The following is a 42,720-nucleotide window of genomic DNA, read 5'->3' on the forward strand; positions in this document are numbered from 1 at the left end:
GGTATTGCCGTTCCGTTTCGTCATGATGGCTCCTTAATCTCAAGAGGGGGAGCCTCCGGCAATCCCGGCGCGGTTCAATGATTGTACGCAATCGGTTCGGCACAAAGCCCTTTCAGGCTGCTGTGCGGTCAGTGAACCGGCCCGTCCTGGTATCCACTCCGCCTGGGTCCTGGCCATTGCAGATGCGAGCGGAAACCGCAGCAGCATTTTGCGATGAGCCGAGCGTTTCTTCCTTCCTGCGTAAGGTCGCGCTTGGCCATTACAGCCCGCCGGTCAAGATCCCTGGAAGCCATCCGAAGTGGCATCGGAGCCAACTTGAGAACGACATCGCCAGGCTCCACGGGCTTGAAGCACCGTATCCGATTCCGCTGGAGGACATCCGGAGGCTGATCTAATGCCTCGTTCAAAACCTCTAGGTTGGCCCCGTTACATGATTGCGAAGCGCACGAAGAAGGGCGTGGTTTCGTACTACTGGAACTTACCCACGTGGGCCGACCAGAAGGGATGCCCCCTCACCCGCGAAGCTCTTGGATCGGACTATGCAACAGCAAAGAAGCGCTGTGACGATGTCCTGAACCCGCAGTTCGACGCGTGGCGTAAGGGCTCCGATCCAGAGCCGATTCTTCGCAACTTGAAAGGAACATTTGGTTGGCTGGTCATCAGGTTCCAAGATACCCCCCAGTATCGGAGAATTGCTGAGAAAACCCAGGCAGACTACAGCTATGTGCTTGAAAGGCTCGCGAACTACCAGCTGAAGGATGGTCGTCGGTTGGGGAACGTGCATCTGAACTCGGTTACGCCGGGCGTGGCCGACCTCCTATACGAAGCGCTCAAGAAGCCCACACAGCCTGGCGGGAAGGAAAGAACCCGAACCGCGGTAAAGGCGATGGTCATAGCCCGACGTGCATGGAATGCTGTCCATCGGGCTGAGTCGGATATTGTTCCGTTCCAGAATCCCTTCGCAAAGATGGAACTGAAGTACAAGGCGAAGCCCACCCGCCTCGTCCGGCATCATGAACTCATGCGCATGGTCGAGGTCGCGGACAGGTTCGGACTATACAGCATTGGGACCGCGATGATGATTGCGTACTACTGGCTGATGCGAGAGGAGGACATCCTGAAGCGACTGACCTGGAACCATTACCGTCCCGCGGACCGGCCGGATGTCGTAAGGATAATACACCACAAGACCGGAGAGCTGGTCGACATTCCGCTTTACGATGAAGATGGCACCCCCTTGTGGCCTGAACTTATGGAGAGGCTGGACCGGGCTCCACGCTACGGGCCTGTGATAACAACTCGCGAGACGCCGGATCGAAAGAGGAAGACCCATCTCCCTTGGGAGCCGGACTATTTCCGCCACCAGTTTGTCAAGATCCGAGAGGAAGCAGGCCTGCCGCCAGACGTGACGTTCAGTGGACTGCGTCACGGGGGAATCACCGAAGGCGCCGACGCAGGACTGAGCGATGCCCAGATGCGGGCCTTGAGCGGCCATCTCACCTCTGCCGCGCTGCTCAGGTACGCTCAGAAGACCCAGAAGCAACGACTCGATGCCGCGCGGCTCAGGCGTGAGGCACGAACCAAGCAGCAACGAATGTCAGAATGACACTACCTTCGTGTCAGAATGGATTCTGCTAAGTCTTTGAAAAAATTGGTGGGTGATGCAGGGATCGAACCTGCGACCCGCTGATTAAGAGTCAGCTGCTCTACCAACTGAGCTAATCACCCGCCCTGTTTGGCGCCGCCATTCTGCAGCAATCGCCCGAAACGCTCCGCGACACCGTCGGAACGGGGCGCTCTTACCGTGTTTAGCCCGGGCGCGCAAGCCCGTTCCGGCACCTTCATGAATGGAGGGCTGCGCCCGTGCCTCCATTCGGCGGTCCATATAGTATATGGCTGCTCGGCGTCAAAGCGGCTCAAAGAAAAAGTTTGCCCTCGGCCACCTTCACCGCGCTGCCGCCGATGCGGCCCGCCGTGATCGCGCCGCTCGCGACATCGATTTCCAGCCGGATGCGCGACGGCCTACCCATCTCGATCCCCTGCTCGATCCAGTAGCCGTGCTCGCCATCCACCGGTGCATCATGGCTGAGTATGGCACCGGCGAAGGCCGCTGCCGCCGATCCGGTCGCCGGATCCTCGGCGATGCCGTCGCCCGGAGCGAACATACGCGTGTGGAAGGCGCAGTCGTGATTCACCGTCTCGCGGCAATAGATGTAGGGATAGGCGGTCACCGATTCGACCTGCGGCCCAAGATCTGCCCAAAGATGGGTATCGAACCGCACCCTGCCGGCCGCTTTGAGGTTGGCGACCGGCACGCAGACATAGGGCACTCCGGCAGACCAGGCGCTGATCACGTGATTCTCGAACCCGATCTCGTGATGCGAGAGGCCGAGCGAGGCCGCCACCACTTCGGAAGGCGCTTCGAATTCGACGCGCTCGGGCAGACGCGGCAAGTCGAATTCAGCGAAGACGGTGCCCTTGCCGCTCGACACCGCGCAGCGGACCGGGCCGACATTTTCCTCCAGAACGAGGATCGAGGTGCGCCCACCCTGGCCGATTTCGCCCACCTGCTGCGACAGCGCAATCGCGGTGCCGACGGTCGGGTGGCCGGCAAAGGGAAGCTCCCGGCCCGGCGTGAAGATGCGTATGCGGGCCGTGTGCATCGACTTTTCGGGCGGCAGGACGAACACGGTTTCCGACAGGTTGAACTCGCCGGCGATCCTCTGCATCTCGGCGTCATCCAGGCCATCCGCATCCAGAACGATCGCAAGCGGATTGCCCTCGAGCCGCCGCTGCGAGAACACGTCATAGATCATGTACCGACGAGCGCTCACTGACTCTTCCCTCCTTGAATGCATTTCGGGCGAACGCCTCTGTAACAGGCGCACCGCCCGGTGCATATAGCAGTGTCCCTACCCGCCATTCAGACCAGATCGAGCGTCACGGCCACCGGGCAGTGGTCGGAAGCCTTGGGTCTGTCCCATCCCGTGCGCGGGAAGCGCTCCACCTCCTGTCCCGGCGGAAAGATCGTCCGCCAAGGCTGCCCTTGCCGCACTATGTCCGGCACGGCCCTGGCATTGGTGCGCGCAAGCGCGGGCGAAAGAAGCAGATAGTCGAGCTGGCACAAATGCCGCTCCTCCGGTCCGCGCGTGTGATAGAGCGTCCAGCGATCCATCTCGGGCCGACGTTCGACAATATTCTCGCAAAAGCCACCCTCGGTGAGCACGTTGACGCTTGACTGCGCCTCCCGTGCGACCCGGAAGCGCCAGCCGCTATATGCATCCCCCTCGATGACTACCCGCTCGCGATAGTCATTGAGATCCCCGCAGATGAGCCAGCGCTTGTTGGCAGCCCTGCCCGGTCCAAAACGCTCTTCGATGATGCGGCGCACCGCCGCCGCCTCCGCGATACGGAAAGGCATTGAGGCCTGCCGTCCGTCCATACCGTTCCGGGGCGGACTCATGGCCTTGAAATGAACAACATAGAGGGTGAGTGGCACGCCGCCGATGCGCAGGTCGATCTCCAGGCAGTCGCGGCGGAATATCCGCTCCGTGCGTCCGACGCCCAGCGCCTCAAGTTCCGGCGTATAAAGGCCGAAATCGTCAAAGGTGATATGCGCGTGGCTCGCCAGGCGCTCAAACTCGATCGGCTGACCGTCCGCCGTCTCGCGCCGCATCATGACGGCCACGTCGATTCCGCGCACATCGTTGCCGGGCGACGAGTATTTCTCGCGATACCCGCTGCCGATCATCTTGAAGAGATAGCCGTACTCGAATGCTTTGAGGGCGGCGAGATTGTCCACTTCCTGCAGGCACAGAATGTCCGCGCGCGTGGCCGCAATGGCGAGTGCCGTAAGCTGGCGCGTATCGTCCGTGAGGGCGATGGTGCGCGCCCGCTCTAGTTCGCGATACTCGGCCTCCTCTTTGATCTCGAAGAGCGTCAGTGCGCGGTCCTGCTGCAGTTCATTGCGGAAACCGGAAAAATCGAACCGGTTCATTAAGTTCTCGACATTGAAGGTAGCGATCCGCACCGACATGGCCGCACTCTTGCCTCTTTCCCGTAAAAAGACAACCGAGCGATGCGGGCGTCCGGAGGGGCGGCGAGCGCACGATTTTCGCGTTCATGCCGTGTTCATCAGCGGTTTGGTTTTTTTGCAGGAAATTATGTGCGGGTCAGCCCGCAGTGAGTGAATTGGAGTTTCTAAAATGAAGCACACCTTCTCCATGCTCACCATCTCCGGCCTCATGGCTCTGGGGATGGCTGTCTGGGCGCCGCCCAGCCAGGCCTCGGCTATCGCCGGAAGCGGCGTCGCCAAGACGCTCGAGACGGTGGTAACATCAGACGCCAGCAAGGTCGAGCGGGTGAACCATCGTAGGCGGCACTGGCACCGTCGGCATTTCCATCCTCATCACCGGCATCACCTCCGCCCGCGTACCGGGTTCTACTTCGAGTTTGGCACCGGCCGGCCGCCCGTGATCGTGCATCCGCCCTATTATGCGCCACCGCGGGTCCATGTCAGGCCGCGCTATGCGGGGCCCCTGCCGGTCGCCCATGTGAGGTGGTGCTACAGCCGCTACCGCTCCTACCGCGACTGGGACAACACCTTCCAGCCCTATAACGGTCCGCGCAAGCAGTGCCGCTCGCCCTATTGGGGTTAAACGCAACGGCGTGAATGTTAAATGGCCGCGGCACCAGTCCGCGGCCATTTTCATGTTTGCCTGAAGGCGAAACCGACGCCTCAGTTCTTCTGCTTGTCGACCAACTTGTTCTTGGCGATCCACGGCATCATCGCGCGTAGCTTCTCGCCCACTTCCTCAATCTGATGGTTGTCGTTCAGCCTCCGGGTGGCCTTGAAGCGGGCCGCGCCCGAATGCCACTCCTGCATCCATTCCGAGGTGAACTTGCCCGTCTGGATGTCCTTCAGGATGCGCTTCATCTCCGCCTTGGTCTCGGCGGTGATGATGCGCGGGCCCGAGACATATTCGCCCCACTCGGCCGTGTTGGAGATCGAATAGTTCATGTTGGCGATGCCGCCCTCGTAAATGAGATCGACGATGAGCTTCACCTCGTGGAGGCACTCGAAATATGCCATCTCCGGCGCATAACCGGCCTCAACGAGCGTCTCGAAGCCGGCGCGGATGAGTTCAACCAGACCGCCGCACAGCACCACCTGCTCGCCGAAGAGATCGGTCTCGCACTCCTCGCGGAAGGTGGTCTCGATGATACCGGAGCGTCCGCCGCCCACGCCGCAGGCATAGGACAGGGCAAGATCGAGCGCATTGCCCGATGCGTCATGATGCACGGCAACCAGGCATGGCACGCCGCCGCCCTTCAGGTACTCCCCGCGCACCGTGTGGCCTGGCCCCTTGGGCGCGATCATCAGCACATCGACCGTCTTCTTGGGCTCGATTAGCCCGAAATGCACGTTGAGACCATGCGCGAAAGCGATTGCCGCGCTATCGCGAATGTTCGGCGCGATCTCGGAATTGTAGATGCCGGCCTGCAACTCGTCGGGTGTGGCCATCATCATGAGGTCTGCCCAGGCTGCGGCCTCCGCCACGCTCATCACCTTGAAGCCATCGGCCTCGGCCTTCTTCACCGTTGCCGAGCCCGGGCGCAAGGCCACGGCCACCTCGGTGACGCCGGAGTCCTTCAGGTTCAGTGCATGGGCGCGGCCCTGGCTGCCATAACCGATAATGGCGACCTTCTTCGATTTGATGAGATTCAGATCGGCGTCGCGATCGTAATAGACACGCATTCCTTCTTCCTTCCTTTTCAGCCTGCGGCGCACGGCCTCACGCCGGGTCCGCCCTCTCCTTCTCCCGCACCCGATAGAGTGCGAAGAACTGGTCTACCGCCCGTTCCGCCAGTGCGGCGAAACCCTCCGGTCTCCGGACCTCCTCCTCGCCGAGCAGCATGCGCACATGGAGGTCCCGCACGATGAGGCCATAGAAGGTGCGGTAAGCCTCTTCCTGGTCCTCATAGTTGATATGCCCGTGCCGCTTCCCGGCCTCCAGCAACGCGATCGCACCTTCGTCGATGCGCCGCCGCCCTTGGGCGACAAGAAGCCTGCCCAGACGGTTTTCATCACGACTCGCCTGGCCGATGGCCAACCGGTTGAGCGCGAGGGAGACATCGCCTGCGAGCACATCCAGCAGGTCCCGCGCAAAGGCCACCAGACGCGCCCTAAAGCGCGAGCGATCCACCGCCTCGCCCTCATTCGCAAAGGTGCGCACCTTGCTTGCCTGATAAGCGATCATGGCCGCAAGCAGGCCGTCGCGGTCACCAAACCACTTATAGAGGCTTTCCTTCGAACAGCTCGCCGCACGGGCCACGCCCGCGGTCGTGACCGCCCTTTCGCCGCCTGCCACGAGCAGTTCCAACGCACATTCCAGAACCGCGCGCTGGCGCGGCGTGAATCCCTTTTCCCGCTGCTCGGTCAACTCCGCGCCTCTATGCGTACCGTACGGTACGGTTCTGACACAGCTTGCGGCGGCTTTCAAGCCGTCGCGTGGCCATGCGCGGTTTCACAGTTGGTGTGCGCCTATGCCCGGAGGACCGGAGCCTCAACCTGCTTGCCCAAGGTCATGGCCCGCAGCCCTGAGGAAACGCTGCACAGTCTCCGCCATGCCATGCTCCAGGGCATCGGCCGTAAGTGCATGACCAATGGAGACCTCGGCCAATCCGGGAATGCGGGCGGCAAGGGCAGGCAAATTGGCGACCGTCAAATCATGCCCGGCATTGACGGCCAAGCCCAGCGCGGCCGCTCTTTCTGCCGTTTTGCAAAGTGTTTCGAGAGCCTTGGCGGCTTTTTCCGGACTGTCGTGGCAGGCGCCGTAGGGGCCTGTGTAAAGCTCCACCCTGTCGGCGCCGGTCGCTTTGGCCGCCCTGAGTGCGGCCTCGTCCACATCCGGGTCGCAGAACAGCGAGACGCGGAAGCCCCGCTGCTTCAGCCGTCGGACGATCGGCCGGAGGAAATCCGCGTCCCGCACGAAATCCCATCCATGATCGGACGTGGCCTGAGCCGGATCGTCAGGCACGAGGGTGACCTGCTCGGGTTCCGCCCCCTCCACCAGTCGCAGAAATTCTTCCGAAGGGTATCCCTCGATGTTGAATTCGCGGTCGGGAAACTCATCATCGATGAGCGCGCGGATCTCAGGCAGGTCCGAGAAGCGGATGTGCCGCTGATCGGGCCGGGGATGGACCGTAAGTCCATGCGCCCCGGCGCGAAGGGCAATGCGCCCGATCCCGGTGACGCTTGGCCACGGCAAATCGCGGCGGTTGCGCAGCATGGCCACGGCATTCAGATTGACGGAGAGCTTTGCCGGCATGGAAAAATCCTGTAACATTCTGGCTTGCTCATCCCTATAGCGGCTCTGCGATGAACCGACAGGGCCAATTCGCGTTGTCTTGGGTGACAGCCGCGCATCGGCAGCATCGGGAGAAACGCTGCATGTCCATCAACGATACCCCGCCCAGCGTTCGCCGCATCGAAACGGACCGCGACGACGCCTACGCCTTCGAGGTCACCGGGCATATCACGGCCTCCGACATAGAGAACATGTACGGTCTGCTCGAAGGCGCTTATGAGCTGCATAACAAGATCGACGTCATCGTGATCATGCATGACTATGAAGGCATCGACTGGGCAGCCGCATGGAAGGAGCAGACGATGCTGGGCAAGACCAAGGCGCTCAAGCACATCCGCAAATATGCGGTTGTCGGCGGGCCGAGCTGGGTCAAGGCCATGATTTCGATATTCCGGCCGTTCTTTTCCATGGAGATGAATTACTTCGAGCTTGAAGAAGTCGCTTCCGCCTGGGAATGGATCGGCGCAAGGCCATTGCCGGGTCCGGCATAGCCGGAAAACCGCTGCCGCTTTTCCCGGGATTGCTGCTAACGCACGATCGTGAGCCTCTCCGCAGCTCGGGTGATCCCGGTATAAAGCCATCGCTGGCGTGTGTCGCGGAAGGCGAAGCTTTCGTCGAACAGCACCACCTCGTCCCACTGCGAGCCTTGCGCCTTGTGGACTGTGAGCGCGTAGCCGAAATCGAAATCGTTGTAGCGTTTCTTCGTCTGCCAGGGGATATCAGCTTCCGGGTCCTCGAAAGCAGCCTTGAGAAGCTTGATCTTGGCCACGCCGCGGTCGGGATCGTCTTCCTCCGGTGAAACCAGCAGGTTGATGCCCGGCTTCACAGTCTCGCGCGAGACGGTCATCACCTTCCAGAGTGAACCGTTAAGCAGCCCCTTGGACGGTTCGTTGCGCAGGCAGACCAGCTTGTCGCCCGCCTGCGGCAGATGCGAGGTGAAGCCCTTGAGTTCGCGCAGACGCTGATTGTAGCGCCGCCGCGTGCGGTTGGTCCCAATGAGGACCTGATCGGCCTTCAGCACCGTCTCGCTGGTCACCTCGCGCCGCGAGATCACCTGCGCGGTGCCATAGTCGCCATACATGAACTCCCGCCCCTCGCGCACGTCGAGCGCCAGCCGGATGATCGGATTGTCGCGTGCCTGGCGGTGAATTTCGGTCAGCAGATAGTCCGGCTCATGCTCGGTGAAGAAGCCGCCGCCCGAGATCGGCGGCAGTTGCCCCGGGTCCCCTAGCACCAGGATGGGCGTGCCGAAAGACATGAGATCGCGGCCCAGCTCCTCGTCCACCATCGAGCACTCGTCGATGATGACGAGCTTTGCCTTGGCCACGGGGCTTTGGCGGTTGAGGGAAAAGGTGGGGGACATGGTTGTCCTGCCCGTCGTCTCGTCCTCCACCTCCTCCTCTCCGCGCGGGCGGTAGATGAGAGAATGGATCGTACGGGCATTCGTCGCCCCTTTGGAGCGCAGCACCTGCGCGGCCTTGCCCGTAAAGGCGGCGAACTGCACATCGCCGTCCACATGCTCCGCGAAGTAGCGCGCAAGCGTCGTCTTGCCGGTTCCGGCATAGCCGAAAAGCCGGAAGATCTGGGACCGCCCTTCCCTCAGCCAACGGGAGACGGCTTTCAGCGCCTCGTCCTGTTGCGGTGAAAACTTCATGCCCCCACAAACCAGATTCTGCGCGCGGTGAATAGGTCACTGCGGGCACTGCCTCGTCCCCGACTTCCCTTTACGCAATGTAAGGCAGGCCGTGAAAAGTTTCATCGAAACGGAGAGCGGCGGAATGGGGCGAGGAATCCTACTTGCGGTGACGGCGGGTGCGGCTGCGCTGCTTGTCGTTATCGCCCTCCTGCAGGCCTCCGGCGGCGGAACCCGGGCCGGAATGGCCGCGCAGCCGCGCATCACCGTCAATCAGGTGGGGTATGTGCCGGACGGACCGAAGCGGGCGACGCTCATTGCGCAGGCGCAGGCCGCTCTTGCGTGGCGCCTCTTGGACACTGAGGGTAAAGAGGTCGCTTCGGGCATGACGCGCCCGGCCGGGGTCGATCCCACGGCGCGGCTCAACGTCCATGTCATCGATTTCAGCGGCTTCACCCAGGCCGGAGAAGGCTACCGCATCGAAGCGGACGGCGAGGTAAGCTTCCCCTTCGCCATCGGACGCGGCTTCTATGAGGCGCTTGCGCGCGACGCGCTCAACTACTTCTATCCCGTGCGTTCCGGTATCGCTATCGACGGCGCGATTGCCGGCGAAGCCTATGCCAGGCCGGCCGGGCACATCTCGGCGCCTGGCAAGGGCGAGATCAATCAGGGCGACCGGGGCGTCCCTTGCCTTTCCCCGGAACGCTCGGAACGGGTTTATGGGGTTCCCTGGACCTGCGACTACACGCTGGATGTTACCGGCGGCTGGTACGACGCGGGCGATCATGGGAAATATCTGGTCAATGGCGGCATTTCGGTCGCCCAGCTCATGAGCGCCTATGAGCGCGCGCTTTACGTGGACGGCGCCTCCTTCGCGCATTTTGCCGACGGTGCGCTCGCCATTCCCGAGGCGGGCAACGGTGTGCCGGACGTGCTGGACGAGGCCCGCTGGGAGCTCGAATTTCTCCTGAAAATGCAGGTACCCGAAGGCAAGCCGCTGGCGGGCATGGCGCATCACAAGGTGCACGACACCGAATGGACCGGCCTGCCTTCGCTGCCCCACGAGGACGACAAGCAGCGTAGGCTGCACCGGCCTTCCACGGCCGCCACACTCAACCTGGCCGCAGTCGCGGCCCAGGGCGCGCGTCTGTTCGTCAAATACGATCCGGCCTTCGCAAACCGCCTGCTCAAGGCCGCCGAGCGTGCCTGGCATGCGGCCCAGGCCCATCCTGATCTCCATGCACCAGAAACAGACAATATGGGCGGCGGTCCCTATGCCGACGACGATGTTGCAGACGAGTTCTACTGGGCGGCCGCCGAACTTTTCATCACCACGGGCGCGGTGCATTACCGCGACGCGCTTGTCGCTTCGCCCTATTTTCGGGGAGACGTCTTCCGCGACAATGGCTTCGACTGGGCTTTCGTCGCACCGCTCGGCAGAATGTCGCTCAGCCTCGTGCCCAATGCGCTGTCGGCAGAAGAGATCGCATTCTTCCGCGCCTCGATCGTGGAAGCGGGGCGGCGCTTTGCAGCACTGCAGGAGGAACGTGCCTTCGGCCAGATCTACGTGCCCTCAAATGGAGAATATGGCTGGGGCTCCAACCATTCCTTCGCACAGATCGGCACCATCGTGGCCCGCGCCTACGACTATACGCGCGACCCGCGTCTGCGCGAGGCCGCGCTGGAGGGTGCAGACTATCTCCTAGGCCGCAACGCGCTCGGCATTTCCTATATCACCGGATATGGCAGCCACTACGCGCAGAACCAGCATTCCGGCTGGTTCGCCCACCAGGTCGATCCCTCGCTTCCCCATCCGCCGAAGGGCGCGCTTGCAGGTGGCCCCAACGCCGCCCTCCAGGATCCGTTCGCGGCCGAAAGGCTTGCCGGCTGCGCTCCGCAGCGCTGCTACATCGACGACATCGAGAGCTGGTCCACCAACGAAATCACCATCAACTGGAACGCGGCCCTCGCCCAGTTCGCCGCTTTCCTGGCGGAGCAGTAGGCTTGGCCTGAACCGATAGGCCTACCGGCCCTATTGCAGCATCGGCCAGAGCGTGGCCGCGAGCGAGATTCCCATTGCGATGTTGAACCATTTCAGCCGAACGGGATCGGACAGAAAGCCGCGCAGGGCCAGACCGAAGCCTGCCCACACCGAAACACTCGGGAAATTGACCAGCGTAAAGGTCAGTGTCACGAGCAGGATCGAAAGGAAGGGTTCCTGCGGGTTGGTGTAGACAGCCATGGCCGTTATCGCCATCACCCACGCCTTCGGGTTAACCCACTGGAAGGCGGCGGCTTCAAGAAACGTCATTGGCCGGGCGCGGCCTTGTCCATTGGCGCCGACCGCGCGCGACATGGCGATCCGCCAGGCAAGATAAAGCAGATAGGCGGCGCCCGAAATCTTCAACGCCAGATGGACCTGCGGATAGGCAACGAGCAGCGCCCCAAGCCCCAGGCCAACTGCAACAAGGAGCGAAGCAAAGCCGACGGCTATTCCCAGCACATGCGGAACGGTGCGAACGAAGCCGAAATTCACACCTGAAGCGAGAAGCATCAGATTGTTCGGCCCCGGCGTCACCGACGTCACGAAGGAAAAAACCAGCAGAGCTATGAAGACCTCGGCCGACATGATGCCGTTCCATGCGGAGGTTACCGATTTGATCTACGACTTCGTTCGTCGCGGGGGTTTCAACCCGTAAACGTAGGCAACTTCAGCTCGCCGCAACGGCCGTTCCGTAGCGTACGCTGCCTGGCGCGTTTCGGCGCTTGGCCCCACCTTTAAGCGAAGTTCCACCGGTTCGGCTTGATCACATCCCCTCGGGGCCGCGATTCATCGCCGCCACGCCGGTGCGGCAGACCTCGACCAAGCCGAGCGGCTTCATGATGGCGATGAACTGCTCGACCTTCGACACGCGGCCGGTGATCTCGAAGATGAAGTGCTCCGTATTGGCGTCGATCACCTGCGCGCGGAAGGCGTCCGCGAGCCGGAGCGCTTCAACGCGATGATCTCCCGTGCCCGCGACCTTCACCAGCGCAAGCTCGCGTTCAAGCGGACGCTCCTGCCCGCGCTCGCGCGCCATCGCAGTGAGATCCACGACCCGGTGTACCGGTACGATGCGTTCGAGCTGGTTCTTGATCTGCTCTAATACGTGCGGCGTGCCGCGGGTCACGATGGTAATCCGCGAAAGGTGCTTTTCGTGCTCCGTTTCGGAGACGGTGAGGCTGTCGATGTTGTATCCGCGTCCGGAAAACAGGCCGATGACGCGTGCCAGTACGCCTGGCTCGTTGTCGACGAGAACGGCGAGCGTCCGCGTCTCGTCCTTCTCGGTCTGTTCGGCGATGAAATAGGCGGAGCCTGTCGGTTGAAGCTGAGCGTTCATGCGCTGGTTCTCATTATGAATGCATGGTCATTCCGTCCAAAGGGCTCTCTTCGCGGACTAGACAAGCGCCCTGCCCTCTTCGCCGATGGCGTTTGCCACCGCCTCGTCCGTCGCCTCGTCGGGCAGCAGCATCTCGTTATGCGCCTTTCCGGAAGGTATCATCGGGAAGCAGTTGGCGAGGTTCGCCACCCGGCAATCGAAGATGACAGGCTTCTTCACCTCGATCATCTCGCGTATGGCGTCGTCCAGCTCGCCCGGCTTCTCGCAGCGTATCCCGTGGCATCCATAGGCTTCCGCCAGTTTCACAAAATCGGGCAATGCTTCGGTGTAAGAATGGGAGAGGCGGTTGCCATGCAGCAGCTGCTGCCACTGGCGCACCATGCCCATGTACTGGTTGTTGAGGATGAAGATCTTGATCGGCGCGTTGTGCTGCACTGCCGAGCTCATCTCCTGCATGGTCATCAGAACCGAGGCGTCGCCCGCAATGTCGATGACCAATGCATCGGGATGCGCGATCTGCACACCCAGGGCCGCCGGCAATCCGTAACCCATCGTGCCGAGCCCACCTGACGTCATCCAGCGGTTCGGTTTCTCAAAGCCGTAATGCTGTGCGGCCCACATCTGGTGCTGGCCGACCTCGGTCGTGATGTAGACGTCGCGGTCCTTGGTCAGCGCGTAGAGGCGCTGGATGGCATATTGCGGCATGATGACGTCGTCGTTCGGCTTATAGGCAAGCGAGTTCCGCGCGCGCCATTTGCCGATCTGCTCCCACCAGGGCGCAAGCACCGCCTTGTCGGCCTTGGCGCCGGCCCGCCACAGCCTCACCATGTCCTCGAGCACCCGGCCCGCATCTCCGATGATGGCGAGATCGACATGCACGTTCTTGTTGATCGAGGACGGATCGACGTCGATGTGGATCTTCTTCGAATGCGGCGAGAAGGCATCGACGCGGCCCGTGATGCGGTCATCGAAGCGCGCGCCCACGCACAGCATAACATCGCAATCGTGCATGGCCATATTCGCCTCATAGGTGCCGTGCATGCCGAGCATACCGAGCCAGTTCTTGCCCGAGGCCGGATAGGCGCCCAGGCCCATAAGCGTGGAGGTGATGGGAAAGCCGGTCAGTTCCACCAGCTCGCGCAGGGCCTGGCATGCCGCAGGCCCTGCATTGATGACCCCGCCGCCGGAATAGATGATCGGCTTTTTGGCCGTGGCCATGAGCTGGACGGCTGCCCTGATCTTGTCCTGGTCCCCTTCGACGCGCGGACGATAGCTGGTGCGCGGCGCCGTCTGCGGCGGCGTGTAGATGCCTTTCGCAAACTGCACATCCTTCGGAATATCGACCACGACAGGCCCCGGCCGGCCGGTGGTCGCGACGTGGAAAGCCTCGTGCAGGATTGCGGCAAGCTGATTGACGTTGCGCACAAGCCAGTTGTGCTTCGTGCACGGCCTTGTGATGCCAACCGTGTCGCATTCCTGGAAGGCGTCGGAACCGATCAGCGTCGTGGGCACCTGGCCGGTGATGCAGACGAGCGGAATGGAATCCATTAGCGCATCCTGCAGCGGCGTGACGGCGTTGGTCGCTCCGGGGCCGGAGGTCACCAGCATTACACCGGCTTTGCCAGTAGACCGGGCATAGCCTTCGGCCGCATGGCCCGCGCCCTGCTCATGGCGAACCAGAATGTGCTGAATGTCGTCCTGCTGGAAAAGCTCGTCATAGATCGGCAGCACCGCCCCGCCGGGATAGCCAAAGATGTGCTTGACGCCATTATCCTTAAGCGCCTGCACCACCATCTCCGCGCCCGTCATTTCCTTTCTGGCAACCTCTTGCCCCTCTCGTGCCGGCGCCTGTGCGTTCATCGCTCGTCAATCCTGTTCTGGTCTGTCGCGTCGTTCGGCCATTAAAAAAGGCCCCCGAAGGAGCCCTGTTTTCGCACATGAGCGGCTGTCGCCCGGCGGCTACGCCGCCTTGCCCATGTGCGTTCGTACTACGAGAATGATCTTCATCATGGCGGGGGACAATAAGCGCCAACCGCACGCCGTGTCAACGCAAATCAGACCGGGCTGCCCGCGGGTTCCCTACACGGGTTTCCCTGTTAACGGTCCCGCAACCATCCCCCCTCATCGCCCCTTAACTTCGCTGCGCTAGGGATTGTCCCAACAATTGGGGGGCATGCACATGTATATCGAAGGGAGCCTGGTTCCCGGAGAGGTCACATCGCAGGAGCGCCGCGCTGCGGATCAGCCGCAATCGCGCGTGCTGGGTCATGTCGTGCAATGCGACGGTGCCCGCGCCGTCATCGCCGCCACGATCGGAACGGACGAGCTTTCGCTTGCGGCGATCTGGACGGTCGGCAAGATCATCTCGATCAATCTCGGAAAGACCCGCACGGTGGGCCTGATCTACGCGATCGAGCGCCCGGGACGGCGCTGGGACGACACTGATGTCAATCCCATCATGGTTCATGTCGAACTAATCGGCGAGGTGCGCGACCAGACCGGCACGCCTGTCTTCGATCGCGGCATTACCGAATACCCTTACATCGGCGCGCTCGCCCACCGCATCCGCGCGCAGGACCTGCGCGCCATCTATGATCTCGGGGGACGGCGTTCCGTGACGATCGGGCACCTTTCGCAGGACAGCTCGATCGATGCCTGCCTGGCGGTGGACGAAACGCTCACCCACCATTTCGCCGTGGTAGGCACCACCGGAGTGGGAAAATCCACCGCCGTCTCGCTGCTCCTGCGCAAGACCATCGCCGCCCGGCCTGACCTGCGCGTGCTCATCCTCGACCCGCATAACGAATTCGCCGCCGCGCTGCCGGAGCACAGCGTTCGTATCGATACCTCCACACTCGATCTTCCCTTCTGGCTATTCCGGCTGGAGGAACTGGTGGAGGTGCTCTATCGCGGGCGCGAGGCAGTGGCGGAGGAAGTGGAAATCCTGCGCGACCTGGTCGCCCAGGCCAAGCACGCCTACCGCAGCCCGGGCACGGCCGGCCTTCTCCGGCGCGGCGGTGACGGCAGCATTACCGCCGACACACCGGTGCCCTACCGGATGGCCGAAGTGCTGCGCCTCATCGACGAGCGCATGGGGCAACTTGAGTCCAAGGGCGACAGGCCGCATTATCGGCAGCTCCGCGCCCGCATAGAGGCCGCTCTCGCTGATCCGCGTTACCGCTTCATGTTCTCCTCGCATCTGATCGAGGATACGATTCACGAGACCGTCGGCCGCATTTTCCGCATTCCTGGCGACGGCCGCCCGGTAACCTGCTTCGAAATGGCCGGCCTGCCATCGGAAGTGGTGAATTCCGTCTGCTCGGTTCTCGCGCGGCTCGCCTTCGAACTCGCGCTGTGGGGGGGCGGCAAGCTGAAGCTGCTCATCCTGTGCGAGGAGGCGCATCGCTACATGCCGGCCGACCCGAGGCTCGGCTTCGCGCCGACGCGCCATGCCTTTTCCCGCATCGCAAAGGAAGGGCGCAAATATGGCTGCTATCTGGGCGTGGTCACCCAGCGCCCGGGCGATCTGGACCCCACCGTGCTTTCGCAGTGCTCGACCATTTTCGCCATGCGTCTTGCCAATGAGCAGGACCAAGCGATCATCCGCTCCGCGATTGCCGACTCCTCAGCCTCCACTCTCGCCTTCCTTTCGGCCATGGGCCAGCGCGAAGCGATCGCATTCGGCGACGGCGTGGCCACAACCATGCGCATGAAGTTCGAGAAACTGCCGGATGCGCTCCTGCCGGGCACGAAAGATAATTTTGGCGACAGGAACCGGGAGCCTGAAGATACCGCCGGACTTGATGACGTCGATCTTGCGCGCATTGTGGAGCGGATGCGCAATGCGGGCCGGCGCGGCAGGGCAGCCACCTTTACCGGGGAAACGGAGACATCCGGCCCACTGCATGAGCCATCGGCATTCGGAAGCATCGGCGCTCCCGCCAGCCGCTTTACACGCTAAAGAGCTGCCACCACCCCGCCGCTCACAGCAGGGTGGCGAGACGCCCGTTCAGAGTTATATATCTGGCCGCAAACACGCCGCATTCCGGCCGAATCATCGGCGGGAGACTCAACGGGAGATTGCCGTCATGCGCTTGCCGAGGCTTTATCGTGCCACCTGCGGAATCATGACGGCCGCGGCCTTGATAGCGGGGACTGCGATAGCACCGCAGCCTGCACTGGCTCAATCAGCGGCGACCCCGGATACGGCGGCACCTCAGCAAGATCGCCCCGCACAGCAGGGTCCGGCATCCGTGTCCGCGCTTGCAGAGAGACTGCTGGACGCCGTGGTCAATATCTCGACGACCCAGAACGCCGGCCCTCGCGGTCCGGGGCGCGTGCCGATGCCGCGCCTGCCCGAAGGTTCGCCCTTCGAGGAGTATTTTGACGAATTCTTCAACGACGAAGGCGGCGGGCCTCGCCTGCCCGGCCCCGGCTCGTCACTGGGATCCGGCTTCGTGATCGACGGGGCGGAAGGCATCATCGTCACCAACAATCACGTTATTGCCGGGGCGGACGAAATCATCGTCAATTTTGCCGATGGCACGACACGGACAGCCGAGCTTGTGGGCGTGGATACCAAGACGGACCTTGCCGTGCTCAAGGTCGATCCGCAGGGCAAGAAGCTGGCGGAGGTGAGTTTCGGCGATTCCGACGCCATGCGCATCGGCGATTGGGTGATGGCGATCGGCAACCCTTTCGGCTTCGGGGGCTCCGTGACCATCGGCATCATCTCGGCACGCAACCGGCAGATCGGTTCCGGCCCCTATGACGATTACATCCAGACGGACGCCGCCATAAACCGCGGCAATTCGGGCGGGCCCCTCTTTAACATGTATGGCGAGGTCATCGGCATCAACACGGCGATCATCTCGCCCACCGGGGGCTCGATCGGCATCGGCTTTGCCATTCCCTCGGAACTGGCCGTGAACGTGGTCAATCAGCTGCGTGAGTTCGGCGAAACACGCCGGGGCTGGCTCGGCGTGCGCATTCAGACGGTGACAGAGGAAATCGCCGAGAGCCTTGGTCTACCCGAAGCAAAGGGGGTATTGATCAGCGGTATCGAAAAGGGCGGCCCGGCCGATAACGGCGCCCTTAAGGCGGGCGACATCGTCATTGGCTTCGAGGGCATCGAAATCAACGACGTGCGCAAGCTGAGCCGCATCGTCGCCGAAAGTCCTGTGGGCAAAGAGGTCGCCATCGATATCCTGCGCGATGGCGAGAAGCAGACGGTACGGGTGACGCTCGGCCGGCTGGAAGAGGCCGAGAGCGCGTCTGCGCGGGAAGATCAACGCGGCGATGAGAGCGAAGAGGCGCCGGTTGCGAGCGCCAAGATCTTGGGAATGACCGTGGTCGAACTGGACGAGGAAGGCCGCGCCAAATTCGAGCTCGCTGAAGACATAAACGGCGTGCTCGTGTCCGAAGTGGAAGAGAATTCGGTGGCCGCCGAACAGGGCGTGCAGGCCGGCGATGTAATCGTCGAGATCGCGTTGCAGTCCGTCTCCACGCCCAAGGACGTGCTCGATCAGATCGACAGCCTCAAGGCACAGGGACGCAAGAATGCGCTCCTGATGCTCGCCTCCAAGACCGGCGAACTCCGCTTCGTAACGCTGCGGATGAATTAGGCCAAAGATAGCTGGCCAAGCAACCAAAGAAAGATAGCCGGCCAAGCAACTAAAGGTGGTAGCGCGTGCAACCACGGAGCCGTGCGCCGCTAAATGCGGAATGAATTCCTGTGAACATCATGACAAACTTTTCAGAAATTTGGCCCCGCTCGCTTATAGAGAAGGCGCGAAGGCAACGGCTGCCCGCCCCTTCCGCGTCGCGTCAGCGGAAAACGCGATGAAGGCAGTTGCCATTGGTTCCCCACCGAATATTCTATCTCGAAAGTTGTGGGGACTTGGGTATGGATTTCAATCAAGTAAAAAATCAGCTGGATTATGCGTCCGCTGTTCCGCTGCCACGCGCCGAGGATGAAATTGCGCTTTCAGATCTCCTCCGAATCATCTGGTCGGGTCGGGCGCTGATCGTCCTCATTCCTCTGCTTGCAATGGCTGCAACGGCCCTCGCTATAGGAGCCCTTTCCTTGCGGATCGATGAGCCCACCGTGTACTTTGTCGAGTTGCGGGGAATTGAAAACAGCCGATATCCGAATGGGACCGCATTCTCTCCCAGAGATCTGGTTGCGCCCGCAATCCTGGAGGAACTGCGCAGGCGCTACAACATTCCGGACGATACAAATTTAAGGGACGGGATAACGGTAACATTCGGGCACCCTGCCACGATCGGGCTGCACCGCCTCTATGAGGAAAAGCTGGCGGTCTCGAATCTGTCGCCAGCCGAGATCACCAGCATCAACGAGGAATATCGCACCCAGCTGAAGTCCGTTACCGAATCGGCACTGCGCATTGAGGTCAATCACCAACTGCTCGGATTGAGCCCGGACGATGGCGCGGTCATAGCACAGGCACTGCCTGAACTATGGTCACAGCACTTCTCCGAAAACGTTCGTATTTTTGAGGATACACGCCTGTCGCGGGTCGAGATCACTTCCAGCAGCGAGGATTTGCGGACCACAGCGAGCATACTCAATGCCAGGCAGCGTCTGCAGATCATGGATCAGGGTTTGGCATTGATGTCCGGTGACAACAGGTTGGCGTTGCTGCAAACGAGTGACGGCGAGACGATCGGGGATCTAAGGCAGGCCCTTCAGCGTTTTCGTACCGTGCAGTTCGATCCCGTTATGGCCGCCCAGTTCCAGGCGGACGACTTCGTAGGATCTGCCTACATAAAAAGCCTGCAGCTGAAGCTCGGCGAGCTTCGCATGAAGATGGCGAGCTATGACGATGCTCTGCAGGAGCTCTATAAATTCCAAAATTCAGCTGTCACGGTTGCGGCCCAGTCCGACAGCTCCTTCTTTCAGAATTCCCTTCAAATCACGGACACTGGTCTTTCCGAAATCGTGGAATTGGCAAAAAGGGCAAATTTGTCGGATTTCACGAGGCAAATGCTGGAAGAAAAACAGAAAATTGGTGCAGAAATCGCAGAGATAGAGAGTGAGCTTCAGAAAGTGATTCAGGATGCCAAGGCGGCCTCGACGCCTGATTTCCGCGACAATGCCGCAGAAACTTTGGCATCTCTGACACGCAGCTATTCGGAGCTCGTGAAAGGGGCAAAGGAGAGACTTCGTACTCAGGCAGGCAAGCTTTATTCATCCATGGGGCTGCCCTATACGGTTGGGGCAACGTTCCCCAAGCGCGCGATACTGGCAATCATCCTGGCCGGCGGCTTTGCGGCGCTTCTTACGGTGATATTCGTATTGGCTCGCGCGAGTCTGCGGGCACACAGGCCGGCCTGAACCCTCGTACAGGAACTTGTGACGCTGTGTTTCGGCTCGACGGAGGTTTATCCGCATACAGCTCGCGGATTGGCTATGCCCCCGACACGAATTCCTCCTGACGGTATCCCTGCAGAAAGAGCAGCGCCGTCAGATCGCCGTGGTCGATCCGGAGGCGGGCCTCCGCGGCTACAGAGGGTTTGGCGTGCAAGGCCACGCCGGCGCCGGCCAGACGCAGCATATCGAGGTCATTCGCGCCGTCGCCGACAGCAATGACTTCGCTGGGTTCGATGTTCCGCTCGGCGGAGATTGCCATCAGCGCATCGGCCTTCGCCTTGCGGCCGAGAATGGGCTCGGCCACCGTGCCGGCAAGCCGCCCCTCCTCCACGATCAGCCGATTTGCCCTATGGTCGCGGAAACCGAGCTTGGCAGCCACAGGGCCGGTAAAGACGTCGAAGCCGCCGGAGACCAGCACCGTATGCGCCCCGGCAGCATTCATGGTGGCAACCAGTTCGCGGCCGCCCGAGGCCAGCCGGATTCGATGGGCGATCACCCGGTCCACCACCGCGAGCTCCAGCCCCTTGAGCAAGGCCACGCGCTCGCGAAGCGCGGGCTCGAAAGCAATCTCGCCGTTCATAGCCCGCCGGGTGATGGAGGCCACGTGGTCCTTGATGCCGATTTCGTCGGCGAGTTCGTCGATGCACTCCTGCTCGATCATGGTCGAATCCATGTCGGCAATCAGCATCTTCTTCTTCCGCCCCTCGGCCTGCTGCAGGGCGATATCCAACGGAAAACCGGCAAGGGCCGCGCGCAGGGCTTCTTCAGCCTGCTGAGCATCGATGCCTTCCGGCAGACAAATGTCGCAGGCAATTCCTGGGGCGAGCCACTCAATGCGGCTTGCGTCCACACAGCCGGCAGCCATATTCGCGACGGAGGGATCGAGCGCGCGGGCTTTCGGGTCGGAGATGAGCGTCGCAACAATGGTCATGAGAAAAACCGCTGATACCGGAGGAAGAAGGCTGCTCAAGGACGTGACCCTGATAGCGGGGCCGACGGCGAGCGGCAAGTCGGCGCGCGCGCTCGAACTGGCCCGCAAGACGGGTGCCGTCATCGTCAATACCGATTCCATGCAGGTCTACGGGATTCTGTCGATACTGACGGCACACCCGGGCTCGGATGAGCTTGCGGCCGCTCCGCACCGCCTTTATGGCCATGTCCATCCGGGCCGGAGTTATTCCACCGGAGATTGGCTGCGCGATGTGGCAGCACTCACCGAAGCGGAAAACCTCAATCAGAAGCCGGTCATCTTCGTCGGCGGAACCGGACTTTATTTCCGGGCGCTCACCGAAGGGCTTTCACCGATGCCGGACGTCCCCAAGGCGATCCGCGCGCACTGGCGAAACCAGCTGGCGGCGGAAGGCGCGGAGTCGCTCCATAGCTTGCTGAAGGACATAGATCCCGTATCAGCGGCGCGCATCAGGCCGTCCGACGGACAGCGCATCGTGCGCGCGCTGGAGGTCATGGAAGCCTCGGGCAAGCCGATCAGCCAATGGCAAGCCGAGCCGTCGCAGCCCTTGGTGGATACGGCCGCGGCAAAAAAGATCGTACTTGAACCTGACCGTAAGGAGCTTGCACGGCGCATAGATGAACGCTTCGACCGGATGCTGGAGATCGGCGCGCTTGAGGAGGTGGCGGCGCTGTTGCGGCTTAATCTTTCACCCTCCATGCCCGCAATGAAAGCGATTGGGGTGCGTGAGCTTTCAGCAGCGCTCTCAGGGCAGATCAGCCTCAAGGAGGCAGCAGCGCGGGCAAAGGCCGCCACGCGCCAATATGCCAAACGGCAAATGACGTGGTTCCGCCATCAAATCGGGCCGGATTGGCAACGCCTGCGCGACTGAGGCCTTATGCCCCCTCCAAGGCGTCACCCGTCACAGGCAAGAGTCTTGCAACGCTTTACATCCTACAGCGCGCGGGCTGGCTTCTCGGAACTCGCCCTGAAACCTGTTGCTCGGGCGGTTTGCACCTCATCATTTCGGCGTTTCAGGGAACGCTCTAAGTTTTTGACTTTTCACAGCTTGACGAACGACGGGCGGCCGCTTCTACCGTGGTTCCACTGCGAGCATTGCGGCGAGGCAGGGAAGTTATCCCTAGCAGCCTGTGAATTTACTGTGGTGGCAGCCAATCTGCTCAATGCAATTAACCTGGTGTAAGGCGCCATGTGTGAGAAAGCAGGGAGTTGGTTTTGGTTTGGGCGGGCATGCGTTTCCACAAGGCGGAATCTGCTTTCTTTGTCTTTATTGCGCTGGTCCTTGGGGCTGGCATCATGCTGTTCTTCGCCTATGGCATCATGCGCACCCACGACCAGATCATGCACGGCAGCGCGTCCAACCATTTCGCGCAACTGCTGTTCACGACCGGCGTGCTCCTGGCGACGGCTGTCATTTTCGGCATCTTCTTCATCTATCCACTGATCCGCACCCAGGTGCGCGAGGAAGGAAAGCTGCGCGCCATGACCGAATTGCTCAGCGCGCGCTCCGAATCGCTCGAACATGCGGCTCTCACCGACAGCCTGACGGGAACCCAGAATCGCCGCTTCTTTGACGACGCGCTCAGGGAATATCTCCTGGAATTCGGCCGAATCGAGAGGCCGGTGGGGTTGATGGTCCTCGACCTCGACCATTTCAAGCAGGTCAACGACACCTACGGCCATAATGTGGGCGACGAGGTGCTGCGGCAGGTGGCGCGGTGCCTGAAGGAGCTCACGCGCTATCACGACGTGGTGGCCCGCCTGGGTGGCGAGGAATTCGCCATCGTCGCGCCCAACATGAATCATGAACGGCTGATCAAGCTTGCCGAGCGCATTCGCAAGACGATCGCGGCGCTCGCCGTGGACGCAGGCAACGTTCGCCTCCGGGTGAGCGCGAGCGTGGGCCTTGCCGTCTGGGACGGTAAGGAAACGGCAGACGAATTCTACCGACGTGCGGACAAGATGCTCTATCAGGCGAAGCGTCTGGGGCGGAATCGCGTCTGCGCCTGACCGGATAGGAACCCGTCAAAGGCTGCCTCCGGCTATCGGCCATCCTGCTCTAGCGGTATCGGCTGCGGCTCTTGCTCGGGAAATAGGGCTGGTTGAAGGTGACGGCGCCGATCAGCCGCGCACGAGCCAGACGATGAGGACACCGATGGCCATCACGGCAAGCCCGGTTCCTCGCAACACGCCTTCAGGTACGCTGGCGACCTCCGCAGCCATGCGCTTTGCAAGCTGCGGCAAGCCGCCATAAAGAAGCCCTTCGATGACCAAGACGAGGCCGAGGGCGGCAAGAAAGTCGCTCACAGGCGCAAGCCCCCACTTCTTCTATCGGGTCCCGGTGCTACTGCGCGGCCCCGGCTTCCGGCTGGTCAGTCCGCAATGCTTCCCGCTGTGGCGGGACCGGTTCGATCGAACCGGTCAAGGGCGCTTCACCGGGAGCCTGCTGGCGCTGGCCATTGCGCCCTTCGGGGTCACCGAAGAAGCGGAAGAACTCCGAGTCCGGCGTGAGCAGCATGGTGGTGCCTGAAGAGTCCAGCGCACGCTGGTAGGCGATCATCGAGCGATAGAACTCGAAAAAGCCGGGATCGCGCTGGAAGGCTTCGGCGAATATGGCGTTGCGCTCGGCCTCGCCTTCACCACGCAGGATTTCAGCCTCGCGCTGGGCTGCAGCCAGAATTTCAACCACCTCACGGTCGGCCTGGGCGCGAATGCGCGCGGCAGCCTCGCGGCCACGGGCGCGCAGGCGCTCCGCTTCTGCCAGACGCTCCGCCTTCATGCGCTCATAAGTCTGCTGCGAGACTTCGGCCGTGAGATCGGTACGCCGGATACGCACGTCATCAATGCGGATGCCAAGGGACGCCGCGTCCGGGCGCAGCTGCTCAGCCACCTCGCGCATCATGGAGCCGCGCTCTTCCGAAAGCGCTGCCTCGAACCCGCGCAAGCCGTAGACACGCCTCAAAGCGGCGTCGAGGCGGGTCCTTAGCCGCTGCTCGGCCAGCGGAATGCTGCCGGACGCCCGCTGGCGGAAGAGCTGCGGGTTCTCGATCGAATAGGCGATGAAGGCATCGACTTCGTAGAACTTGCCGCCGGAGACCTGCACGCGGATATCGTCCAGGTCGAAGCGCAGGATCCGGTCCTCGATGAGCTGCACATTGTCCGCGTTGAAGAAGGCGAAAGGCAGCTTGAAATAAAGGCCCGGCTCCCGTTCCACGCGGACGATCTCGCCGAAGCGCAGCACGATGGCCTGCTGCCGCTCGTTGACGACGAAGATCGACGAATAAAGCAGGTATAGAACGATGGCCGAAGCAATTAGAACGGACGGGAGGCGGTTTGACATCAGTTGTTCCCCCCTTGTGCCTGCGAGCCGTTTTGAGCGTTGCCGCCCCGAGCGGGCTGCGACCGGCGCAACTCCGTCAAGGGCAAATAGGGAACGACGCCCTGCCCCGCGTCCTGGCCGACGATCACTTTGTTTGCGCCGCGAAGTACCTCTTCCATGGTCTCAAGGAAGAGACGCTGGCGGGTAACGTCCGGCGCCTTGGCGTACTCCTCGTAAACGGAGACGAAGCGCTGCGCCTCGCCTTGGGCCTCAAGCACGACGCGGCTCTTGTAGGCGGCGGCTGCTTCACGGATCTGTGCCGCCTCGCCGCGTGCCTGGCCAAGCTTCTGGTTGGCGTACTGATTGGCTTCCTCCACGAAGCGGTCCTCATCCTGCTCGGCGCGCTGCACCTCGTCAAAGGCGTCGGCCACCTCGCGGGGCGGCGCCGCATCCTCGATGGACAGCGCGTTGACGGTCAGGCCCGCACCATATTCGTCAAGCGTCGACTGGATGATGCTGCGCACCTCCTCCGCGATGCCCTGGCGGTCGTCGCGGAAAATGTCCTGGGCGGGACGGCGCCCCACCACCTCGCGCATCGCGCTCTCGGCTACCTGGCGCACCATGCCGTCTGGATCGTCCACGTTGAACAGATATTCGACCGGCTCGGCCACCTGATAGGCAACCGTGAAACGGACATCGACGATGTTCTGGTCGCCGGAGAGCATTAGGCCGGACGATGTGTTGCCCCGCGTCTCGCCAATGTCGATGAGCCGTTCGGCCACAGAGACCGTCTCGACAGTTTCAACAGGCCACCAATGGAAATGCAAGCCCGGCTCCGAGAGCTCAGTCTTTGGCTTTCCCAGCCGGAGCTCTACCGCGAGCTCGTCAGGCTGGACGATGTAGATGGCTTTGAAAAGCCAGAGTCCCGCCAGCACCAGCAGGATCAGGCCGATCATGGCTGGGCTCGGCCCTGCTCCGCCTGGCAATACGCGCCTTAGGCGGTCCTGTCCGCGACGGATAATCTCCTCCAGGTCGGGTGGCGTCCCCTGCGGTCCGGATGGGCCCCGCGGCCCCTGATCCCAAGGACCGCCGCTGCCCCCACCGCCCCACGGGCCGCCGCCACTCTGATTGTTCCAGGGCATTATCGTTCCTTCATTCACCCGCCGGCCTTCCGAGGCGACGGCGCTCGCTTTCGCACGTTATAGGGATGCAAAACCGTGCTTTCAACGCGAAGCCGTCCGCAGGAAGCTGGCCTACACCTTCCGCCGTTCGTAGACCACATAACGCGTTGGGTAAATGTCCTTCTCGCCGGCAGGCACGATATCCTGCGAAACCGCCTCCCAGATCTCCTCGCTGATTGGCGGGAAGAACACATCGCCTTCAACCTCGGCGTCCACATGGGTCACGTAAAGCCGGTCAGCCTCAGGCAACGCCTGACGATAAATTTCGCCGCCTCCAATGACGCAGATTTCATCGCCAGCACCACTCTCCTTCGCGATCGCGACCGCTTCATCAAGCGAGCGCGCCGCAGCAACGCCTTCCGCGGCGAAAGCCGGATCGCGCGAGATCACCACATTGAAGCGCCCCTGCAAGGGTTTGCCGATGCTTTCCCAGGTCTTGCGGCCCATGATGACCGGCTTTCCCATCGTGATGGCCTTGAAGCGCTTCAGATCGGTGGGAAGGCGCCAGGGCAATCCTCCTGCGCGGCCGATGATGCCGTTCCGCGCAATCGCGACGACAAGTGCGATCCTTGTTGCAGAAGCCATACTCACACCGCCACCGGCGCCTTGATATGCGGGTCGGCGACATAGTCTTCCAGCCGGAAGTCCTCGTAACGGAAGGAAAAAAGATCATCCACCGCAGGGTTGATCCACATCCGGGGAAGCGGTTTCGGCGTGCGGGTCAGCTGCTCCCGGGCCTGATCGAAGTGGTTGAAGTAGAGATGCGCGTCCCCAAGCGTGTGCACGAATTCTCCCGGCTTCAACCCGGTCACCTGGGCAATCATCATCGTAAGCAGCGCATAGGACGCAATATTGAAGGGCACCCCCAGGAAAATGTCAGCCGAGCGCTGGTAAAGCTGGCAGGAAAGCCGCCCCTCCGCAACGTGGAACTGGAATAGGCAGTGGCAGGGCGGCAGCGCCATGGAGTCAATCTCCGCCGGGTTCCACGCCGTAACGACATGCCGCCGCGAGTAAGGATTCTCCTTCAACGCCTTAAGAAGATTGGCAATCTGGTCGATGCGCCTACCGTCGGGTGCCGGCCAGGAGCGCCACTGCGCACCATAGACGGGGCCCAAATCGCCATTTTCGTCCGCCCACTCGTCCCAGATGGTCACACCATTTTCCTGAAGATAGCGGACATTGGTGTCGCCCTTCAGGAACCATAGAAGCTCATAGATGATGGATTTCAGATGCAGCTTCTTGGTCGTCAGAGCGGGAAAGCCCGCCTGAAGGTCGAAGCGCATCTGATGGCCGAAAACGCCCCGCGTGCCGGTGCCGGTGCGGTCGGCACGGTCCACACCGTTTTCAAGGACGTGGGCGAGCAGGTCGAGATATTGTCGCATCGGGTCGCGGCCGAATCAGGTTGCTCCTTCCAGGATAGGATGAAGCCGGCGGTCGAGAAATGCCTCCGGCTTCCAAGCCGCGAGCACGTCTAGATAGCCTGAAGTTTCCCCAGATGCTTGGCGACCAGATAATAGAACGTCACACGGCTCTTCGTACTGTCGCCGCTCATCGTCTCGCAGACCTTCTCAATGATCGAATCGCACTTGGCGTCGTCGGTCTCGCCGAACTTTTTCTTGCACCATCTCTCGCGCACGCGCGCGAGCTCCTCCGGGTCGCTGCAGGAAACCAGAGATGAGTCCCGGTTCCGCAGTGCAATGCCCAGATGCTTGACGATCTTGTCCACAACCGCTGCGTCGGCAGTTGCGTCATACTTGCGAATATCAGCGAGATAATCAGCCATATCGTTCCCTCGCAGCCTCTCCTGGTTCAGCCCATCCCTCGCTGCAACGAAACGTCGCATCGCCCCACGGCCGGAAGCTTCGGCAATCACCCCTGTGGAGTCAACGAAAAATGCGCTTTGGGGCGCCCTGGGGTTTTCATTTCAACCGGTTCTCACTATATCTGATGGCGTCAGCTTCGGGCTGACTATGGCGATAAACGGCCGATGCAATAAGCCAATCGGACCCGGGGGCAGTGCCCGGCGCCTCCACCAGAAACTGCCGGCCAGCCAGGAGGGGCGGCTTCTGATGGGGGCGAAACAGGATCGACGATGGTGTAAAGATCGGACCTTCGCCCGGCATGGTACCACCGTTATCGGACCGAACCTAATAGTTGCCAACGACAACTATGCGGAAGCCCGTCTCGCTGCGTAAGCGGCGCGACAGCTTCACTTCAAGTCTCAGGCCGTCGCAGGCCTGAGCGGGGTCCGGAGGCACCTGGCAACAGAAGCCTCCACTTCCTTCCTTTCCCGCTATCCATTTGATTTTCCACGATTTCCATTTTCCATTTTTTCAACGTTTTACAGCTTTGTCCTGTTTCCGTTCTTTCAGGCTGAGCAAGATGGCCTGCCCGCCTTTCTTCCGGTCAGCATAGCGGCTGTAGCGTTCGACCATGGGAACGCTCATTCCCACCGCATCGCTTATCTGCAGGGCGGTGTAGCCTTCCTGCCGCAGCCGGATGACGGCATTCGCCCTGAGACCGTGCCAAACAACGCCCTGTAGCTCGGGATGCTTTTCCCGCTCCTTATCGAGCATCTTCCACAGGAGATTCGTTGTGAAGGGTCGGCCACTGTCCTGCAGGAGAAACGGGCCAGGCCGCTTCTCCCAGGTCGCCATTTCCGCTTCCAGCTCAGGAAAGATCGGGCACCACGGCTCGACGCCCGTCTTTTTCTGGCGAAGGCGGAAGCCGCCATCGTCTATGTCGGTCCAGCCAAGCCGCACAAGATCGCTGATACGCTGCCCTGTGTAGCGCCCCAGCACGTAGGCGCGGCGCAACATGCCGGTGAAATGCTTGTCCGCGAAATCCAACTGCTCAGGCGTCCAGGGCTTGTGCCCCTCGCCTCTATCGAAATGCGCAACACCATGCGTCGGATCTCGGCTCAGAAGCTCGCGCGGTCCACATGCCCAGCGGCACATAGCGCGGAGAGCATCGAGCACATTATTCGCGGTGCCCGGTTTCTTGGCTCCTATCTTCTCGATCAATGCTTGCACATGGGAAGGCCGAAGGCTATCGGCCGGGAGATTGCCCCAGGCGTCCCGCACGACGCGCAGAGATTGGCGATACTTTTCCTGCGTGCTCTCGCTCAGCTTGCGCGGAAGGCTGGGCCATGCTGTTTCGTAGGCGTCTATCAGGGCGCCGATTGTGCCCGTAGGAACCGGGCCAACAATGCCCTGCGCCTGCCGCACAGCTTGCCAGAACTCGGGTGAATGCGGATCGTTCGGAAGCTTTATGCGCTCGCCCTGGTGGTCGGTGCCCCGGCCTGCCTGATAGTAGAAGTATTCCCGCCCGCGCGAGACGACGCGGTGCACGCCCTTCGGCAATGAGACTGCTGCTCTACGCCGCCGTTTCATTCAGAGCCGCCAAGAATGGATCATTGTCGGGTTGCGGACCGTTACCGGCCATTGAAGCAAGCGCCGCCTCAACCTGAGCCCAGCACCACCGGACTGAACCGCCGATCTTTATCGGCTTGGGAAGCAGGCCGCGCTGCACATAGTCGTCAACTGTCGATTCGGAAATGTCCAGTTCGGCCGCCAAGGTCGCCTTGGAGACAAAGGAAGGCGGTCGCTGGCCTATGAGAACGGCGCGGGCCATGACTAACGGCCCCTATTACATGCGGTCATGGGTCCACACTCCAGAGATGCTGCCTGCCGACATGACAGACAGATCACCGCAGTGCCCTCCAAGCGACGGACCGCGCGACATGCGTCCCCGTGGCTCCCGTCCTCGACGCACATCGCAACTTCCTGATACGCGCCCAAGTGCCAATTGGCAAGCCCCTTCAAGTCTGTCCTGTGAATAGTTGCGGCTCGCCGTTCTTGACCGTCAATCAGCTTCATGCCGACATGGTGCGGCAGGTGATCAGGGGTGTGGAAAGAGGCGGGCGAAAAAATCATTCGTCGCCCTCTTCGCTGGACGAAGCGGCGTCCTTGATCGTGATAATAAGCTTTTCAAGAGCGGCAGTGAGGCTTGCTTCCTCTTCGGCAGACCAATCGTCTAATTCGGAGCCCAACAAAGCGCGCTGAACTGCCCTCGCCACAACAGGGCTCAGAGCAATCGAAATATAGGCGTCGGGATATTCTCCAGGCTTCATTTCGTCAGCATCGACGATGCGCATTAGCCATTCGCCTTGGGAGCGCCAAAGCAAAAGCCGCTCGCCAACAAATCGGACCGCGTGGGCAAAGTGCGTGGCGTTCGGGTCATAAGTGACGCGGTGCCCCATGATGATCACATTGGCGAAATCGCTTGCTTCTTCGACGGTTAAGCCAAAATCAACCATCTGGCGCACGAGCGCCAATATGGCGACATCAGCAAGGTTGAACTCACGCCAGCCCGAACCCTCAGAAGTCGTGAGGCTAACCTGCTTACGCTGAAGCCAGTTCCTGAGCGACTTCGGCGTAGCGTCGATCGCATAGGCCACGTCCGAAAACCGCAATTTCCTGTCCATTAAGGCGTTCATTGGAATGGCCTCTTATGAGCACTTTACGCAAATATGCTCCGCTGATGATATTTTGTCAAGTGCAGGTCCGCCTCCGCTTCTGCCGACACCGCTCGCTGCAATATTTCTGATGGCTCCGCTTGGCGCCCGTGATCGGCTCGCCGCAGACCACACACTTGAGCCTGGCGCGCTCTTCCGCTCGGGCTTTCGCCGTCAGGCCGTTGAAGTAGTCGTTCAGGCACTTCCGATCACAGAATATCCGCCGCCAGTGCCTCAAGTCCGGCAGGCGCTTGCCGCACTGCTCGCACCATCCGGGTTCATGCAGCGTCAGCATGGCCGCCTCGTCATCGCTGAATTGTGCCGATTTGCGCAGACTTTGCTGCAAAAGCGCCTTCCAGGCCGGGAAGGGCGGAACTTTTGGCCGCACTGCTCGCATGGCTGTTCGGGCTGCTTCGCGGACCAAGCGGCGTACCAGGCGCGAACGCGAGCGTTCATTGCCTCGCGCTCATGGAGCCGGGAAATCGCGGCTTGGTGGTTCTTCGCACAGATGGATGAACAGTATTTGTGATGTCCATCGGGCAGCTTCCAGCCGCAGCGTATGCAGCGTGTGCGCTCGAACACCACAACGCCGTCTTGGGTGTATTCAGGCTGGCCTTCCTTCCATGAAGGCCGATACGCCCCGATGCGATTCAAGGCCGCGTCGACGATCTCTTTCGCTGCGGTTTCGGCCTCGTGCCAGCCCCAGCCTTCCAGGCAGAGATGTTGGCGAAGGCCATGGCGGCAATCGGCCTCCAAGGCGAATTTCGTCGGTGTGCCCTCTGCGAGAATAAGCGCTGCCGCTTCCACCAGAAGGCGGCGCTTGTCCTTGGTGATGCGTAGCTTTTTCCGCTTCCGCTCCGTTTCGGGCTTCGGTGTCCAGGGCAACCGGGAGAGCATCAGCCTCACTCCTTCGGCGCGCCGGTTTGCTCCCTGTTCATGTTGAGCGGGCTCAGGTACGCGTCAGCCTCTGCATCGGTGCGCGGGTTCAGGTTCTCGAATCGCCGGAGATCGTTGGCCGAATAGACGCCCACTTCCCGCCCTATCCTGTACGCCTGGAAGCGGGTCAAGATGTCGGCCCTCACCAGAAGATCGGTATCGAACTCCACTTCGTGGCTGCGCCGTCCGGCCTCGCTGAAGAGGTCGCGCATGATGGCTTGCTCCCATCGCACCAACCAGGGCTGCACGGTTCCAGCGGCAAACTGGCGCCTCATCTCCACAACGTTCGAATAGTTCGCGTTGGAAAGCTCATTCAGAAGCGGCGCGGGGATGTTGAAGATTCTGGCAACCTCAAGCACGGCCAGGCGGCGGGCTTCTGACAGTTCGGCGTCATGCGGCGTGGCGGAAACCTCTTTCCACTGCATGCCCTCTTCAAGAACGCCAATCTTTCCCGCGTTCTCGCTACCGCCATACAGGGCTTGCAAGCTCTCCCGGAGCGTCTTTGCTGCTTCCGGCCCGATCTGTTCAGGATGAGTCACGATGCCGCTCAGCCGCGCTCCATTGCGCCACGTAGCGGCTGCGAATCGCTCTGTCGCAACGGCACCGCCCAGGGCCTCACGCGCCCTGTCGAGCCGGGAGCGAGGCGTGAAAGGATCGTCCCAACGGTCACGAAGAATGAACACCTCGCCCGGTAGCAGGCGCCGGGTTCCCACCTCGTCGGAAACTTCAAAGCGAATGCGGCGGGTGCCGGGAATGCGTTCAAGGCTCACCTGCCCCGGATGGATAGGCCATATGGCCGCAGGATGCCCATTGCCGTTCCGCTCGATCTCGGCAACCGCATAGCCATGAAGAAGGCAGTTTGCCTGCATGGTGGCGATGAACTCGGCAGGTGTCTGAAGCTCATTGGGCGCCTCGGTGAAGAGCCTGGCGACGGGATGGCTCGCCTCGGCTTCGCGCACGCCCCCGGCTTCCTTCCGATAGACCAGGAGCGGCAGCATCGCCACGGCTTCACTGATGATGGTGATGGCGCTGAAGGCAGCGGCATTGCCCTCCACCACGGCAGGCGAGACGAGGCCGCCCGTGAGGGTCGGGAAGCCAAGTTGCCCAAGAAGGTCCCAGGAGGTCGGAGCCGCACGGGTTTCCCTGCGGCCCAGGAAGCGGTCAATGATGCCCATTTTCAGCAGCTCTCCATCCAGCGGCGGGCGGCAATGAGGCGAGGCGCGACTGTGGGCCGCCGCCTTGCCTGCACGGTCGTGCCCTCATACGCCGGCCATGCGGACACAATGCTGATCTCGTGAAGGTTGACGGCCCGGAGCTCTCGCCGGTTATCGGTCCAGCGCTCGCCCTTGTCCCGAACAGTGAACCCGAATGACATGCCACCAATGTCGCCCCTCTCGGCGAGTTCGAGGAGGTCCCGGCCAATTGACGTGTTCGGCACGTCGAGGTCGAAGTGAAGGCCTCGGCTGTCCTCTGATAGCCTGAGCGTCCCTGAGCGCGTCCGCGCCAGAACCGCCTTGGGATCGTGGTCAGCAAGGGCAAGCACGTCCCTGCCTTCGCGCAGCGTGTCGGTAAAGGCGCCGGGCAGGATGACTTCGGTGAAGTCGGAAATGCGCGTGTCGACGCCATAGAGGGCCGCATAGCCCTCCAGGCGCCGCCCCTTGGCCCGCAATTCGAGTGATGCCCGGCGCTCCACGCTCTTACTCCGAACCCTCCGAACCCACGGGAAGGTCATCCGCGTAGGCAAAGCTTTCCGGATGCCGGACTGCAATGTCCACGTCCTGCATCGCCCTCACCATGACGCGGCCCTTGGCGTAGGCCGTTGAGTCGTAGGGGTTGACGAGGAGGTCAATGCCCGTCCAGCGTCCGATAAGAAGCTGCGACCATGCCCCGAAAATGACGGTGGAATTGTCCGCCTCATCGCCGTCCACATCGGGCAGCGCGGTGGTCGTGACGGCGGCATAACCGGCGAGATTGCCCGGTTCGTTCATCAGGAACCCGGCGCCCGCGTCCTCGTCCACCTTCAGCGTGGCGCGAAGCTTGGCAACCGCCTTCGGCGTCATGGCCCAACCCATCGATCCGATGTCGGCGTCGGCGCTTTCGATGCTGGCGATGAAGTCCAGCACCTCGGCCCAGGAAGGCGTACCGAGCGATAAGGCGTGAACGTTCGAGGTGTTGATGATGCCGGTAGGAATATTGTTTGAGCCGGAACCCATGAGCGCCGCAGCGTCAACAGCACGGGCGACCACGGCGGCAAGATCGCGGCGAACAATCTGCTCAACCGACGGGACGGCATTGAGCATCGTGCGACGGCTGAACGAAGTCATGGCCGCAACGGTGTGAGGCGAAAGCGTAACGTCCGAGAACGTCGCATCGGATGAGGTAATGTCTCCCTCTTCGGCCACCCAGTAGGCGGCGCTGGATCCAGTCTGTTTCGGGATTTCAATGGTGCCCACAAGCCCGTCCAGCACGGTCGCGCCCAGGCGGCCCGTAACCATGGCGCTGCGGCGCATGTCAATGAACAGGTCACCGCGATGGACAGTCGGCGCCAGGGAGAAGGCCGCGCCAGGCGATCCGGAATCGCCAACCGTCAGCGTCCGCTTTTCCGCCAGGAAAACTTCATCAGGTACCGCGATGCCGGAGAAGCTGCGGCCCGTGCGGCGCTGAAGCTCGGCAGACAGTTCGCGTTCCCGGCCATCGTCGACACGCTCGCCCATGGCTGCGCGGATGGCGGTGGTGATCGAAAACTCTCGTGCGCGGTCCTCGAAGGCGCCGTCCTTGCCATTGCCCGAGATGATGGCGGGTGCGGAACGCTCGGCCTCCTGAACGTCCTTTGCGCGCTGAATCTTAGCGTCCAGCGCGGTGATCTCGGCCTTGAGCTCGCCGTGCCGCTTCTCTTCCTCTGCCGTGTAGTCGCGCGACTCGGCTTCCACCTGGTCGGCAATCCGGCGCATCTCGGCAACCGCCGCCGCTCGTTTCTCCTGAAGCTCGTGAACTTTCATGCGTCTCTTTCCTCTTTCGTGCACGAAATAACCGGTAGTGCGCATTGTCGCGCAATAATCTTACGTTATCAAGTCATATAGCGCAAGAATGTTGCGTCGTGCAGGGGAAGCAGCCCGCCTCGCGCTGCATCGCCAAAGCGGTAACCTCGGTAACCTTTCAGAAGAAAGCTAAGGAAAACAATAGGTTGGGGAGGCGGCAAAAGTTACCGCCTAAGCCATTAAGCGGTAACCTTGGTAACCTCGGTAACCTTTGTGGCTCTGCTTCAGGCCGCTACGTCCACGGAAAAGACGCCCCGAGAGCGGTACACCGATTGTTTCTTCGGAGGCGTTCGGGAAGCAAGGCCGACGGCCATAGCGGTTGCCTGAAGGCCATCAATTCGGCCCGTGCTCTTGGCTTTGTCCAGCTTCCGCCCGCCTGCCGGATTCATGACGGCCACGGCATTGGACACACACCAGTCGAGCACCGGGTTCTTCGGGTGGCGAAGTTCCTTTTGCAGAACAAGCTTTTCCAGCGCGTCGAGCGCGGGACTCATATCCTGAAAGCCCTGCCCCCATGGGATCAGATCGAGGTTGATGCCTTCGTCGGCAAGGATGCGCTGAAGCTCGCCCATGCCCCAGCGGTCGTAGGCGCAACCCTGCACGTCATAGGCGGTGACGATCCCGCCTATGCGGTGCGCCACGAAAGCCTTGTCTATGGCGCGGCCCGGCGTGGCCTGAATAAAGCCCTGCCGCACCCATGTTCGATACGGGACATGATCCAGCCTCTCGGCCTCGTCGAGTCCTTCGGCGGGTTTCCAGAACCACGTGAGCAGGTCGCCGGTATCGGGAAAGAACGCTGCCAGCGCCGTCAAGTCCGTGGTTGAGGATAGATCAAGGCCCAGGAAGCAGCGCTTGCCCTTGAGGCCCTCGACGTCGATCTCAGCGGCACACGCTCGCCAGTCAGTCGCCGCAAGAAACCGTTCCTCGGCCTCTATGCGCATATTGAGGCGAAGGTTCATGAACCTCGGCAGGAATGACGGGACGCGCTTTGCCCGCTCTGCCTGAGCGCGAAATTCCGTCTCGTCGAGGAAGATTCCCCATGCCGGGTTTACGGCCTGCCATAGCGCCTCGTCGAATGGATCGCACCCCTCTGGCGCGGCGGTGAGTTGGATGTACGTGCTTGAATCCGCGCCCTTCAGTGCGTCATCTATGAGCACCGACAAGGGATGCTGATCCGTGGCGGCCTGGGTCGAGATGACGATGCCAAGGCTTTCCTTCCTTTTGCCTTGAGCCGTCTGGAGGTTATCGAAAAGCTCATCTGTCTTAACTTGGGCGTACTCGTCATAAACCCACAGCGAGGGCGCAAGACCGTGCCCGCGCCGAACGTCCGCTGACAACGCCTCGTAGATCGAGCCTTTGCCGGGACCTTCTAGAACCTCGATTTGCTTATGGAAGCGTATGACGTTTGTGCGAGCGTCGAACTCAGGGACGGCCTCAATGATGGCCGCCATTTCCGCGAACAGAAGCGCGGCTTGCTTCTTGTCAATTGCCGCCGAATAAATCTCTCCTCTCGGCTCGCTTTCCGGCCCGAGGAGGTGACATAGGCAAAGCCCGGCGATCAGGCCGGTTTTCCCGTTTCCACGAGGTTCGCTCTTGATCGCAAGCCTTATCTTCCGCCGCCCGTTCTCGTCGAGCCGCCCGTAGACGTTCTCCACGAACTCACGCTGATTCGGGAGAAGCTTCATCTTCTGCCCGGCAAGGATTCCTTTTGTTATTGGCAGAAATTCGAGGAAAGCAATCACGCGTTCAGCACGGGAAAGCCCGCGCTTTTCCCACGGCAGCTTGCGAGCGCGGGTTTTCGCCGCCGCGTTCTTCTTCGCCCTCGCCCCTGGTCCTCGAAGTCCCATAACCGACAGTCACTTTTGGTAACTAATTGAATTTTGAGGGTCGCGCGCCGGTGTGAGAGCAGGCGATGCCGTGATCGAACGCCCCCCGCCGGTGTACCATGGGTGCGCTGGATCACGTGGCGATCCATCCGGAAAGCAGCCTCGGTGTTTTGGTGGCGTCCACGTCCGCCCGGTGCGCTCGGCTGCCGTCTTGGCGTTATGACAATCCTGGCAGAGCGATTGCCAGTTTGACGACTTCCATATGTCACCGCCGCGCGAGACAGGCACGATGTGATCAACATGCTTCGCTGGCTTGGTGAGACATGCTTCGCACATAGGCGAACGGCTAAGCTGCATGCGCCTGCATTTCTGCCAGCGCGCCGTATCGTAGAAGCGCGTCATGCGCCACCTGTGCAATCTATAGTCAGGAACCGCTTTCGCTCATCGAGATTGCGCAGGGATGTGATGTCCAGGGTCTCGCCACGGTAGACCAGACGCCACCCGGTGCGAACATCATCGCGATAGCGGATATGCACTGCCACGTCATAAGGGCTCGCCAGGCGCCCGGCTATGACGCGCTCCTCGCCCTTCAGTGGCTCGACACGGGCGGCGATTGGGCCAATCTCATGCCATGTCACGGTCGTGCCGCCCTGCCCGTCGCTTTCCTCGACTCGCTCCAGAAGGGTCACATGCTCCCGAAGATTGCCGATCCGCTGCGCGCGATATGGCTCCCGACTGGTCATTCCGTGGTTTCCTCGCAAGGCTCCAGAACGCCACCGCGAAGCTGGGCAATCAGGCTGCGAACATGCAGGGGAACGTTGGCAACGGATGCGTCGATCACGACAGGCTCACGCTGTTCGTACCAATGTGTTGCCAGCGACATGACGGCGATTTTCGCTTTTTCCGGCACATCGGCATCGGAATAGCTCTTGCCCGTCGCCTGCTCGATGAATTCCACCGCCGCCGCAAGCATCGTGGTCAGCGTGGCGTCATCATCATCAAAGTCGACGCGGGCAAATGCTTTCAGCTCCTCGAGGGTGACGGGCTCAGCCATGCGTGGCGCTCCGGTTTCATGCAAACTTCTTGCGTAAAGATAGCCGTTTGCGCAAACTTCTGCAATCAATGCCGCCATATCCTTTTTTTTTCTTCCTTCCCGCCTTCGTTCGCTCGCTTCGGGGCTCGCTCACTTCGGCTCACGCCGCTGGGGACATGCTCGATGGTGAGGGCGGTGGTGAAGGCATACGTCCCCCTCCGCTTGGGAAGGGGGACTGTCATGCTCGACGGAGCCGGGCGTATGGAGCCTAAAGCATGAGCGGTTTGCCGGATTGCCTCTGGGGGACATATGTCCATCGAGGCGCGCGCGAGGGTCAGCCTGTTCGCGCTACCGGTGCATCACAACTGGCGGGCTAAGACGACATGCCAAACCGTCCGACATGTCGCCACGGGGGAACTTCCCCATCCTTGGACGGCGGTATCCCGCGACGTATCTAAGTGCGTTTTGCCTTCGTGTTCCCCAACGGCCTGGCTAGCCGCTGAGCACGAGTCCCGACAGACGGGCTGGGCTATGTCGTGGCACCGCCTATCTTGCAGGCGGTATCCACTCAAATCTGTTGAACCGATCTACGCGGGCGAACCCGCGCTTGACGAAGTGCATTCCGATTTTCAGGCCAAGCCATTCCCGATCTCGGAGCCGAGCTCCTCGCGTCTCACCAGCCACAGCGGCAGTGCCAAGGTCGAGGGCGCTCGCGCATCCCTTCTGTGTCAGGTATCTGAGCGCACGAGATTCGCGCCTGTCGCGGCGGCGGGTCATGCGACTCCTCCCGCTACGTAGCCGCACAGCCCCTCGTCTGACAGGCTTTGCCGAATACGGTTCGCCTCGCCCGGTGACTCGCAGAGGATCGTTTCAACCGCGCAGCCGACGCGGTGAATAGTGATAGCGGTTCCCCTGCCCCAGCGTTCCACCACAAAGTGGCCTTGGGGCTTTGCGGCAAGCCAGTCGCCAACATTGTCGAAGCGAGGTCGCACGGTCATTACCCTGCCCTCCGGAACTCATTGGCGAGTCGGATGGCGTCGCAGGCCTCTTTTGCCGTTAGCGAGAAGCGCTCGCGCAGGTTGGGCACGATCGGGCGCGGCGGGTTGGTCTCGCCTGCCAACCAGCGGGCAGCAATTTCCGTTTTACAGTCGGCCGGTTTGTTCTGCGCCCGTTCCTGCTTTTCCGGGTTTCCGCTGAAAAACGCATCTTCTTGATTTTCAAGCGGAATTGCCGTTTTAAGCGGAAGCCTCCACTTTTTTTGTTATGCTTTCCGCAATTTAACTGCCCGACAGGCCTTCCGGCCTCCAGCCGTTCGCGATCCACGGCGTCAGCCGCAATCGCAAAGAACGCCTGCCCGCAGGAAAATCCATTTTCTTTTTGCCCTTTATCGGTTTACGCCTGCGCTAACCTTCAGTAGAGCTATGCGGCAAAATTACCGTCGATTCAGAACCGTCCAAGACGCCCATGCCCGAGGACCGCATTCGATACGACATACTTGCCCAGGAGGCCTTGCGCGGTGTCATGCGCAAGGTGCTTCAGGAAGTTGCGCAGACCGGTCTGCCGGGCAACCATCATTTCTTCATCACCTTCCGGACGGGAGCACCTGGCGTGCGCATTTCCAGCCGGCTTAAGGAGCGCTATCCTGAACAGATGACGATTGTCCTCCAGTATCAATACTGGGACCTGAAAGTGGACGAGAAAGGCTTCGAGGTGGTGCTGTCCTTCTCGGACGTTCCGGAAAAGCTGGAAATACCCTTCTCGGCCGTGCGCGGCTTCTACGATCCGGCGGTGAATTTCGAACTTGAATTTCTGGATACGGAGGCGCCGCAGCAGGCGGAGGCGGAACGGACCCACGAGGCCAGCGCCAGCGCGGCAACCGAGGCGGCGCCTCCGGCCAGGAAAGAGGCCCCCTCGGAGAAAAGCTCCGCAGACGGGAACCGAGGGTCAAAGGGCGCAGACGTCGTCTCGCTTGACGCCTTCCGCAAGAAGTAGCCGTGGGCGAGGTCGTCAATCTGCGCTTGAGGCGCAAGCAGAAAGCCAGGGCCGAAAAGGAACGCCGCGCGGAGGAAAACCGCCGCCGCTATGGCCGCACGCGCGCCGAGCGCGAGACGGAGCATCTTGAGCGGGCGCTTGAGAAGGCACGGCTCGACCGCCATCTCCGCTCCGCTCCGGCCGGAGACAAGACGCGGCCATGACCGGCCCAAAAAAGCGTTCGGTCGCCATACGCGGCCATCGCACCAGCTTCTCGATCGAGGAGCCCTTCCTGACGGAGCTTGAGCGCCTCGCGCGCGCCCGCGGCATCACGCTTGCGGCTCTCGTCGCCGAGGTGGATGGGGCGCGGCCTCAGGGGACAAATCTGTCGTCAGCGCTCAGGCTCCATGTTCTGGAGGCCATCAAGCGGGAAAGCGGCAGAGCCGAATAGCCGGCGGCGTTACTTGAAATAAACGTAGTTGCCGTCCGCGTTCTTCTCGCGCTTCAGAACGCCCTTCTTGGCATATCGTGACAGCGGCCCGGAAAACGCGTTGGACTTGTAGCGCACGTTGAAGTCTTCCTGGCACTTCTTCACGATGTCCCCGATCGTGCGCTTCTGGTTGAAGAAGCCGCTGTCCACCAGCCCGGAAAGAGCCGCGACCGCGCCGCTCGCGCTCGGAACCTCATCGCGTTTACGTTGCTTGGCTGTCGCGGCGGAGCGCGGCCGGCTGGTGCGCGCGGGGCGCGTGGCGCGGCCGGGGCCGGCTTCATAGGCGGCTTCATCGGGCTCACCGAATTGCAGACCGCCTGCCTGTTTGAACAACAGCTCGATTATGCGAAGCTGCACTGCCTCGGACTCGAACTTGTTGATTGTCTCGGAAAGTTCGCTGAGCTGCTGCTTCAGTTCCTGAAATTGTTTTTGCATGGATTTCGCCCCAACTTACAGCCGCGCCGGCGGTCACGATACGGTAAGCTGCTTGCATAGGGATATATAAGTGAGGCTAAAGTCAATAACATCAGTTTAATTGCTATTTAAAGTGTAGAGAATATCGCAGCTCACGCCTTACGTGCATCTGGCCGATTCCGGGGCTTTCAGCTGGTAAGCGGCCGTCAGCTTCCGGCCCATTTGCGCAGGAAATCCTCGGCCGAAAGCGTCTGAATATCCGGCAATGCCTCGAAAAGCTTTCCGAGCGGCCAGTCCCACCAGCCGAGTGCCTGCAGGCCTTCGGCAACCGGCTGCGGAAAGCGGGGCCGGATGACATGCGCCGGTATACCGGCAACGATCATGTAAGGCGCGACGTCCCGCGTCACCACGGCATTGGCGCCGACAACCGCACCGTCGCCTACCGTTACACCCGGCATGATCACGGCGCCGTGGCCGATCCACACGTCATTGCCGATCGTCACCCGCTTCGCCCGGCGTCTTTCCCGGAAAGCCTCGTCCACGCCGCGATAGCGGAAATATTCGTTCGGCCGGTAGCTCACCTTATGGGTCGTCGCGCGCTCCATCGGATGCTCCAGCGCATTGATGCGCGTGTTCGCCGCGATCGAGCAGAACTTACCGATCTCCGCGTAAATGCCTTCGGCATTGCGCTCGAAATAGGTGAAGTCCCCTACCTTCACCTCGCGCAGGATCACGCGCTCCGCAATCGCGGTATAGCGGCCCAGCCGGCACGACTTCAGCTCCGCCGTAGGGTGGATGCGTGGCTCGGGATTGGTGAAACGCAAGTCCTCCATGGCCTTCTCTATGCGGCCGCCGCGTGGAAGAGCAAGCCGGCTGACATTCTTGCGACAGTTTGTATCTTTAATCGGCAGCGGCGGCGGAGTATCCTTCGCGGCATGAAACCGGCGCCCGCCAATCAGCCGCTCATGCTCGCCTTTGCCGCCGCGGCGCTTTCGCTTGCGGTGATTGGCGGGCTAGGTCTGGCCATGTGGATGGACAAGGGAGCAGCCCTTTTCCTTTCGCTTGTCGAGGCAGGGCTTGCCTGGTGCCTCTGATCCTCCCGCTTTCCGATTGCCTCCCATGATGCGCTACATTCTTGTCGGCATAATCCTTCTCATGGCCGCCGGGTTCGGCTGGATTGCCTTTGACTGGTACAATGCCGGTAAAGCGGGAGGAGCCTATGGCGCCCCGTTCGAGCTTACGGACCACACCGGCGAGCCCATAACAGAAGCGGCCTTCCGGGGGCATCCGACCGCCCTCTTCTTCGGCTTCACACATTGTCCCGACGTTTGCCCCACCACGCTTTTCGAGATGGAAGGTTGGTTCGAGACGCTAGGCGAGGAAGGCGAGGACCTGCGCGCCTTCTTCGTTACCGTCGATCCGGAGCGGGACACGCCCGAGGTGATGAAGACCTATCTGGGAAATTTCTCCGAGCGGATCACGGGGATAACGGGCGATCCGCAGAAGGTAGCGAAAATGATCAAGGACTTCAATATCTTCGCGCGCAAGGTCGAACTGGAGGACGGCGACTACACGATGGATCACACCGCCTCGGTCATCCTGCTTGACCGCGACGGCGGTTTCTTCGGCACCATCTCGCATCAGGAAAACCCCGATACGGCTATCGCAAAACTGCGCCGGCTGATAAGAGAGGGCTGAATCTTTCCATCGGCCGCTTTCTGCGCGATGCCCCAGACGCGATTTTATCTCCAATGCTCGGGCGCGCTTGCCCGCCAGGCCTATCAGCTTCTGGAATCCGCCTTTGAAGACGACGGATTCCCTCTGGCCGTTTTCGCGATCGACGAAGAGCGCGATCTGCATGAAGTCTCCCTTTACGCGAGCGAGACGCCCGATGCCGTCGAAGCGCGCATGAAACATGTTCTGGCCGGCCTTGAAGGCCTGCCAGCCATCGGGCGCGAGACGCTGCCGGACATCGACTGGGTTGCCCATTCCCTGCAGGGCCTTCATGCCGTGCGAGCCGGACGATTTCTTATCCATGGCGCCCACGAACACGGCTGCAAACGCGCAGGCGAGATCGGCATCGAGATCGAGGCTGGCCTAGCCTTCGGCACGGGCCACCATGGCACCACGGCGGGCTGTCTGGAAATGATCGCGCGCCTGCTCAAGGCCGAGCGCCCGAGAAACGCCCTAGATCTCGGCACAGGCAGTGCGGTTCTGGCCATCGCGATCGCTCGCCTCGCCCGCATCCCGGTTTTGGCCACGGATATCGATCCCGTGGCGGTGCGTGTCGCCAGCTGGAACGTGCTCCTGAACATGGCCGGGGCATGGGTGAAAACGGTTACGGCACCCGGCTTCCATCACCCGGTCTTCGGACACCGGAAGCCGTTCGACCTGATCGTGGCCAATATTCTGGCCCGGCCGCTCATGAAGATGGCACCGGCAATGGCCCACCATCTGGCGCCCGGCGGCTCTCTCATCCTCTCAGGCATCCTGGAGCGTCAGCGGCGCGCCGTCCTCGCCGCCTATGGCGCGCAGCGCTTCCGCCACATCACCACCTACTCCCGCGAGGGCTGGGTGACAATCCACCTGAAGCGCTGAGAACGCGCTCATGCCATGAAGGTACCTGCGCCAGTTGCCAAGCGTAGGTACAACTTTTGTGATACGCATATCACCGCGCCGGCTTGATGCTGCCCACCGCCAGCGGAGCCTCAGTGTGAATACCGAGCGCCTCGAAAGCCCAGTCCTGCATTTCCGGTGACGCGTTGTCCGACTTCAGGATCGAGACGGCCAGCTTGGAAACATCAGGAGCCGGTTTGGCATTGATCACGCCATGGGCAAAATACCCGACGGCCATGGCGCATGTGACACAGATCGCCGGCGAGGCGATCAGAGCCGCAAGCCGAAGATATCTTTGCAAGCGATGAAACCGCCCCTCCCTCGGTAGTTCGTCAGAAATGTCAGTCATTCCACCTACCCCCATGTAGAACGGCGTCGGTGATACTGCTCAATATTAGTTAAAATGCAGATAAAGCCGATTTCTGCCGGGCAGAATCTTAAACGGACGGCTTGACCACCCGTATTTGTTCCGTTGCGAGGATATCGAAGAGGTTTAGGTATCCGGCGCTGCATCATAGATCGGAACAAAATTTACGCGTGAGGCCGATGCAACATCGGATGATGTCCCGAGAGGTGGTGTAGCTTATGCGATCGCCGTGCCTTCCGGACTGTGCCGGATCAGCTTGCCGCAGCG

General features: G+C 61.4%; 46 protein-coding genes, 1 tRNA gene and 1 other RNA gene. 16 read left to right on the forward strand and 32 right to left on the reverse strand.

What is annotated here, in order from left to right:
- Positions 1 to 430 precede the first annotated feature (430 nt).
- Entirely contained in the window at positions 431 to 1,606 is a 1,176-nt protein-coding gene (locus NYR54_RS17275) for a site-specific integrase (RefSeq protein ID WP_261516968.1), read from the forward strand.
- Between the two features lie 46 nt (positions 1,607 to 1,652).
- On the opposite strand, the gene NYR54_RS17280 is transcribed toward NYR54_RS17275, so the two are convergent.
- The 3 genes from NYR54_RS17280 to NYR54_RS17290 all read right to left on the reverse strand — a co-directional run bounded on the left by NYR54_RS17280 (position 1,653) and on the right by NYR54_RS17290 (position 4,036).
- Positions 1,653 to 1,728 (reverse strand) — tRNA-Lys (locus NYR54_RS17280).
- A gap of 188 nt (positions 1,729 to 1,916) precedes the next feature.
- On the reverse strand, positions 1,917 to 2,834 hold the full coding sequence (locus NYR54_RS17285; protein WP_261516969.1) for a PhzF family phenazine biosynthesis protein: 918 nt from the start codon (positions 2,832 to 2,834) through the stop codon (positions 1,917 to 1,919).
- An 89-nt stretch (positions 2,835 to 2,923) separates the two neighbouring features.
- Positions 2,924 to 4,036 (reverse strand): endonuclease/exonuclease/phosphatase family protein, encoded by a 1,113-nt coding sequence (locus NYR54_RS17290; protein WP_261516970.1) that lies wholly within the window; start codon positions 4,034 to 4,036, stop codon positions 2,924 to 2,926.
- Between the two features lie 169 nt (positions 4,037 to 4,205).
- On the opposite strand from NYR54_RS17290, the gene NYR54_RS17295 reads away from it, so the two are divergent.
- Positions 4,206 to 4,658, forward strand: coding sequence for a BA14K family protein (locus NYR54_RS17295; RefSeq protein ID WP_261516971.1), 453 nt, complete (start codon positions 4,206 to 4,208; stop codon positions 4,656 to 4,658).
- Positions 4,659 to 4,738: 80 nt separating this feature from the next.
- On the opposite strand, the gene ilvC is transcribed toward NYR54_RS17295, so the two are convergent.
- The 3 genes from ilvC to NYR54_RS17310 form a co-directional block, all read right to left on the reverse strand.
- On the reverse strand, positions 4,739 to 5,758 hold the full coding sequence (gene ilvC / locus NYR54_RS17300; RefSeq protein WP_261516972.1) for a ketol-acid reductoisomerase: 1,020 nt from the start codon (positions 5,756 to 5,758) through the stop codon (positions 4,739 to 4,741).
- A 37-nt stretch (positions 5,759 to 5,795) separates the two neighbouring features.
- Positions 5,796 to 6,443, reverse strand: a complete 648-nt coding sequence (locus tag NYR54_RS17305) for a TetR/AcrR family transcriptional regulator (protein WP_261516973.1) — start codon at positions 6,441 to 6,443, stop codon at positions 5,796 to 5,798.
- A gap of 123 nt (positions 6,444 to 6,566) precedes the next feature.
- Positions 6,567 to 7,331, reverse strand: coding sequence for a pyridoxine 5'-phosphate synthase (locus NYR54_RS17310; RefSeq protein WP_261516974.1), 765 nt, complete (start codon positions 7,329 to 7,331; stop codon positions 6,567 to 6,569).
- A gap of 122 nt (positions 7,332 to 7,453) precedes the next feature.
- On the opposite strand from NYR54_RS17310, the gene NYR54_RS17315 reads away from it, so the two are divergent.
- Positions 7,454 to 7,861: a SpoIIAA family protein gene (locus tag NYR54_RS17315; protein ID WP_261516975.1), complete on the forward strand. Its 408-nt coding sequence runs from the start codon at positions 7,454 to 7,456 to the stop codon at positions 7,859 to 7,861.
- Positions 7,862 to 7,896: 35 nt separating this feature from the next.
- Here NYR54_RS17315 and NYR54_RS17320 read toward each other — a convergent pair whose 3' ends face one another.
- Complete coding sequence (locus NYR54_RS17320) at positions 7,897 to 9,024, reverse strand: ATP-dependent DNA helicase (RefSeq protein WP_261516976.1); 1,128 nt, start codon at positions 9,022 to 9,024, stop codon at positions 7,897 to 7,899.
- Between the two features lie 124 nt (positions 9,025 to 9,148).
- Between NYR54_RS17320 and NYR54_RS17325 the strand changes: the two genes are divergently transcribed.
- On the forward strand, positions 9,149 to 11,005 hold the full coding sequence (locus NYR54_RS17325; protein ID WP_261516977.1) for a glycoside hydrolase family 9 protein: 1,857 nt from the start codon (positions 9,149 to 9,151) through the stop codon (positions 11,003 to 11,005).
- Between the two features lie 30 nt (positions 11,006 to 11,035).
- Here the strand turns inward: NYR54_RS17325 and NYR54_RS17330 are convergent, their stop codons facing one another.
- The 3 genes from NYR54_RS17330 to NYR54_RS17340 all read right to left on the reverse strand — a co-directional run bounded on the left by NYR54_RS17330 (position 11,036) and on the right by NYR54_RS17340 (position 14,243).
- Positions 11,036 to 11,632 carry a LysE family translocator gene (locus NYR54_RS17330; RefSeq protein WP_261516978.1) on the reverse strand — a complete coding sequence of 199 codons (597 nt, stop codon included), beginning with the start codon at positions 11,630 to 11,632 and terminating at the stop codon, positions 11,036 to 11,038.
- A 178-nt stretch (positions 11,633 to 11,810) separates the two neighbouring features.
- Entirely contained in the window at positions 11,811 to 12,383 is a 573-nt protein-coding gene (gene ilvN, locus NYR54_RS17335; RefSeq protein WP_261516979.1) for an acetolactate synthase small subunit, read from the reverse strand.
- Positions 12,384 to 12,440: 57 nt separating this feature from the next.
- Complete coding sequence (locus tag NYR54_RS17340) at positions 12,441 to 14,243, reverse strand: acetolactate synthase 3 large subunit (RefSeq protein WP_261516980.1); 1,803 nt, start codon at positions 14,241 to 14,243, stop codon at positions 12,441 to 12,443.
- A gap of 319 nt (positions 14,244 to 14,562) precedes the next feature.
- Between NYR54_RS17340 and NYR54_RS17345 the strand changes: the two genes are divergently transcribed.
- The 3 genes from NYR54_RS17345 (at position 14,563) to NYR54_RS17355 (ending at position 19,740) form a co-directional block, all read left to right on the forward strand.
- On the forward strand, positions 14,563 to 16,344 hold the full coding sequence (locus NYR54_RS17345) for an ATP-binding protein (protein WP_261516981.1): 1,782 nt from the start codon (positions 14,563 to 14,565) through the stop codon (positions 16,342 to 16,344).
- Between the two features lie 166 nt (positions 16,345 to 16,510).
- Positions 16,511 to 18,007, forward strand: a complete 1,497-nt coding sequence (locus NYR54_RS17350; RefSeq protein ID WP_261517011.1) for a Do family serine endopeptidase — start codon at positions 16,511 to 16,513, stop codon at positions 18,005 to 18,007.
- A 281-nt stretch (positions 18,008 to 18,288) separates the two neighbouring features.
- Entirely contained in the window at positions 18,289 to 19,740 is a 1,452-nt protein-coding gene (locus NYR54_RS17355) for a hypothetical protein (protein ID WP_261516982.1), read from the forward strand.
- A 73-nt stretch (positions 19,741 to 19,813) separates the two neighbouring features.
- Here NYR54_RS17355 and serB read toward each other — a convergent pair whose 3' ends face one another.
- Positions 19,814 to 20,707 carry a phosphoserine phosphatase SerB gene (gene serB / locus NYR54_RS17360; RefSeq protein ID WP_261516983.1) on the reverse strand — a complete coding sequence of 298 codons (894 nt, stop codon included), beginning with the start codon at positions 20,705 to 20,707 and terminating at the stop codon, positions 19,814 to 19,816.
- On the opposite strand from serB, the gene miaA reads away from it, so the two are divergent.
- On the forward strand, positions 20,706 to 21,617 hold the full coding sequence (miaA, locus tag NYR54_RS17365; protein WP_261516984.1) for a tRNA (adenosine(37)-N6)-dimethylallyltransferase MiaA: 912 nt from the start codon (positions 20,706 to 20,708) through the stop codon (positions 21,615 to 21,617). The genes serB and miaA overlap by 2 nt on opposite strands.
- 359 nt (positions 21,618 to 21,976) lie before the next feature.
- Positions 21,977 to 22,756 (forward strand): GGDEF domain-containing protein, encoded by a 780-nt coding sequence (locus tag NYR54_RS17370; protein WP_261516985.1) that lies wholly within the window; start codon positions 21,977 to 21,979, stop codon positions 22,754 to 22,756.
- 111 nt (positions 22,757 to 22,867) lie between these two features.
- Here the strand turns inward: NYR54_RS17370 and NYR54_RS17375 are convergent, their stop codons facing one another.
- The 6 genes from NYR54_RS17375 to NYR54_RS17400 all read right to left on the reverse strand — a co-directional run bounded on the left by NYR54_RS17375 (position 22,868) and on the right by NYR54_RS17400 (position 27,029).
- Positions 22,868 to 23,053 carry a DUF2065 domain-containing protein gene (locus NYR54_RS17375; protein WP_261516986.1) on the reverse strand — a complete coding sequence of 62 codons (186 nt, stop codon included), beginning with the start codon at positions 23,051 to 23,053 and terminating at the stop codon, positions 22,868 to 22,870.
- A gap of 37 nt (positions 23,054 to 23,090) precedes the next feature.
- Positions 23,091 to 24,086 carry a protease modulator HflC gene (gene hflC, locus NYR54_RS17380; protein WP_261516987.1) on the reverse strand — a complete coding sequence of 332 codons (996 nt, stop codon included), beginning with the start codon at positions 24,084 to 24,086 and terminating at the stop codon, positions 23,091 to 23,093.
- A complete protein-coding gene (gene hflK / locus NYR54_RS17385; protein ID WP_261516988.1) occupies positions 24,086 to 25,207 on the reverse strand; it encodes an FtsH protease activity modulator HflK in 1,122 nt (373 codons plus the stop codon). Before hflK ends, hflC begins: the two co-directional genes overlap by 1 nt.
- A gap of 111 nt (positions 25,208 to 25,318) precedes the next feature.
- Positions 25,319 to 25,831 carry a dihydrofolate reductase gene (locus NYR54_RS17390; RefSeq protein WP_261516989.1) on the reverse strand — a complete coding sequence of 171 codons (513 nt, stop codon included), beginning with the start codon at positions 25,829 to 25,831 and terminating at the stop codon, positions 25,319 to 25,321.
- A gap of 2 nt (positions 25,832 to 25,833) precedes the next feature.
- Entirely contained in the window at positions 25,834 to 26,628 is a 795-nt protein-coding gene (locus tag NYR54_RS17395) for a thymidylate synthase (protein WP_261516990.1), read from the reverse strand.
- An 89-nt stretch (positions 26,629 to 26,717) separates the two neighbouring features.
- A complete protein-coding gene (locus NYR54_RS17400; RefSeq protein ID WP_261516991.1) occupies positions 26,718 to 27,029 on the reverse strand; it encodes a DUF2853 family protein in 312 nt (103 codons plus the stop codon).
- 129 nt (positions 27,030 to 27,158) lie between these two features.
- Here NYR54_RS17400 and ssrA point away from each other — a divergent pair.
- Positions 27,159 to 27,525, forward strand: a transfer-messenger RNA (tmRNA) gene (gene ssrA / locus NYR54_RS17405).
- A gap of 54 nt (positions 27,526 to 27,579) precedes the next feature.
- Here ssrA and NYR54_RS17410 read toward each other — a convergent pair.
- The 12 genes from NYR54_RS17410 to NYR54_RS17460 form a co-directional block, all read right to left on the reverse strand.
- A complete protein-coding gene (locus NYR54_RS17410; RefSeq protein ID WP_261516992.1) occupies positions 27,580 to 28,638 on the reverse strand; it encodes a tyrosine-type recombinase/integrase in 1,059 nt (352 codons plus the stop codon).
- Positions 28,622 to 28,879 (reverse strand): helix-turn-helix transcriptional regulator, encoded by a 258-nt coding sequence (locus tag NYR54_RS17415; RefSeq protein WP_261516993.1) that lies wholly within the window; start codon positions 28,877 to 28,879, stop codon positions 28,622 to 28,624. The genes NYR54_RS17410 and NYR54_RS17415 overlap by 17 nt, the downstream gene beginning before the upstream one ends.
- 298 nt (positions 28,880 to 29,177) lie before the next feature.
- A complete protein-coding gene (locus tag NYR54_RS17420) occupies positions 29,178 to 29,744 on the reverse strand; it encodes a MerR family transcriptional regulator (protein WP_261516994.1) in 567 nt (188 codons plus the stop codon).
- A 55-nt stretch (positions 29,745 to 29,799) separates the two neighbouring features.
- Complete coding sequence (locus NYR54_RS17425; RefSeq protein WP_261516995.1) at positions 29,800 to 30,186, reverse strand: hypothetical protein; 387 nt, start codon at positions 30,184 to 30,186, stop codon at positions 29,800 to 29,802.
- A 478-nt stretch (positions 30,187 to 30,664) separates the two neighbouring features.
- Positions 30,665 to 31,873: a phage portal protein gene (locus NYR54_RS17430; RefSeq protein WP_261516996.1), complete on the reverse strand. Its 1,209-nt coding sequence runs from the start codon at positions 31,871 to 31,873 to the stop codon at positions 30,665 to 30,667.
- 2 nt (positions 31,874 to 31,875) lie between these two features.
- The gene (locus tag NYR54_RS17435) at positions 31,876 to 32,391 is read right to left on the reverse strand and encodes an HK97 family phage prohead protease (protein WP_261516997.1); all 516 of its coding nucleotides are present in this window, start codon (positions 32,389 to 32,391) and stop codon (positions 31,876 to 31,878) included.
- Positions 32,392 to 32,395: 4 nt separating this feature from the next.
- Complete coding sequence (locus tag NYR54_RS17440) at positions 32,396 to 33,697, reverse strand: phage major capsid protein (RefSeq protein WP_261516998.1); 1,302 nt, start codon at positions 33,695 to 33,697, stop codon at positions 32,396 to 32,398.
- Between the two features lie 263 nt (positions 33,698 to 33,960).
- Positions 33,961 to 35,421 (reverse strand): terminase large subunit, encoded by a 1,461-nt coding sequence (locus NYR54_RS17445; RefSeq protein WP_261516999.1) that lies wholly within the window; start codon positions 35,419 to 35,421, stop codon positions 33,961 to 33,963.
- 171 nt (positions 35,422 to 35,592) lie between these two features.
- On the reverse strand, positions 35,593 to 35,964 hold the full coding sequence (locus NYR54_RS19380; protein ID WP_423738638.1) for an HNH endonuclease: 372 nt from the start codon (positions 35,962 to 35,964) through the stop codon (positions 35,593 to 35,595).
- Positions 35,961 to 36,305: a phage head closure protein gene (locus tag NYR54_RS17450; protein ID WP_261517000.1), complete on the reverse strand. Its 345-nt coding sequence runs from the start codon at positions 36,303 to 36,305 to the stop codon at positions 35,961 to 35,963. Before NYR54_RS17450 ends, NYR54_RS19380 begins: the two co-directional genes overlap by 4 nt.
- Positions 36,302 to 36,616: a head-tail connector protein gene (locus tag NYR54_RS17455; RefSeq protein WP_261517001.1), complete on the reverse strand. Its 315-nt coding sequence runs from the start codon at positions 36,614 to 36,616 to the stop codon at positions 36,302 to 36,304. The genes NYR54_RS17450 and NYR54_RS17455 overlap by 4 nt, the downstream gene beginning before the upstream one ends.
- A gap of 752 nt (positions 36,617 to 37,368) precedes the next feature.
- Complete coding sequence (locus NYR54_RS17460; protein ID WP_261517002.1) at positions 37,369 to 37,593, reverse strand: hypothetical protein; 225 nt, start codon at positions 37,591 to 37,593, stop codon at positions 37,369 to 37,371.
- Between the two features lie 466 nt (positions 37,594 to 38,059).
- Between NYR54_RS17460 and NYR54_RS17465 the strand changes: the two genes are divergently transcribed.
- Genes NYR54_RS17465 through NYR54_RS17475 form a run of 3 tightly spaced genes read left to right on the forward strand, consistent with a single transcriptional unit; the run spans position 38,060 to position 39,017 of the window.
- Positions 38,060 to 38,587: an SspB family protein gene (locus NYR54_RS17465; protein WP_261517003.1), complete on the forward strand. Its 528-nt coding sequence runs from the start codon at positions 38,060 to 38,062 to the stop codon at positions 38,585 to 38,587.
- Positions 38,588 to 38,589: 2 nt separating this feature from the next.
- The gene (locus NYR54_RS17470; protein WP_261517004.1) at positions 38,590 to 38,790 is read left to right on the forward strand and encodes a DUF4169 family protein; all 201 of its coding nucleotides are present in this window, start codon (positions 38,590 to 38,592) and stop codon (positions 38,788 to 38,790) included.
- Complete coding sequence (locus tag NYR54_RS17475) at positions 38,787 to 39,017, forward strand: ribbon-helix-helix domain-containing protein (protein WP_261517005.1); 231 nt, start codon at positions 38,787 to 38,789, stop codon at positions 39,015 to 39,017. Before NYR54_RS17470 ends, NYR54_RS17475 begins: the two co-directional genes overlap by 4 nt.
- 9 nt (positions 39,018 to 39,026) lie before the next feature.
- On the opposite strand, the gene NYR54_RS17480 is transcribed toward NYR54_RS17475, so the two are convergent.
- A complete protein-coding gene (locus NYR54_RS17480; RefSeq protein WP_261517006.1) occupies positions 39,027 to 39,491 on the reverse strand; it encodes a hypothetical protein in 465 nt (154 codons plus the stop codon).
- Between the two features lie 185 nt (positions 39,492 to 39,676).
- On the reverse strand, positions 39,677 to 40,303 hold the full coding sequence (locus tag NYR54_RS17485) for a DapH/DapD/GlmU-related protein (RefSeq protein WP_261517007.1): 627 nt from the start codon (positions 40,301 to 40,303) through the stop codon (positions 39,677 to 39,679).
- Between the two features lie 102 nt (positions 40,304 to 40,405).
- Here NYR54_RS17485 and NYR54_RS17490 point away from each other — a divergent pair, with 102 nt between their 5' ends.
- Genes NYR54_RS17490 through NYR54_RS17500 form a run of 3 tightly spaced genes read left to right on the forward strand, consistent with a single transcriptional unit; the run spans position 40,406 to position 42,068 of the window.
- On the forward strand, positions 40,406 to 40,564 hold the full coding sequence (locus NYR54_RS17490; protein WP_261517008.1) for a hypothetical protein: 159 nt from the start codon (positions 40,406 to 40,408) through the stop codon (positions 40,562 to 40,564).
- A 25-nt stretch (positions 40,565 to 40,589) separates the two neighbouring features.
- Positions 40,590 to 41,168 carry an SCO family protein gene (locus NYR54_RS17495; protein ID WP_279327585.1) on the forward strand — a complete coding sequence of 193 codons (579 nt, stop codon included), beginning with the start codon at positions 40,590 to 40,592 and terminating at the stop codon, positions 41,166 to 41,168.
- A 27-nt stretch (positions 41,169 to 41,195) separates the two neighbouring features.
- Positions 41,196 to 42,068, forward strand: a complete 873-nt coding sequence (locus tag NYR54_RS17500; RefSeq protein ID WP_261517009.1) for a 50S ribosomal protein L11 methyltransferase — start codon at positions 41,196 to 41,198, stop codon at positions 42,066 to 42,068.
- Positions 42,069 to 42,138: 70 nt separating this feature from the next.
- On the opposite strand, the gene NYR54_RS17505 is transcribed toward NYR54_RS17500, so the two are convergent.
- Positions 42,139 to 42,387: a hypothetical protein gene (locus tag NYR54_RS17505; RefSeq protein ID WP_261517010.1), complete on the reverse strand. Its 249-nt coding sequence runs from the start codon at positions 42,385 to 42,387 to the stop codon at positions 42,139 to 42,141.
- Positions 42,388 to 42,720 lie beyond the last annotated feature (333 nt).

The organism is Chelativorans petroleitrophicus, assembly GCF_025398195.1.
In the GTDB taxonomy this organism is placed as follows: domain Bacteria; phylum Pseudomonadota; class Alphaproteobacteria; order Rhizobiales; family Rhizobiaceae; genus Chelativorans; species Chelativorans petroleitrophicus.

What these genes read in the sequence shown, in the direction of transcription:
- NYR54_RS17290 (WP_261516970.1), bottom strand. Translation starts at nt 4,036, where the DNA reads ATGTCGGTGCGGATCGCTACCTTCAATGTCGAGAACTTAATGAACCGG.
- NYR54_RS17495 (WP_279327585.1), top strand. Translation starts at nt 40,590, where the DNA reads ATGATGCGCTACATTCTTGTCGGCATAATCCTTCTCATGGCCGCCGGG.
- NYR54_RS19380 (WP_423738638.1), bottom strand. Translation starts at nt 35,964, where the DNA reads ATGACGCGCTTCTACGATACGGCGCGCTGGCAGAAATGCAGGCGCATG.
- NYR54_RS17420 (WP_261516994.1), bottom strand. Translation starts at nt 29,744, where the DNA reads ATGAACGCCTTAATGGACAGGAAATTGCGGTTTTCGGACGTGGCCTAT.
- NYR54_RS17275 (WP_261516968.1), top strand. Translation starts at nt 431, where the DNA reads ATGATTGCGAAGCGCACGAAGAAGGGCGTGGTTTCGTACTACTGGAAC.
- NYR54_RS17490 (WP_261517008.1), top strand. Translation starts at nt 40,406, where the DNA reads ATGAAACCGGCGCCCGCCAATCAGCCGCTCATGCTCGCCTTTGCCGCC.
- miaA (WP_261516984.1), top strand. Translation starts at nt 20,706, where the DNA reads ATGAGAAAAACCGCTGATACCGGAGGAAGAAGGCTGCTCAAGGACGTG.
- NYR54_RS17475 (WP_261517005.1), top strand. Translation starts at nt 38,787, where the DNA reads ATGACCGGCCCAAAAAAGCGTTCGGTCGCCATACGCGGCCATCGCACC.
- NYR54_RS17350 (WP_261517011.1), top strand. Translation starts at nt 16,511, where the DNA reads ATGACGGCCGCGGCCTTGATAGCGGGGACTGCGATAGCACCGCAGCCT.
- NYR54_RS17445 (WP_261516999.1), bottom strand. Translation starts at nt 35,421, where the DNA reads ATGAAGCTTCTCCCGAATCAGCGTGAGTTCGTGGAGAACGTCTACGGG.
- NYR54_RS17325 (WP_261516977.1), top strand. Translation starts at nt 9,149, where the DNA reads ATGGGGCGAGGAATCCTACTTGCGGTGACGGCGGGTGCGGCTGCGCTG.
- NYR54_RS17485 (WP_261517007.1), bottom strand. Translation starts at nt 40,303, where the DNA reads ATGGAGGACTTGCGTTTCACCAATCCCGAGCCACGCATCCACCCTACG.
- NYR54_RS17295 (WP_261516971.1), top strand. Translation starts at nt 4,206, where the DNA reads ATGAAGCACACCTTCTCCATGCTCACCATCTCCGGCCTCATGGCTCTG.
- NYR54_RS17415 (WP_261516993.1), bottom strand. Translation starts at nt 28,879, where the DNA reads ATGGCCCGCGCCGTTCTCATAGGCCAGCGACCGCCTTCCTTTGTCTCC.
- NYR54_RS17455 (WP_261517001.1), bottom strand. Translation starts at nt 36,616, where the DNA reads ATGGCTGAGCCCGTCACCCTCGAGGAGCTGAAAGCATTTGCCCGCGTC.
- NYR54_RS17370 (WP_261516985.1), top strand. Translation starts at nt 21,977, where the DNA reads ATGCGTTTCCACAAGGCGGAATCTGCTTTCTTTGTCTTTATTGCGCTG.
- NYR54_RS17390 (WP_261516989.1), bottom strand. Translation starts at nt 25,831, where the DNA reads ATGGCTTCTGCAACAAGGATCGCACTTGTCGTCGCGATTGCGCGGAAC.
- hflC (WP_261516987.1), bottom strand. Translation starts at nt 24,086, where the DNA reads ATGTCAAACCGCCTCCCGTCCGTTCTAATTGCTTCGGCCATCGTTCTA.
- NYR54_RS17320 (WP_261516976.1), bottom strand. Translation starts at nt 9,024, where the DNA reads ATGAAGTTTTCACCGCAACAGGACGAGGCGCTGAAAGCCGTCTCCCGT.
- ilvC (WP_261516972.1), bottom strand. Translation starts at nt 5,758, where the DNA reads ATGCGTGTCTATTACGATCGCGACGCCGATCTGAATCTCATCAAATCG.
- NYR54_RS17480 (WP_261517006.1), bottom strand. Translation starts at nt 39,491, where the DNA reads ATGCAAAAACAATTTCAGGAACTGAAGCAGCAGCTCAGCGAACTTTCC.
- NYR54_RS17410 (WP_261516992.1), bottom strand. Translation starts at nt 28,638, where the DNA reads ATGAAACGGCGGCGTAGAGCAGCAGTCTCATTGCCGAAGGGCGTGCAC.
- NYR54_RS17340 (WP_261516980.1), bottom strand. Translation starts at nt 14,243, where the DNA reads ATGAACGCACAGGCGCCGGCACGAGAGGGGCAAGAGGTTGCCAGAAAG.
- NYR54_RS17345 (WP_261516981.1), top strand. Translation starts at nt 14,563, where the DNA reads ATGTATATCGAAGGGAGCCTGGTTCCCGGAGAGGTCACATCGCAGGAG.
- NYR54_RS17315 (WP_261516975.1), top strand. Translation starts at nt 7,454, where the DNA reads ATGTCCATCAACGATACCCCGCCCAGCGTTCGCCGCATCGAAACGGAC.
- NYR54_RS17450 (WP_261517000.1), bottom strand. Translation starts at nt 36,305, where the DNA reads ATGACCAGTCGGGAGCCATATCGCGCGCAGCGGATCGGCAATCTTCGG.
- NYR54_RS17465 (WP_261517003.1), top strand. Translation starts at nt 38,060, where the DNA reads ATGCCCGAGGACCGCATTCGATACGACATACTTGCCCAGGAGGCCTTG.
- NYR54_RS17400 (WP_261516991.1), bottom strand. Translation starts at nt 27,029, where the DNA reads ATGGCTGATTATCTCGCTGATATTCGCAAGTATGACGCAACTGCCGAC.
- NYR54_RS17430 (WP_261516996.1), bottom strand. Translation starts at nt 31,873, where the DNA reads ATGGGCATCATTGACCGCTTCCTGGGCCGCAGGGAAACCCGTGCGGCT.
- NYR54_RS17355 (WP_261516982.1), top strand. Translation starts at nt 18,289, where the DNA reads ATGGATTTCAATCAAGTAAAAAATCAGCTGGATTATGCGTCCGCTGTT.
- NYR54_RS17330 (WP_261516978.1), bottom strand. Translation starts at nt 11,632, where the DNA reads ATGTCGGCCGAGGTCTTCATAGCTCTGCTGGTTTTTTCCTTCGTGACG.
- hflK (WP_261516988.1), bottom strand. Translation starts at nt 25,207, where the DNA reads ATGCCCTGGAACAATCAGAGTGGCGGCGGCCCGTGGGGCGGTGGGGGC.
- NYR54_RS17460 (WP_261517002.1), bottom strand. Translation starts at nt 37,593, where the DNA reads ATGACCGTGCGACCTCGCTTCGACAATGTTGGCGACTGGCTTGCCGCA.
- NYR54_RS17440 (WP_261516998.1), bottom strand. Translation starts at nt 33,697, where the DNA reads ATGAAAGTTCACGAGCTTCAGGAGAAACGAGCGGCGGCGGTTGCCGAG.
- ilvN (WP_261516979.1), bottom strand. Translation starts at nt 12,383, where the DNA reads ATGAACGCTCAGCTTCAACCGACAGGCTCCGCCTATTTCATCGCCGAA.
- NYR54_RS17310 (WP_261516974.1), bottom strand. Translation starts at nt 7,331, where the DNA reads ATGCCGGCAAAGCTCTCCGTCAATCTGAATGCCGTGGCCATGCTGCGC.
- serB (WP_261516983.1), bottom strand. Translation starts at nt 20,707, where the DNA reads ATGACCATTGTTGCGACGCTCATCTCCGACCCGAAAGCCCGCGCGCTC.
- NYR54_RS17500 (WP_261517009.1), top strand. Translation starts at nt 41,196, where the DNA reads ATGCCCCAGACGCGATTTTATCTCCAATGCTCGGGCGCGCTTGCCCGC.
- NYR54_RS17395 (WP_261516990.1), bottom strand. Translation starts at nt 26,628, where the DNA reads ATGCGACAATATCTCGACCTGCTCGCCCACGTCCTTGAAAACGGTGTG.